Source organism: Corynebacterium sp. HMSC064E07 (genome assembly GCF_001815745.1).
Lineage (GTDB): Bacteria > Actinomycetota > Actinomycetes > Mycobacteriales > Mycobacteriaceae > Corynebacterium > Corynebacterium jeikeium_D.
This window is the reverse complement of sequence record NZ_KV821809.1, coordinates 115,344-173,014: the sequence shown is the minus strand read 5'-3', so window position 1 is coordinate 173,014 and position 57,671 is coordinate 115,344. Positions and strand designations below refer to the sequence as shown.

Here is a 57,671-nt window from a genome sequence, read left to right as displayed (position 1 = left end):
CTGTGGGGCGGTTTCAACATCGGCGGTAGTGATGCCGGTCAGAGATGTGATGTGGTCGGGGATCTCCATACCGGGGTCGATGAAGCTGGAAAAGGTGCCAATTGTCTTACCGCCACGGGTTTTGATGGCCCCAATTTCAATGATGTGGTCGTTTTTGGCCTTCAATCCGGTCGTTTCCAGGTCTACGACGACAAAGGTGGTGTTGAAAAGAGAATCATCGACGGTGCCTTCGAGAGGGAAGTGCTGTTGTCCTGAATCCACGTCAATAATCCTATTCTGAGCGCTCCTAGTGGTGTTAAAACTGTGAAACTTGAGCAAATTGAGCTGTTGCAAGCTGGGGTGTGACATAAAACACGTTTTGAGCCCGCGATAAAAATGTGTCGACTTTAAGGCATTAAGTGTAAAGTTCTCGGCGGACTTCAAAATGCCAGGTAGTGACACGTTTATCAAACTGTTATTATTCCGCTATAGGGGGAGTGTTTAGTTGTAACAGCTTGGTAACGGTTTAGTTCTATCGATGGTAACAACCGGGCCTCGAGCGGTTTTCTGGACAAACGGCTAGACAAAACTTGATGCCATTTCGTAACCTTATCGAGACATTGAAACGGGGCCACTGAGTTGGTGCCGGTCATTGATAAGAAAACACAGAGCCTTATCGAAGGTCCTGAGGGTCTAAGTAGTGAGAGCCTCAGGGGATTCGAGCCGGGGACCCACCTCGAACCATGGGGTGAATCCCAAAGGGAAATCCCGGAGGGTAGGAAGTCTTCCATTCTTCCGAACCCGTCAGCTAACCCGGTCGGCTAAACAGGAAGATTTTGGAGTTTCAAAACAATGGGCAAGCACCACCGCCGTTCTAACTTTGCACGCAACGCAGTCGCATTTGGCGCAACTGTCGCCGGCGTTACCGCTCTCGCAGTTCCGACCGCTAACGCTAACCCGCTGAACGACATCCAGGGCGCACTGAACGGCTTCGATACCCCGCAGGTTGCAGGTATGCAGGATGTTGTTGGCAAGTTCAACGACATCGCAGGTGAGGTTACCTCCGGCAGCGTTGCAAACGTTGCAGCACCGTCCACTGGTTCGGCTATCGTCTCCGCTGCACGTTCCAAGATCGGTTCCCCGTATGTGTGGGGCGCTACCGGCCCGAACTCTTTCGACTGCTCCGGTCTGACCTCCTGGGCATACCAGCAGGTCGGTAAGTCGATCCCGCGTACCTCCCAGGCGCAGGCTTCCCAGGGTACCGCGGTCTCCAGCCCGGCACTGGGTGACATCGTTTCCTTCTACTCTGGCGCTACCCACGTCGGCATCTTCTCCGGCAACGGCAACGTGATTCACGCTCCGCAGTCCGGCGATGTCGTCAAGGAAGCTCCGATGAACTACATGCCGGTTCACAACTTCGTCCGCTTCTAATCTGTTTGAACGGATGACAAGCTGCGGGGCCTTGATGCCCCGCAGAGCCTTGGCTCTCTTTTTACCGAGGGGGCACTGAGGCGAGCGCCCGGGTGCTGACGCTATGCGCGTCGTAAAGCACTATAGGGGCACTCGCCTCATTTTTTGTTTTTCTACTGCGGTTACGCAATGCGTGGAGTCGAAGGGCTATCCTGGTTACTCCCTTTGGATACCCCTTTGTGCTGGCGGTTTGTCGGTGTGTTGTTCCGCGGCAAGGCTGCTACAATTTGCTCGAATGCGTCAAGTGGTTTGATGTTTTGTTTTTCGGGGAAGAAATTTGAATACACAACTTGAAAAGGGTTTGGATTTGTCGCGTCACCGTGCCTCTCGCCGTCGCCACAACTCTCGTCGCGGTGTAGTCGGGCTTACGGTCGTGACTGGGCTAACCTTTGGCTCCGTAGGTTTGGCGCCGATTGCGTCTGCGCAGGATGAACAGCCAGCCCCGGATCTGGCTACTGCAGACGGCATTATTGCAGAGCTGGAGAAGATTTCTCGGGATACCGAAGCGGTTTCTGAGGAAGTTACCGAGCTGGATTCCCAGGTTCAGGCCAAGGAAGAGGAACTCCGGCACGCCGAAGGGGAACTGAAGCACTCTGAGGATCAGGTTCTCCGAGCACAGGATAATCTCAAGGCGCTCTCTGGTGAGATTTCCTACTTCGCGAAGAAGCGGATGCGTGGTGAAATCGTCGACCCATTGTCTGCCGCCCTGGGATCTTCCAGTGCTCAGGACGCTATCGACCGTGCCGGCTACATCAACAAGATGTTCCGCGACAACGATGAAGTCGTCAGCCGTGCGGTGCAAGCCCGCAAGGATGCCGAGGATGGCAAGGCCAATGCGCTGCGTCTGCAGGGCGATATCCGCAAGCAGCTCGATGACCTGGCCAAGCGCCGCGATGATTTGGACAAGCGCAGCGCCGAATTTGATGAGCGCGCCGAGCATGTCAAGTCCATGGTTGAATCGCTGAGCCCCGAACAGCGGGAAATCTGGATTTCCAAGAACAACCCAATTACCGAAGGGTTGGACAAACTGCTCGGATCTTCCGCCGCAGTTGATGCCGCGATGTCGAAGCTGGGTTCCCCGTACTCGTGGGGAGCTGCTGGTCCCTCCGCATTCGACTGCTCCGGCCTGATGTACTGGGCGTACCAGCAGATTGGTAAGTCCATCCCGCGGACCTCGCAGGCACAGCTCGCCGGTGGTACTCCGGTGAGCCGCGACCAGCTGCAGCCGGGCGACATCATCGGTTACTACCCGGGAATCACGCACGTGGGCATGTACATCGGCAATGGTCAGATTGTCCATGCTTCCGACTACGGTATTCCAGTCCAGGTCGTTTCCATCGACCAAGGTGGCCCGTACCAAGGCGCTGTCCGCTTCTAACTAGCGGCAGGTGACCTCGCGTCCTTTTAGTCAAGGTAGATAAACTCGGCTCCATGTCTGCGCGCGTACTGCTCATTACGAATGATTTCCCGCCTCGCGATGGTGGAATCGAGTCCTACCTGCGTGATTTCTGTGCTCGTTTGGCCCCGGAGAACCTCGTAGTCCTCGCGTCCTCGCGAGCCCCCGAAGAAAAGCTCCGCGCCTACGACGAGTCGCTACCGTACCGTGTTTATCGCATGCGTGATTCCGTGCTGCTGCCACTGCCGCACGTAGCTCGTCGCGCCGCTCAGATTATTCGCACCGAACGCATTGACACCGTCTGGTTTGGTGCCGCCGCGCCACTTGGTTTGCTTGCCGACGCATGTCGTCGCGCAGGTGCCACCCGCATCGTTGCTACCACTCACGGACATGAAGTGGGCTGGTCGATGCTGCCATTGGCCCGCCAGATGCTGAGGCGCATTGGTAAGAGCTCCGATGTTGTGACCTATATTTCCCGCTACACCCGTGGTCGATTTGCGGCAGCCTTTGGTCCGCAAACAGCATTTGAACGCCTGCCTTCCGGTGTCGATATCGAGCGATTCTCCCCGGACCCCGAGGCGGGACAGAAGATCCGGCAGCACCACGGAATTGGTGAATCCCAGCCGCTTATCGTCTGTATTTCTCGGCTAGTGCGCCGAAAAGGGCAGGATATGCTGATTCGCAGCATGCCTAAGGTTCTTGAGCAGCACCCGGATGCCAGATTGCTGATCGTGGGTGTTGGTCCGTTGAACCGAGAATTGAAAAAGCTGGCAGTAAAGCTCGGGGTCTCCGAGCAGGTTATTTTTGCCGGAAAGGTCTCTTATGATGACCTCCCCGCTTATTACAATGCGGCCAGCGTCTTCGCCATGCCCGCCCGAACCCGCGGACGTGGCCTCGATGTAGAAGGCCTCGGCATTGTCTACTTGGAAGCACAGGCCTGCGGTGTCCCTGTCATAGCTGGCAAGTCTGGTGGCGCCCCGGAGACAGTTATCGATGGCGAAACTGGCATCGTTGTCGACGGGGCCTCGAAGCGCAGCGTCGCCACCGGGCTGGTTGAGATTTTGGATAATCCGGAGCGCGCGGCGGCGATGGGAGCCTGTGGTCGGGAGCATGTTGTGCAGTCGTGGACCTGGGAGGTCATGGCTGCTCGGGCTCGCCGAATTCTCCGAACCTGCGCAATCCCTTTATAATCAACTGTTATGTCCACCGATATTCCGATTCATCCGAGCTCAGACGAGTCCGACGCCGCTGATCGCCCGGCTATCGGTTTTGATATTGGTGGAACAAACCTGCGCGCTGCAGTGGTCAGCGCTGATGGGCAGGTGCTGTATCGAGTTCAGACTAGTTCTGACGGCAGTGTGGATGCCATTGAACGTGGCATTGTCCAGACATCCGAGCGCTTGGTTGAACGCTTTCCAGATGTCAGCGCCATCGGTTTAGCTGTAGCTGGTTTTTTGGATTCTGACCGCCAGACGGTTCGTTTTGCCCCGCATCTGCCGTGGCGCGATGCGAACGTCGTCAAGCGTTTATCCTTGCTTCTCCCATGTCCGCTGCAGCTTGAGCACGATGCCAACTCGGCCGCCTGGGGTGAGTATCGCTTTGGTGCGGCTCGCGGTGCGGATAATTGGGTGCTGTTTGCGCTGGGTACGGGAATCGGCGGCGCGATGATGCAGGGTGGTGAGATTTACCGTGGCGCGTACGGCACGGCGCCGGAATTCGGCCACCTCACCGTTGTGCCGGATGGTCGTCCTTGCTCCTGCGGAAAGCGTGGTTGCTTGGAGCGTTACTGCTCGGGTACGGCGTTGGTTACCACCGCTCAGGAACTCTCTGAATCCGGTCGCTACTTCTCGCGGCTTACCGACGGGCTCGTGGCCGGCTCGGTAACTGGTACCGATGTCGTCTCGGCTGCTCGCCAGGGGGATGAATTGGCTCTAGCTGCGATTGATGACTTTGCTACCTGGCTGGGGCGTGGCCTGTCGATGGTGGGCGATGTCTTTGATCCGGAATTGATTGTCATCGGTGGCGGTGTTGCCTCGGCGTCTGATCTATACCTGGACAAGGCCAAGGCCGAGTTTGTCCGCAATCTCACCGGCGCTGGCTATCGTCCGGTAGCGGATGTGCGGGTCGCTGAACTAGGTGCGGATGCTGGGTTGATCGGTGCGGCGGATATTGCGCGCAGCGTTGTGGCTGCCGAGGGCGCGGCATCGTCGTAAAGCGTCAATTGGGGGGGATTGCAGGGGAATTCGCCCGCGAAAAGGTGGGGGAATGGCTGCGGAGATGGATCGTCGGACCACCTGAACCTGTATAGTTTTAAACTGTGAATAATCGCTGGTACAAGTTCTTTAAGTACATCCTCATTGGCCCTTGGCTGCGGATCTATAATCGCCCGTACTACATCGGTGGTGAGAAGATTCCTCAGGAAGGTCCAGCGCTGATGGCGTCGAACCACCTTGCTGTGATGGATCACTTTTTCTTCCCACTGGTCTGCCGTCGTCAGCTGACGTTCCTGGCGAAGGCGGAGTACTTCACCACGCCGGGCTTTGTCGGCGGTATCCAGAAGTTCTTCTTCTCCTCGGTGGGGCAGGTGCCGATTGACCGTACCTCTGGTGATGCAGCTCGCGATGCGCTGAACGCAGGCTTGAAGGTGCTGTCACGCGGTGACCTGCTGGGCATTTCCTTGGAAGGCACCCGTAGTCCGGATGGTCGACTGTACCGCGGTAAAACTGGTGCGGCACGTGTAGCGCTGGAGTCCGGTGTGCCGGTGTTCCCAATGGCGATGATTGATACGGAGAAGGCCAACCCGATTGGTTCGTGGATTCCTCGTCCGGTGAAGGTCGGAACGATTATCGGCGATCCGATTGATCCGTCGGAGTACAAAGCCAAGTACAGCGATGAGTATGAAGCGGCCAGGGCGCTGACGGATGACCTGATTAAGGAAATTCAGAAGCTTTCGGGTCAGGAATATGTCGATGCTTACGCGACTGATGTGAAGAAGTCCTTGGAGGCCGGCACCGGCTATCCAGCGGGAACCGAGCCGGGTGGAGAGCTGACCACTCCGGCTCCGGGGCCGAAGCCGACCCCTCGTCGCTGGTTCCGACGCGCTCGCTAGAATAATTAGGCGCAGATAGTTTTCGCGACAGTGGGGCTGCACACTTCCTATGGCGATTCGGTGCATGGGTAAGATTTGCTCGGTAGGGCTCCACGGTCTTTTGGTCGCGAGGTAGCCGACGCGAGGCCGAGGCTGGAGAGGATTCTACACCGTGCGTTATTTTTATGACACCGAGTTTATTGAAGACGGCAAGACTATTGATCTTGTCTCCATCGGTGTCGTAGCTGAGGACGGCCGCGAATACTACGCGGTGTCTACCGAGTTCAATGAGAGCAAGGCCGGCCCGTGGGTGCGGGCCAACGTGCTCAATCAGCTGCCCAACCCCTCATCTCCGCTGTGGAAGAACCGGGACACGATCCGCGAGGAACTGCTGGCATTTTTCACCGAACCCGGTACGGGCAGCCCAGAGCTGTGGGCTTGGGTAGGCGCCTACGATCACATTGCGTTGGTGCAGCTTTGGGGTGATATGACCAAGCTGCCGCAGTTCATGCCACGTTATACCCGTGAACTCAAGCAGTACTGGGAGATGGCGGGCAAGCCACGGTTGCCGAAACAGACTGCAGGTAAGCACGACGCGCTGGCAGATGCCCAGCACAATCTGCTGAAGTTTCAAAAGATTGCACAGAAGTTGCCGCTTGATTAAGCAACGGAATTCGAATATTTGGTGACCTGACTAACACCCTTCTGGCAGGGGCACTACAATGAACTTCTGTGAGTTGGACTATTGATCTCCCTGTAGATGACCTGCCCGATCTGCCACCGCTTCCCGGAGACATGGCTGAGCGCTTTGCTGATGTCGTATCCCGCCAAGCCCTACAGCAGCCAAGCTGGGATGCCCGCGCCGCTGCAAACGTGCGTCGCATTCTCGAATCGGTGCCGCCAATTGTGGTCGCGCCTGAGGTTCGCAAGCTTCGTCAGGAGCTTGCCGACGTCGCTAATGGTAAGGCCTTCCTGTTGCAGGGCGGTGATTGTGCGGAGACCTTTGAGTCCAATACTGAGCCGCACATTCGCGCCAATGTGAAGACCTTGCTGCAGATGGCCGTTGTGCTGACCTACGGCGCATCCACCCCGGTTGTAAAGATGGCTCGTATCGCTGGTCAGTACGCTAAGCCGCGCTCGAAGGACATCGACGGCGACGGCTTGCTTAGCTACCGCGGCGACATGGTCAACGGCGTTGAGCCGACTGAAGAAGCTCGAGTTCACGACCCAGCTCGAATGGTGCGTGCTTACGCCAATGCCTCCGCGGCGATGAACCTGGTACGTGCACTGACAGGTTCGGGCACCGCTGACCTGCATCGTCTGCACGAGTGGAACCGTGAGTTCGTCAGCAACTCGCCGGCTGGCGCCCGCTACGAGGACCTGGCACGCGAGATTGATCACGCACTGCAGTTCATGGCTGCCTGTGGTGTTGCGGACTCGAACCTGCAGACCGCGCAAATTTACTGCTCGCATGAGGCACTGGTTGTTGACTACGAGCGCGCTATGCTGCGCCTGTCTGAAAACGATGGCAATCAGGAGCTGTTCAACCTCTCCGCGCATCAGCTGTGGATTGGTGAGCGCACCCGTGGTATTGAGGACTTCCACATCAACCTGGCTGCCATGATTGGCAACCCCGTCGGTGTGAAGATTGGCCCGACCACCACGCCGGAGGAGGCTGTCGCTTACGCCGACAAGCTCGACCCGTTCTTCCAGCCTGGTCGCCTGACCCTGACTTCGCGTCTGGGCAATGACAAGGTTCGCTCCGTGCTGCCTCCCATCGTTGAGGCTGTGGAAGCTTCTGGTCATAAGGTCATTTGGCAGTGCGATCCGATGCACGGCAACACTTACTCGGCCTCCAATGGTTACAAGACCCGCCACTTCGACCGCATTGTCGACGAAGTTCAGGGCTTCTTCGAGGTGCACCGCTCGATCGGCTCGCACCCGGGTGGTATCCACGTGGAGCTGACCGGCGAAGATGTCACTGAGTGCCTCGGTGGCGCGCAGGACATTTCCGATGTCGATCTGCCAGGCCGTTACGCATCCGCCTGCGACCCGCGTTTGAACACTCAGCAGTCGCTGGAGCTGGCCTTCCTGGTTGCCGAGATGCTGCGCAACTAGTTGCAACCAGCTCAGCTAGGTACAACTAGCCCAGCTAGTGCAGCACCGCGTTCAGTGGAGCGCTGCACTTTTTACAGAGTGCTGACCGAAATGCGGTCGCCCGCCGTGGCCTTAGCGCCCGGTCGGGGTGACTGCAATACGATGCGATCGTCATCGTTCGCAGAGCCGTCGATGTCGAGCTGAAGATGCTGTTTCTCCGCTTCACGACGTGCCTGCGCAACAGTTTTACCCAGCAGCTGCGGAACCTTCACTGCTCTGGACACCGTCAGCGTGACAGTCGCATCATTGGGGTTAACCAAACGACCTGCACTCGGTGAGACTGCGTCGACACGGCCGTAGTCGCGCGAGGAGGAGGACGCGTCCTTTACTTCGCTTACCTCAATGCCCTCGCGCTGCAGTATTTGGCGAGCAGTATCCTCCGACTTGCCCACGACATTGGGCACTTCGATGCCGTTGTTAATGGTCAACGTCACAGAACTACCGCGTTCGAGGCCAGTGCCTTCCTCAGGAGACACGGAAAGAACCTCTTCCGGCTCAGCAGAGGAGGAGAACTCCGCCGATACCTCCCGGACTTCCAGTCCGGCCTTACTCAACAGCTCACGAGCTTCATCCTCTTGAAGGCCCACGATTTTTGGCACCTTCACCGGTGCTGGCCCCTTGGAGTAATGCACAGTCACAACCGAGCCAACTTCGACGGTCTGTCCTGGAGCAGGAACCGCAAAGACCAAGCCGCCGGTGGAGACATCATCGGAAAAGACGGGGTCTCCGACCTCTTCTTTCAACGTCCGCTTAGCTAGGGCAGCGCTGAACACTTCCTTTGAGTGGTTCGCGGGATATGCGGGCACAGTCGGGCGGCCGAGACTGACCAGTACGCGAACATCATCACCGCGGACAACCCGCGCTCCAGCTAGGGGGTCCGAGCCAATAATCTGGGACACTGCGACATCGTTGTCGTAGCGCTCATCAACCACCGGTTCAAAGCCCGCCTCACTGATTGCGGTCATCGCCTGTGGTTGCGACAGCCCAGTGATAGAGGGCACTTCGCCATAACGGCCAGAGCCCAGCCACCACGCGCCAAGCCCCATGCCCAACGTGGCAACCAGGGCGATAATCAGCCACAATGCACATCCACGGCGCGTCCGCTGTCGGGTAGCTCGACGGCTCTTAGGCGTCTGAGTCTGAGCAGATCGCGGCTGCGGATGCTGTGGGTGCTGTGGCCCCTGAGTGTCCGGCGGCAGCGGATATTCCGGAGCGCCTGGAACGTCGGCTGGTACGAGAGCTCCACCAGACGGCTCCGGGGATTCCCAGCCAGTGGGGTTGTACTCGTCATAGCGATCGAAAGTGCGTGTCCGCCCCGCATCCGGGTCGTCGAAATCATCGAAAACGTTTGGTGGTCCCGGTGGTCGGGAAGAAACGGGGCTACCGGGTGCGTCCGTCGAGAAGCCATAGCCGTCGTGACCGAAGCGCTCGGGTGCCGTCTCTGCGGTGCCGTGTCTGTCATCGAAATGGTCGTTGCCCGGTCGGTGGAAGTCCTCTGTGAGCCCCTCCATGGCGGCAGCGTTGGCGGCTGCTGAATTGACGGGCGATGGCACGCGGAATGGTGGCAGCGCGAGTTTGTCCGCAATGTCTTCGAGTGCGTCACCGAATTCCTCGGCCGTCTCAAACCGATCCTCCGGCCTGCGGGAACAAGCGCGGGCGACCAACTCGTCGAACTCCTCGGGAACGCCGTCGATGAGCTCCGAGGGTGGCGGGACATCTTCGTTCAATCGCTTCATGGCAACGCCGAGCGAAGAATCGGCGATGAATGGCGTGGTGCCGGTAAGCAGCTCAAAGAGCAAAATACCCGCCGCATACACATCGGAGGCAGGGGAGATGGATTCACCCGTGACCTGCTCCGGAGCCAGATAAGCGACGGTGCCGACGATGACCGAGTTAGAGGTCACCTTGGCATCAGCGGCCGCGCGCACTAGACCGAAGTCCGCCAGCTTCACTCGCCCGTCCGAGGCAATCAGCACATTTTCCGGCTTGATATCTCGGTGCACCATGCCGCGGGAATGCGCCACCGATAGGGCGCGCAGAACTGAGCGCATCACGACGGCAGCTGCATGCGGAGGCATCGGACCGCGCTGACGGAGCAGTTCGCGGAGGGTCCCACCGTCGACGAATTCCATAATGAGGAAAACATGCCCCGCCGGGTCCGTGCCCTGGTCGTAGACGTTGACAAGCGACTCGTCATTGAGGTGCGCGACCGCGCGGGCCTCACGTTCGAAGCGGATGCGGAAAGACTCGTCGTCGACAAAACGCGGATCCATGACCTTTGCGGCCACCCTGCGATCGAGCCGCAAATCGGTGGCGCAGTACACGGTGCTCATGCCACCGTGTGCGATGGTGGCTCCGATGCGGTAGCGACCATCGAGAATCTGCCCCTCGACAAGCTGCGACATAAACCAGCCTTCCCTGTTCCAATCAGTTGCTTCTAATAAGTATATGGGGACGTACCTACTGCAAGGCCAACGCGCTAAAGTGACCAGTGTGAGAAAGATTCCAACTTGCCACGATGTCCTGAGCGCCGACGAACCCACTCTTGCGCTGCCCGATGCCGCTGACCTCATTGGCGTCACCGTCACTCGAATTCACGCGTTGCTGCAGGAGGGTCGCCTTATTGCAGTCCACCGCGACGGCATTGCACAAATTCCCGCCCGCTTCTTTGAAGATGATGAGGTCGCGCGTTTTGTACCTGGCGCACTCGCATTGCTTGCCGACGGCGGCTACACGCGAGAAGAAACGCTGGAGTGGCTATTCACCGAAGATGAATCTCTGCCTGGACGTCCGGTGGACGCCCTGCACGGTCACCTTGCACGCGAAGTAATGCGCCGCGCACAGGCTATGGCGTTGTAAAGACCCGGACGGCGTCCTACGCCCGCCGTCCTACGCCCGCGATAGCTCCTGTCGTAATCGCCCGGCCACTGCTGTGAAAAGCAGCGGGAGGGCGATTTTTGCTTTTCGAGCGCGTCCCACTTGAGCGCGTTGCGCAAAGACGTTGTAGTTCATGCGCTCAATTTCGCCGAGAATGTCTGAGTAGAGAATCTCCGCGGCACGGATAGCCTGACGCCCTGGCACCTCTAACATGTCCACGCCGCTGCTGGCTTCGGCATAGAGTGCGCGGTTGCGAGCGATGAAGAAGGCCAATGCCTGACGTACCGCCGGGGTCGTCTGTCCCGTGGCGGCACAGTAGCCGATCTCCTCGGTACCCACTCCGAAGGCCTCCCACTCATTCAGTGGTAGGTAAATACGGCCACGGCGAAAATCCTCGGCGATGTCGCGGAGGAAATTCGTCACCTGAAAGGCTTTTCCCAGGAGCTCTGCGTAGGGAGTGGCTTCCTCGCGGGAGACCCCTGCGCGGGTGCCTAGGATGGGCATCATCTCAAGGCCGATGACTGCTGCGGAGCCCCACATATACGAGTCGAGTTGCTCCCATGTTTCAAAATGCGCAATGTGGCACGATGTGTCGGGCACGTCCATCAACATGGAGTGAACAAAGTCCGCAGAGAGCTGTGGATCGATGTCGTAGTCGCGAAAAGTCTGTGCGGCCGCCGAGATGACGGCACGGTCGCGGTCGCGGTGGACGTCGTCAAGCGAACCGATGACGACAGCTGAGTGGAAAAGCTCGCTTAAACGTGTGACCGTGGCTTCGATGTGCGTGGGGGAGCGGTCGGCGTCGGCGGGGCAGTCGACGTAGTCATCGACGATGCGTGCCCAGGCGTAGAGAGACCACACCGCACGCTGTTGGCGGGGTGCCAATAGTCGCGTGGCCAGGGAATACGTGCGACCGTGGGAGGCCATAATATCGCGGCAGAGCTCGTAGGACTGTGGCAGCGCGATGGTCGAGAGAGGCTGTGGGGTGGGCATGGACAACTATGCGACCTCGGTCGACCGCGACAGGGGCGCCACCGTGGAATCCGTGTCTGCGGCGGTTTTATCGTCACGCCACGGGTACTTCCAGCTGAATTTTCCAGTGGTCAGCCAGCCGACGGCCAGCCAGCCGAGAACGGTAATGATAACCATCCAGGGCACGTCGTAGAAGCGGTGATTGCCGCCGCCGGCGAAGGACAGCGACAGGATGAATGTGAACAACACGGTGCCTTGAACCACCCATCGTGGCGGGCGAATCGTTCCCATGGGAGTCAATAAGCTGGCGTAGTACCAGGGAAGTGCCACGGCATTAAATACGCAGGCCACCACGTAGGCGGCAATCATGCCAGCGACATTGTTACGAGGGGTGGCTCGGAAGTAGAACCAGGAGATCACGAGTCCCACCAGCATGATGATAGAGGAGACCACGCGTGTGTGGCTGACGATGACATTGAAACCGATGTCGTCGTTGAACCACGCCATGACGCCCGAGATCACACCAGCGACCGCTGACGGTGCTGCCAGGGGGTTAATCACCTTGGTATTGCCACTGATCTCGGAAATCCAGCCCCAGCTCGAGCCGGTCAGCCACGTCACCACTGCAAGCGTGCCGACGCAAACTGCGACCAACACGATGCCCACACCGGCAATCGCCGGAATCTTGCGCAGCATCTCTTGAACCGTGGCGATGGGCTCGCGCCTGGTCAACACAATCCACACGACGAAGGGCAGCGCCAGGACAGCGGTGGCTTTCAGCGCGACGCCAATTCCGATGAGGACAGCAGCGACCAGGCCACCCCGCATGCGCTCCATGTGCAGTGCGGCGACTAGTGCCAGGCTGACCAATCCGACCATCAGTGCCTCGTTGTGCATACCCGCAATCAGATGCAGTAGCACCAGTGGATTGAGCACACCGAGCCACTGTGCGAAAGCCGGATTTGCTCCAAGCTCCCGGGCGATTCGCGGGATCGACCAGACAATGGCGGCGAAGCCCAGCAGACACACAATGCGGTAGAGAATCACGCCGACGGTGATGTTGTCGCCGACAATCCGCGTGATGACCTCGCCAATTCCCAGATGCAGCGGGCCATACGGGGTGGTGGTATTCCGCCAATCTGCGGATACCTCCAGCAGCATCGGCCCTGGATTGGCTGCAGCTCCCTCAGTGTAGGGATCAAACCCATCGCGGACCATCGCGCCCTGCATGAGATACGAATAGACATCGCGAGAGAACAGCGGTGCGGCCAGCGCGAGGGGAATTGCCCAGGCCATCAGGATTGAATTGAACCGACGCAACGTGGACTCATCGCCGCCAGCGTTCGCTGGAACCGCAGCGTCTGCTGCGTCGCCATCATGGGCAGAACCGGCCACAATGTCCCGGATGGTCCCCTTCGAGAACAGCAGTTCCCGCCCGATGCGCAGCCACGAGATAAGCAGCAGGGCGATACCTACCCAAATCACAATCTCACAGAAAATCTGACCGTGACCGTAGGTGATCCAGTCGAGTCCCAGAGCGTGGACAAGGCCGCCACGGTAGCGATTCGCACCGGAACCGTAGGAGCCCAGAGCAATGAGGATGCCACCGTAGACACCCAGCTGAGCACTCCGCGATAAATTCATGTCAACCTAAACAATCGATACATTGCTGATGCATTAATCCTAGTTGGTCAGTGACCACCGGCAGACATCCGGGAGACATTCATGAGCTAAGGCGTTTCAAACCGCTGTGCCGCAAGTCGTCCCGAAATCATGACCGTCGGCACGCCAACCCCCGGCACCGTCGTCGATCCCGCCAGCGTCAGATTCTTTGGCATCTTCGGAGAGAAGTTGCGGGGACGGAACGGCCCCGTCTGTCGGAACAGATGCGCCAGCCCAAACGGCGAGCCAACGCCCATGTCGCGTTCTTGCCACTGCTGAGGGGTATCGATCCGACCGACTCGCCACTTCGTAGAAATCCCGGTCAGTCCGCGCCGCTCCAGCTCAGCGGTTATTTTCGCAACGTAGTCCCCACCGATTCGTGACCAGATCAGATTGGCCGACTGCAAGTTGGGGCACGGCGCGAGCACACTGACGGGCTCCCACTGCACGCCGTTCGCATCTGTGACAATACGCTCCGGCGCGCTCACCGCAGGCCGGGTGACCAGCAATGATGGGTCCGACATTAGCTTTCCATGACGCGGTGACGAGATCTCCTCAAAGGTTTCGTTCCACTTTTCGCCAAACGAAATCAGGTGATGCCGCTTCGGCCACGTCGCAGTCTCCGAAACCGGAATCAGCCCGTGCGCCACCACCGCCGATGGAGAAAATCGAACTGGGAACAACCGTCGCGCTCCCGTCCGCTTTACGACGCTCCGAAGGCCTCGCCGCTTCGATGAGCTACCGGCGGCAGAGGTAGCCGCGTCGTGAAGCCAGCTCTGCACCACAGGTAAATCGGTCGTAGCGATGACGGCATCGGTGGGACGCTCGCCAGTTGCCGTGGTGATGGCGGAGACAAAGCCTGCTTCGTCAACTTTCAGCCCAGTGACATCAACGCCGAAGTCGATGGTTCCGCCAGCTCGACGGACGGCCTCGGCGAGCAACTCGCTGACGGCGCCTATACCCGAACCAAATGCGGGGGAGTGCGGATAGTAAACCCCCATCGAGGTATCCATGTGGGAAATGCAGCCGTAGACCGCACGGGCCTTAGCGGGAGGCACACCTGCGTAAAGCGCCTGGAAGCTGAAAACGCGAGCGAGATCATTATCTCCGAGGAAGGCACGAATCTTAGGTTCGAGGGCGCCGAAGGCACCGAGTCGGAGGAGCGTAGTGAGGTCGCGAAGCGCGCCGGGCCCGGTGAATAGGTCCGTAACGCGGTCAAAGCTGCGGGACATGAAGTTGTCGAAGCAGGCATTGAAGAGAGTTTGCAGCCACGTGCGAAGTTTGCGGTAACCGGCGACGGTGGAGTCAGAGGCACCGAAGCGCGCGAGTTCATCGGCCATCATGTCTTCGTTGGAAAACACGTCGAGTCCGCCGCGGGTGGCAAATTCCGCACGGTAGGTGGGCGTGATTGGGGAGGCCGAAAAACCCGGGTCGATATCGCGCGCGTAGAGGCCGACGGCGGCGAGGGCATCGTCGACAAGCGAGGGCATGGTCCATACAGTTGCGCCAGTGTCGAAGACTGCGGTGAGCGATTGCTCGTCGATATCGACTGTGATGGGTTCACTGGCGCAGCGTCCGCCGACGAAACTTCCCCGCTCGACAACGGTGACATCGTAGCCATCGGCGATGGCGTAGAGCGCGGCGGTAAGTCCGGACAGGCCTGCGCCGATGATGGTCAGTCGTGGTTTGGAGCCCTTATGAGGACGAGTGACCGCACGTCGCAGACGCGGGGAATTAATGGGGGCACGAGTGGGGGAAGCAGCGGGCATGACTACGCAACACCTGGTCTAATGCTGACGAGCGGTGGCGCGAACGCCCATAGCAATGAGGTTCTCGCGCGACGTTGCAGGCAGGTCGGCATTCTCGATAGTGGAGAAAGCGCGGCTGGTCAGGCGGTCAATTTCACGTTCGACGGCATCGGCAGCGCCGGAATCAGCGATGAGATTTCGTAGCTCATCAATATCTGCAGCAGACGAGACCGCTCCCAGGCGTTCATCGATAAAGCGGGCCTTTTCAGGTGCGGAATCGAGGTAGAGGCTTAAAGCCTGGCCGACCAGTACGGTTCGCTTGCCCTCGCGGAGGTCATCGCCGGCAGGCTTGCCCGTGACTTCGGGATCGCCGAAAACACCCAGCTGATCGTCGCGGAGCTGGAATGCCACACCGATATCGCGGCCGAAGCTGCGGTAGGCCTCAACCAATTCCGCTGGGGCGCCGGCAATCGCAGCACCAATGTGGAGCGGCCGCTCGATGGTGTAGGCGGCGGTCTTGAACAGATTGATTTTCTCAGCGGTCTCGACGCGACTGTCCCGGCTGGCTTCGGCCGTGATATCGAGCAGTTGGCCGCCAAGTACTTCAGTGCGCATCGCCCGCCAGGGGACAAGTGCGCGGGTTAGCGCCTCCGAGCTGAGGCCTGAAGAGTGCATCATGTCATCAGCCCAGGTCAGGGCGACATCGCCAATGAGAATCGCGGCGGAAATACCGAAGCGGTCGGCGGCTCCATTCCAGCTATTGGCCTCGTGCTTGGCCTCGAATACCTTGTGGATAGTCGGTGCGCCACGGCGCGTATCAGCGTCATCGATGATGTCGTCATGAATGAGTGCGCAGGCTTGAATGAGTTCCAAGGCACTCACCGCGTTCATCACAGCCAGGGAATCCTCGGCTGGGGAGAAACGGCCTTCGAGGCCGCCTGCCCCCAACCACCCCTGCCAGGCGAAGGCTGGACGCACGCGCTTGCCCCCATTGAGGACGAAGGAGTGGAGCGAATCTATGGCCTCGGTGTACACCGCATCGACCGACGCGACATCGTCGCCACGGCTTTTGAGGTAATTCTCCAGCGTTTTGGTAACAGTAGCTGGTACTTCGCGGGGCTGTAGCGCGGCCAAATCCAGTTCTTCGCTCATGTGAGCCTCTCGTCGATGACGGGTAATGCTGACTCAAGAATAGGACACCGCTTAGTATGAGTGACTATGTCCTCAACAATGCCACTGTCGCCAGGCCGCCAAGTGACAATCCGCCAGGCGCTTTCAATGCCGAGCGCGGGCAGTATTCCCTTCTCGGTCGAGTTCATGCCCCCGCGTGACGACGCGGCCGAGGAACGTCTTCTCCGAGCAGCTGAGGCTTTCCATGATCTTGGTGCCTCCTTTGCATCCGTGACCTACGGCGCCGGTGGTTCTAGCCGCGACCGCACCCTGCGAATCGCCCAGCGCGTTTCGAGGCAGCCGCTTACAACGCTTGTGCACCTGACATTGGTAGAGCACACTGTCGACGAGCTGCGGGAAATCCTGCGCTCTTATCTCAGCGCGGGGCTGACGAATCTGCTCGTTCTGCGTGGTGACCCGCCGGGAGACCCGCTTGGCCCTTGGGTGGAGACCGAGGGCGGTCTGCACTACGCCAGCGAACTGATTGAGCTAATTAAGGCCGAGCCGGAGTTCGAGAAATTTGAAATCGGCATTGCGTCGTTCCCGGAGGGACATTACCGCTCGCCGGATTTGGACCATGACACGCAGTACACGCTGGCCAAGCTGCGCGCGGGAGCCGAATACTCGATTACGCAGATGTTCTTCGATATTGAGCACTACTTGCGCCTTCGAGACCGCCTGGTGGAAGCCGACCCAGTGCACGGTGCCAAGCCCATCATTCCGGGGCTGATGCCGATTACATCGCTGCGCTCAGTGCGCAGGCAGGTTGAGCTCTCCGGGGCACAGTTGCCATCCGATTTGGAGGAACGCCTGATTAAGGCAGCAGATGGTGACGAGCAGGCCAATAAAGATGAGATTCGCAAGATTGGTATCGAGTTTTCGACCAACATGGCAGAGCGGCTCATCGCCGAAGGCGTGCCGGGGCTGCACTTTATGACTATGAACTTCGCTCGCGCCTCCCAGGACGTTTTGCACAACCTCGGCATGGCGCCCGAATGGGGCACCGGCCAGGATATGCTGCGCGGCGGTTTTTAATTGCTAAAAGTCCTGCATGTCGCGAACTCTTCGCGCCCACAGGACACCTAGCACTGAGGCTAGGACACCGGCGGCTGTGGTCACACCGGCAAATAATAGGAATTGATTCCGCTTGGTGGATCCAGCCGGCGACGAAGCCCATACATTATGGTTCTCGCCACTGGCGAGCTGCCATTCCACCTTGTTCGGTTCGGTCTGGCGGCCATTGGAGTCAGTAACCTGCTCCGGGAACGCGACGACGAAATCAACCTTCGCGCCGGGCAGGTGAGTCAAATCCATGTGGCCGTTCATCGAAATCTTGCCGCCACCGGTACGGTCTAGGTCGATGTCTACGCGATCGTCGGAAAGCTGTCGGAGCGTATCGGTGAGTTCAATGAAGTGCAGCTCGTTGAACGAGACTTCCATCTTTCCTGTGGAGGAGTCGATTACTCCCTGCGAGACGCGGTCGGAGAGATCTTCCGGTACTTGCCACTGCTCAAATTGGGAACGGACTTCCTCCGTGGGTGTTACGTGAATTGTGCCCGAGACTCTGTCGTCGCCGGAAATGGTAATGCCAGCCTGTGCGTCAAAGCAGCCGCTGAGCGGCAAGATGGCGGCAATTCCGGCCATTGCTGTGGCAATGCGCAGAGGCGAAAGTCGTTGACGTGGTGTGGAAGGTTCACTCGGTGATGATGTCACGGGGAAGATCTACTCCTAGAACTGCGAAGGGACGAGAGTCCCCTGTGAAATAAAAGTTCCTTAAAACATCTTTGAAACCAAATTGGCGGTAGAGCTGCCATGCCCTATTGGCCTCATTCGGGTATTCCGGGGTTGACAACAGAACTCGCGTCTCCGGGCGGGAATCGACCAACTCGTGGAGCAACCGTTTACCGAGTCCCCGCCCCTGAAAGCTGGGGTGAATGTGAATCTCAGACAGTTCGGCGTAGTTGCCCAAGAGCTTGACGACGTCCGGTAGCGAGCGCCCGTCCATGAGCAGTCCATCTCTTACCTGGCGATACCACCAGTGCGTGTCCAATCCTGTACGGCAGTAGCCGATGCCGACCAACCTGCAGCGCGGGTCGCGGAGAGCGTGGGCAGGGGAGAGCTCTTCGGGGTGAGCTATGGCTGCAGCAGCCATGAAGCCGGGTTGAGTGGTTTGCTTCTGCCATTCGTGGAGACGACCGGGCAAGATCGCGGGGTTGTACTGCATCGCGGTGATGTAGAGAGCCACTGCTTCTTGCAGGCGGAGATTGAAGTCTCCTGCTGTCATCGGAACCACGCTGTATTTCACAGTGACCAGATTAGCGACTTAGACGAACTTAGTTGTGAGATTACTGCAATAACATCGAGTCGAACAGTTGTGCGAAATTATGCCTGGCGTAGTCCGGGGTTGGGGATAGATTGCAGTCAATCCCGCTAAGGGGAAGCGGAAAATCCGTGCTCATGTGAATGCTGTGTGAAAGGAGAAGCAGGGTGGTGGCAAGGTCGAACGTGGTGGAGTTTAGGGCGATTTCGCAGTCGGGTTTGGTCGCCCCGGTCGGTGTCTCAAGGCAATCGCTGGAGCTGCTGGGGCGGGCAGAGGCTCTGCTAGCGAATGCTTGGAATGCCAGCTCTGATGAGATGTTGGAGCTTTCCTACTGTGCGGCGCTGCGTTGCGCAGGCGCGCTGTTGAATCGCGACGATGTGTCGGTGGCTGGGGGTTCTGGCTCGGGCGCTCGTTCGGGCTCGGTAGTTAAGCGTCGTCGTTCGGCAACACAGAGTGCCTGGTTGCGTTTAAAGAAAGAGCAGCCCGAATTTGATAGCTGGGTCACCAAGTTTGAGCAGTTCACCGCGCTGCGTGAGGAAGTCCGGTTGGGTATTTCGCGTCGCATTGACTCTCGGCGGGCGCAGGAGTTGTGGGATTTAAGTTGTGCATTCTTGGGGGCTGTCCGGGCTGAGCTGGGTGTTCTGTCCGCGGCTGCGTAAGCCGGTGGGGGCGTGTTAGAGCGTTGCTTTCCTAAATAAATGGGGGATTGTTCGGATTCATGGAACAATAGAGGTGAGTCGCCCGTTGAAGGGGTAAGAATGAAGCTAACGGACGCCGCGTTAGCAGCACGTGGCCTGTAATTAACTTTGTTGTATCGGCATTGTTAGTTGAGGGGTCAAGGCTCGCCAGTATCGCGGTGGGCAATGCTCAAGTAGGCGATGGAGGAATTGTGGGACTATCTGAGCACGAACAGCGGATGCTCGACGAAATCGAGTCTGCACTCTACGCTGAGGATCCTAAATTTAGTTCGACGATGGCCGGAAATGCGTTCAGCTTTCCGGAGGAAAACAGCGCACCTCGTGGGTTTTCCATCCAGGTTTTTGCGCTCATGCTCCTCGGTCTGCTGATGTTGATTGGCGGCGTCGCTCTTTTCTCTGTGAGCAATTGGTTCATTGTGTTATCGGTTGCCGGCTTTGGCCTTATGTTCGGTTCCGGCGTTTGGGCTCTGACCGGCGCCGGTAAGCAGGAGAAGGCTAGTTCTGCTTCGGGGCTGAGCTTTGGAAAGTCTAAGTCCGGGGCGGCAAAGAGTCGTCGAGGGACCTCGGGTAGCCGTGGCTCCTCTGGTGATTCCACGTTGGAATCGCGTTTCCGTGGCCGCTTCGAGGGGCGTTAGGGGATAAGCCTCAAGAATTAACAAGTGAGGGCAAGCCAGCGATGGCTTGCCCTCACTTTTTTGTTTTTCTAGACGTGAATCGTCTCCACAAGATCTCACCCACTTTGCCCCACCCCGAGTCCCCACTTTCCTCCACTTAGCTATTGGGGTGAGGGAATTCTTATCTTCGGTCGTTGCTGGTATTTCCGAATGTTTGGCTCTGGCGACACAAAATTGCAGGTCAACGCGCTAATTCTGGCGATCAGGTTCAATCTGGATAGTTTCTAGCAGGTAGGTGGTGGGTAGTGGGGCGTAAACTGCTTTCTGTTAACAATGTGGTTGGTGTGGCGTCGTTGTCGGCGTGGTCGCGGGTGGGTGCCCCACTTTTTATTCGCACTTTAATTGTCGAGAGGATTCTTTAAAATCCCAGGTCAATTGGGTTAAAATGGATGTCCTGGCGGTGGGGTTGCGCTGATGCTGTGACTATTTTTCTCCTTCTTGTGTTGATAGTGGCAGATAGTGGGGTAAAGTGGGGCGTGATGTTGATTGAGGTTGGTCAACATTGCAGAAGTGAATATCCGATTTGCGCTTAAGGTTTGGCGAGATTTTGGCACTGCGGTAAAGCGCAGCCCTCTGGCTCTGCTTGAAGGCAACGCCTAAATCCCTGAATTCGGTAAGCGTTTGTGCGTTGACATTGAGGTTGACACGGGGATAGGAGGCCAGTGACGCATGTTTCTGGGCACCTATACGCCGAAGCTTGATGACAAAGGGCGCCTGACGTTGCCGGCGAAGTTCCGCGAGGATCTCGCAGGTGGCCTGATGGTCACTAAGGGACAGGATCATTCTCTGGCGGTGTATCCGAAAGAGGAGTTCGTCAAATTAGCTCAGCGGGCTACTAAGGCCTCTCGTACGAATGCCAAGGCGCGAGCTTTCATCCGTAATCTTGCGGCGAGCACAGATGAGCAGCGTCCTGATGGCTCGGGGCGAATCACGTTATCGATGGATCACCGTCGGTACGCGAATCTCTCCAAGGAGTGCGTGGTTATCGGCTCTATTGACTTTCTGGAGATCTGGGACAAAGAGTCCTGGGAGGCCTACCAGGCGGAGCATGAAGCTGATTTCTCCGAAGGTGAGGATGACTCGCTGTTCGGCGTTTTATAAACCGCTTGGAATAACCGAAAAGAGGGAATGTCCGCATGGACTCTGCCTGATAGCCCCTGGTGTACTTCCCCGATACCAGGTTCTGTCAGGCGGGGCCCTGTGAACATCCCCGCTTTTTGTTTTAAGCACCGATAGCAGCATTCCCAGTAGTGCTCATGAGGTGCGGTCTGGTTGCTGGCGCGGCACTCGTCGTTAAGCAAACCGGGAATACACTCGATAGATTCTCTGACCAGTGCGAACATACCCGGTGAGGAGGGGAAATGAACGGATCGGCACCTGCGGATGATCGCAAGTCCGGCGAGTTTGGTCATGTCCCCGTTTTGCTTCACCGAGTAACTGATTTATTGCGCCCGGGCATCGAGGCACTGGGTGACGACGCAGTAGTTGTCGACGGCACTCTTGGTGCCGGTGGACACACGGAATACCTGTTGGAGCAGTTCCCGAAGCTCTGCGTTGTTGGACTCGATCGCGATGACAATGCATTGCGAGGGGCAGAAGAACGTCTCGCGCGCTTCGGTGATCGCTTTGTAGGGTTCCGTGTGCGTTTCGATTCGCTCGCCGAGGTGCTCAGTGGTGAAATTTCTGCAGCCGCTGGTGGAAGTGGCGCGGAGGACATTCTCGCCCGCGCCGCTGAGAAGGGCATTGCAGGTGCGCTTTTCGACCTCGGTGTTTCCTCGATGCAGCTTGACCAGGTCAATCGTGGATTCGCCTACCGAGTCGACGCCCCGCTGGACATGCGCATGGATGCAAGCCAGGGGATTACCGCAGCGGATGTGCTCAATACCTATTCGCACGGTGATATCGCGCGCATCCTATCGACTTACGGCGACGAGCGCTTCGCCGGCAAGATCGCCTCGGCAGTCCTGCGTGAGCGGGAGAAGGAACCGTTTACGACTTCCGGTCGTCTGGTTGAGCTGCTCTACGAAACCATTCCGGCGGCATCTCGTCGTAAGGGCGGACACCCGGCCAAGCGTACGTTCCAGGCTCTTCGTATCGAGGTAAATCGTGAGCTTGAAGCTCTGGAAAATGTGCTGCCGCAGGTCTGCGATGCACTCGCAGTCGATGGGCGTGCAGTGTTCATGAGCTACCAGAGTCTGGAAGACCGCATCGTCAAGAAGGACTTTGCGGAGCGCGTGAAGTCGACAACCCCACCGGGGCTCCCGATGGAGCTTCCGGGGCATGAACCGCACTTTGCTCTCATCACGAGAGGTGCGGAGAAGGCGTCGGCAAGCGAGATCGAAGACAACCCCCGAGCCGCACCGGTGAGAGTTCGCTGTATCGAGCGAATTCGAGCCGATTGACCCAAACCTTTCAACCGCACCAAACGCACCCTTAACGATCTAAGTACTGGGAGAACTTTCGAGCATGGCAACGACAATCACGGAGCACGCCCCCACCCGGCGCACCTCCCGCGGCGCATCTGCAACCGTCGCCGGTGCCAAGACGAAGACTCGTCAGCGCGGTCGCAGCGCCCGCACGAAACAGGATCTTTATCAGCGCAGGCGGTTTGGGCGCACAGGTTCTCAGCAGGTCATCTCGGTGCGTGGGCGTCGCGTTACGACGTCCTCGAGGGATAACCACAAGTTTGCCGGTGCGGCCGTGATGATCATTCTCGTCGTTGCCGGAATCGTGGCGGCGATGTGGCTGTCGGGTATTTCGACCTCGACATCCTTGCAGCTGGATGCTGCGCAGACCAAGGAAAAGGAGCTGCGTAACCAGCTGGAGGTGCTCGAGCGGGATGTTGCTTACATGAAGTCAACCGGTGCTATCGCGCAGCGTGCTGTGGAAGAGGGCATGGTCAATCCGGAGCAGCCTGCCGTTTTGACGACTGATCCGGAAGGCAAGGTCGTGGAAGTGCGACCGGGCGATGAGAAGCAGCAGAAGATTATCGACCTCAACAGTGAGTCGCCGAATGTTCCGCATGCGCCGTCGTCGAACCCGAAGGACACCGAGAATGTTCCGGGGATGCAGGCACCGGCCATTGAGGAAGCGCACCCACGTCCGAACGGGTTGCCGGCAACCGCTCCGTATGCGCCGCAGAACCATGAGCCCGCACCAGCACCTGCGCCGGCTCCGGCACCCGCGCCTGAGGCTGAAGCGCCAGCGCCAGCCCCAGAAGCGCCAGCCGCGGCGCCGGAAGCACCGGAAGCTCCGGCACCCGAGCCAGCTCCAGCACCGTAGGAACTTAGAAAACAAACACGGCCAAACTGGCCAACTGTCCGATATTCTGGCGGTTCCACTGTTTCTGGTCGGGCGACTGTAGACTAATTAATTCAGTACTCGCGATGGCAGGGAATACCGCCTAACGTTATCGCGCGGGAGAATCGACTTAGTAGAAAGCACTAGCGCATGATTCGATCTGAAGACGACTACCCCAACCGTGGAGGGGGGTATGACTTCGGCGAACGTGCTTACCGAATTACATCCCGTGAGCGCAGAGGCCAAAGTCGCGTTCGGGATGGTCAGCGCAGCCGGGGGCTCGATGCCAATACCAACCGAAGCGTGCCCCCGCGCGAAAAAATGCGCATTAGTAATAAGGACTTCATCCGACGTCGCAACTGGCTGCAGTTTATAGGCGCTATCGCAGTTGTAGTGCTGGTCTCCCGTTTGGCTTGGGTGCAGCTCGTCGCAGGTCCTGACCTTTCTGCGGCGGCACAGAATCAGCGCACGGTGGAAGTTGTTGATGCAGCTCGGCGCGGTGCGATTCTCGACCGTAATGGAGCTCAGCTTGCCTTCACGATGGAGGCACGCAGTATTACCGTGCACCCGAACACTTTGCGCAAGTGGATTGGGGACGCACATAAGCAGCGCCCGGATGATGTCGCTGCCTACGATGAACGCCTCGAGCAGATCGCCAAGGATTTGCCGAAGCTACTCGACGTGGCCGACATCGACGCGGAGAAGTCGGGAAGCAGTCGCCGTCGTCAAGCGGAACCCGAAACCGAGGAGAACTCGGTGATGAGCGCGCCGTCCCGGGTGAGCTCGAAGGACATTCTAGAGAAGCTGCGCAATGAGGACAGCACCTACGAGGTGCTCGTGCGTAATGTCGATCCGGACAAGGCCGCCGCCATCGTGGAAAAGTATCCGGAACTGGTGGCGGAGCGTCAGGATATTCGCCAGTACCCGAATGGGGCGACGGCGGCTAACGTCATCGGCAAGATTGGCATGGATGGCGTCGGCCAGTTCGGCTTTGAAGCCTCTCGTGATGCCACTTTGCAGGGTATTAACGGTGGCAAGACCATTGATATCGCCTCCAACGGCGTGGCAATCCCGGGATCCACGCGCGATGTTCACGCGGCTGTGGACGGTACGACATACGAGCTGACCCTGGACCTAGACATGCAGTACTTTGTCCAGCAGCAGGTCAACCAGGCGAAGGCCAACTCGGGAGCGAAAGATGCGTCGGCAGTTGTGCTCGACGCGAAGACCGGCGAAGTGCTAGCAATGGCGCAGGCGGACACGGCTAACCCGAATAAGGATATGGGGGCCGAGCTCGAAGAGGGGCGCACTATCGGAAACTCCGCTGTATCGAACCCATTTGAGCCGGGCTCTGTAGCAAAGATCATTACCGCCGCGGCCGCTATCGAAGATGGCAAGACCACACCGGATGAGGTTCTGCAGGTCCCGGGCACGATTGATATGGCGGGTGTCACCGTGCGCGATGCATGGGAGCACGGCACGGAAGCTTTCACGACGACCGGTGTATTCGGCAAGTCCTCCAATGTCGGCACCCTAATGCTGGCAGAGCGTTTGGGTCAGGACCGCTTCGCTGAGATGCTGCATCTCTTCGGGCTGGGGCAGTCCACGGGTATCGAGTTGCCCAGTGAATCGTCCGGCTTTGTGCCACAGCGTCCGCAGTGGTCCGGCGGTACATTTGCGAACCTGCCCATTGGTCAGGGTATGGCCATGACACTGCTGCAGATGACAGGAGTTTTCCAGGCAATCGCCAACGATGGCGAGCGCATCCCGCCGCGTATGATTCGTTCGACAATTTCCCCGGACGGCACGAAGACGGCAACAGAGCGCCCGGAAACAGTGCGTGTGGTTAGCCCGGAGACCGCCCAAACTGTGCGCGCTATGTTTGAAGGCGTTATGCAGTCTGATCCCACGGGGCAGCAGTCGGGTACCGCGGCCGGCAATAGTATTGAGGGATACTCGCTCACAGGCAAGACAGGTACGGCGCAGAAGTTTGACCCCGACACCGGCGCGTACTCGAATTCCAAGTACCACATCACGTTTGCAGGCATCGCGCCTGCCGACGATCCCCGTTTTGTCATTGGCATTATGCTTGACGAACCCCAGCGTGGTGTCCATGGTGACGGCGGTCAGTCAGCAGCCCCACTGTTTAAGGACATCGCCGCTTGGGCGCTTAACCGCTACAACGTACCGCCGTCGCCACCCCGCGAGGGCAAGTTGTTGCTGCAGCCGTAACGAGGTCACCACCACAATGAAGTTACCGCGACAGCACTAATACACAGACTTTTATTACTTTGGTTTCTGCAAAGTGAATCTCTTGAATTTTTCCAACCTGTTGTACACCAACGACTGACTTGAAAGAGGGAACAGCCAATGACCGCCACCCTTGCGAAAATGTGTAACCTCGCGCATGGCCGACTTGACGGCATTACCGAATCCGCGGCGGCAGGAGCGGATATCGCCGCAATCGAACTCAACGCTGCCGAAGTGCCTGAAGGCGGAATGTTTGCTGCCGTCCCAGGTACTCGCACGCATGGTGCGCGCTACGCGCAGCAGTCGGCTGCTACAGCGATCCTGACTGATGAGGAAGGTCTGAAAATCCTGCGGGAAGCAGGGGAGACTCGACCAGTCCTGGTTGTCGACGATGTCCGGGCCGTCATGGGGCACGTTGCTGCAGAAATCTACGATCACCCCTCGGATTCACTGACCATCATTGGGGTTACCGGCACCTCTGGCAAGACCACCACGACCTACATGCTGGAGGGCGCGCTCCTGGCAGCTGGATGCTCGACAGGCATCATTGGTACTACCGGCACGCGCATCAATGGCCGTGCCGTTCCGTCGAGCCTGACTACCCCAGAAGCTCCGGCCCTCCAGCGCCTGTTCCACCAGATGCTCTCCGAGGGGGTGACGCACGTTGTCATGGAGGTTTCTTCTCACGCACTGTCGTTGGGGCGTGTAGACGGAGTCAGTTTCGAGGTCGGGTGTTTCCTCAACCTCTCGCAGGATCATCTGGACTTCCACAAGACCTTGGAAGAGTATTTCCAAGCCAAGGCCAAGCTCTTTGATCCCGCAGGTCCGACACATGCACCGAAGGCTGTCGTGTGCATCGACGACGACTGGGGTGTCCGCATGGCAGATATCGCTGCCGGCGACCCGGATGTCCAAGTCACCACTGTCCATACTCAGCATCGCGTAACCGACAAGACGCCAGCTGCCGAGGTCTTTGCAGAATGGCACGCCGCTGCAGCCACTGTCGCCACCAACGGTGTCCAACATGTGGAGCTAACGCGAAATAACACTGACACAGTTGAGGTGGAAGTTCCTCTGCCGGGTGCTTTCAACGTTGCCAATGCCGCAGTCGCATGGGCTGTGCTCGATGCGATTGGGCATGCCAATCACGCGGCCAAGAGCGGTCTGGCACAGGTGCGTGTGCCAGGCCGCATGGAGCGCATCGACCGCGGACAGGACTTCCTGGCTGTGGTGGACTATGCCCACAAGCCAGCCGCAGTAGCTGAGGTGTTGGCCACATTGCGCGCACAGACCGAAGGTCGCGTGCTGGTTGTCGTCGGCGCCGGTGGCGACCGCGATAGTGCCAAGCGTCCAATTATGGGAGCTGAGGCTGCATGCGGTGCCGATGTCGTCATCATCACCGATGACAACCCACGCTCCGAGGTGCCCTCTGAAATCCGTGCGGCCGTGGTCGCCGGTGCGAAGGAAGCCGTTGCCAGCGGCAAGGCCAGTTCTGACACGGTTGTTGAGGAAATCGGCGATCGCGGCCAGGCAATTCGCCGTGTCGTCGAGCTCGCCCACAGCGGTGACAGCATCGTGGTGGCTGGCAAGGGACACGAAACCGGCCAGGATATCGGTGGCGTGATTCACCCGTTCGATGACCGTGAACAGCTGGCCGAAGCACTCACACAGCGACTGGAGGGATCCGCTGATTGAGATTGCTGAAATCGCTGAGGAAGCGCACCACCTGACATGCCTACCGCGAACCATTCGCGGTAAGCGAATAAAATCAAGAAATCATCCTTTACTAGGCGCCTGGAACTCTAACCAACAAGGACTATAGACATCATGATTGCCCTGACCGCCGCGGAAATCGCTCACATCGTGGGAGGTGAACTCGTCCACGTCGATGATGACGCCACAGTGACTCAGCCCGCAGAATTCGATTCCCGAAAAATTCGCGAAGGCTCGCTCTTCCTCGCCCTGCCGGGCGCGCGTGTCGACGGCCACGACTTCATCGATCAGGCTGTGGCCGCTGGAGCGACGATGGCACTGGCGGCACGAGATGTTGGGCAACCTGCGGTCGTCGTCAAGCCCCTTGGTAAGCAGGACTCCAATGCCGACGCATTTGCACACGATCCGGATGGTTCCGGGGCGGCGGTGCTGGAAGCGCTTGGTAAGTTGGCGCGTTACGTCGTCGACGAGCTGAAGAAGGATCAGCTGCATGTTGTCGGTGTCACGGGTTCGGCGGGAAAGACGTCGACGAAGGACATGATGGCGACGCTGCTGCGTACCGACGGTCCGACGGTGGCGCCGAAGGGGTCGTTTAATAACGAAATTGGGCATCCGTACACGGTGCTGCAGTGCACTCCGGAGACGAAGTACCTGGTTGCGGAGATGAGCGCACGCGGAATTGGGCATGTGGCCCACCTGGCGCGCATCGCGCCACCGACGATCGGTGCGGTGCTCAATGTTGGCACGGCGCACCTTGGTGAGTTTGGCTCGCGCGAGGCAATCGCGCAGGCTAAGGGCGAGCTCGTGGAAGCGCTGCCGGCTGCGGAGCAGGGCGGTGTGGCCGTACTCAATGCCGACGATGACTACGTCACTGGCATGGCTCCGCGTACCCAGGCGAAGGTGGTGTTCTTCTCTGCCGATGAGAACTCCGAACGCCACGCAACCGCGGATTACCGCGCCACGAATGTGCAGCTCGATGATTTTGCTCGTGCATCTTTTGACCTGCATGTACCGGATGGGCGTACATTCCCGATCCAACTGCAGGTCTATGGTGCGCACCAAGTGGCCAATGCCCTGGCGGCGATTGCGGTGGCAGTGGAGTCCGGTATTGATGCTGAGCAGGTCACAAAGGCGATGGCCGCGCATGTGGCAGCGTCAGAGCGGCGCATGGATGTCCAGCAGCTCACTGGCAATATCGTCGTAATTAACGACTCCTATAATGCCAACCCTGATTCGATGCGTGCGGGGATTGACGCTCTGGCACGTACAGCAGCTAGCCCAACGCACCAGGACGCCTCATCGTGGGCCGTGCTGGGACAGATGGGTGAGCTTGGTGATTCCGCTGAAGATGAGCACTCGTCGCTTGGCGAGTACCTTGTGGGCCGCGGCATCGATCGACTAATTGCAGTCGGAGAGAGTTCTAATGTGCATGCCCTGGCCGACAAAGCGGAAGAGTTGGGGTTAAATACTTCTAGGGTGCCGGATACATCCACTGCCGCGGATTTGGTGGCGGCCGAGGTGCGTCCGGACGATGTGGTGTTAGTCAAGGCCTCCTATGCGGACGGTATGTGGCGGGTCGCGGACTCGCTGGCTGCCAAGGTTGGGACTACGCCCGAAGGTGAAAGCGGAGAGGAAAAGTAAGTGATTCAACTTATTCTCAGTGGTGCGATTGCATTCCTGGTGAGTGTCTTTTTAACACCAGTGCTTATTCGCAAATTCTCTGCTGAAGGTCTTGGCCAGGAGATTCGTGAAGAAGGGCCGAAGAGCCACCTGCGCAAGCGGGGAACTCCGACTATGGGCGGCATCGCCATCATCGCCGCAATCGTCGCTGGCTATTTCCTCTCACACCTCGTTACGTATATCCAGACTGGCGTGGGGCCGTCCGCCTCCGGTCTGTTGGTGATGTTCCTTGTTCTGGCGATGGGCGCATTGGGTTTTGCCGATGACTTCATCAAACTCTACAAAGGACGCAACCTGGGGCTGAACAAGACAGCGAAGCTGGTTGGGCAGCTGGCGGCAGCACTGATTTTCGGCGTGCTGCTGCTGCAGTTCCCGGATGCGTCTGGCTTGACTCCCGGTTCGACGAGCTTGTCGCTGATTCGAGATATTCCGTTCCTGAATCTGGCACCGGGGCCTGTGTGGTTCGGCATGATTGTCTTCCTGGTATTTGTCTTCATCGTCATTGCCGCATGGACGAATGCCGTCAATCTCACTGATGGCCTTGACGGCCTGGCCGCTGGCGCCACCGCGCTGCTACTGGCCACCTACACGCTGATTTCCTTCTGGCAGTTCCGTAACTCTTGCGAGGCTTCGCTGGGCAGCGGTTGCTACAACGTCCGCGATCCACTGGATATCGCCGTTATTTCCGTCGCGGGTCTGGGCGCCTGTTTGGGCTTCCTGTGGTGGAATGCAGCGCCGGCAAAGATCTTCATGGGAGATACCGGTTCGCTGGCTCTTGGCGGTTTGGTAGCGGGTCTGTCATTTGTCACCAAGACTGAGCTGCTGATGGTTATCATTGGCTTCATCTTCGTGATGGAAGTTGCTTCCGTGGCAATCCAGATCGCGGTTTTCCAAACGACTGGCAAGCGCGTATTCCGCATGGCTCCTCTCCATCACCACTTCGAAAACGGAGGTTGGGCGGAGACAACTGTTGTCGTTCGCTTCTGGCTACTCGCAGGCATTTTCAACATGATTGGCGCAGCCATCTTCTACAGTGACTGGCTCTCTCAGGTAGGCGTATTTCAATGATTAACTCACCAGACCCGACCAACCTCACCGATATCCGAAATCTCGACTTAGTCGCTACGGTGCGCTCTGGTCGAGTTCTGGTGGCAGGAGCCGGGGTTTCCGGTCGCGGTGCCATTGCGATGCTTAAGGACATCGGCTGTCCGGAAGTTGTCGTCGTGGACGACTCCGCGCTCGGCGCACTGGTTGCCGCTGACTTTTCGGTTCGGCATGTCACGACCGCAGACGCTCGCGACGAGCTTGCCGACGCGGTTGCGATCGTGACCTCCCCGGGGTGGCGTCCGACCAGTCCGCTGTTCGGCGCCGCCGCTGAGGCCGGTGTCCCGGTATTCGGTGATGTGGCGCTGGCTTTCGCCTGCGACTGTGCCCAGCTGTGGGGTCCGAAACGGACCTGGTTGGTAGTCACCGGCACTAACGGCAAGACCACAACCACCTCCATGCTGGCCGCCATGCTCGGGGAGCAGGGCGCAGCTGTGGGCAACATTGGTGTGGCTCTGTACGACGCACTGACTGCTGAGCCTCGTATCGAGGTGTTGGCCGCAGAGCTGTCCAGCTTCCAGCTGCACTGGGCTCCAAACATTCGCCCAGATGCGGGAGTACTGCTGAACCTGGCGGAAGACCACATCGACTGGCACGGTTCTTACGAAAACTACGGTCTGGACAAGACCCGTGCGCTGCGCGGTACTGTCGCAATCTACGGTGCGGATGACGCAGATGTCGTCGAGCACGTGGAAAAGATGCTGAAAAACGACGAGCTCGGCAACTCCGTCGTGGGCTTTACCGATGGTCCCCCGGAGGCACACCAGGTCGGAGTTCGCGACGGCATGATTGTCGACCGCGCTTTTGGCGGCGGCGATGCCGCAGCTGACGACTCTGGTCCGGGCATTGTCATCGCACCGGTAGCGGGAATTTCTCCTCCCGGCCGGGCAGGTGTTCTCGACGCGGTGGCCGCCACTGCGATGGCGCGCAGTATCGGTACCTCACCGGAGCAAATTGCAGCGGCATTGGAGACTTTCGAAGTTCGGGCACACCGCGGTCAGATTGTCCATAAGGCAAATGATGTCGTGTGGATTGATGACTCCAAGGCCACCAACCCCCACGCTGCCGACGCTGCACTGTCCGGTCATGAGCGTGTCGTTTGGATCGTCGGTGGTCAGCTCAAGGGCGCGGAAATCTCGCCGCTAGTGGCGAAGCATGCTCACCGCCTGCAGGCCGCCGTGGTTCTGGGCGTCGATAGGCAACTAGTCAGCGATGCGCTCTCCCGCATCGCACCTGCTGTGCCGGTCGTTGTCATTGATGACACCGACAAGGTCGATGCCATGGCAAAGGTCTGTATGGCAGCTAGTGAATATGCCAACCCTGGGGATGTGGTGCTGTTGGCACCAGCTGCCGCCAGCTTGGACATGTACTCCGGAATGGCTGAACGTGGCGACTTGTTCGCGCAATGGGCGCAGAAGGTGACGTCAACTGATGGATAACTCCCGCAAGGCTCGTAATTTAAGCGCTAGTGCCGCGACGGCACAAAAGGGGACGAAGGCTACCAGTTCACAGCGGCCCTCGTCGTCTAGCTCTAGTGCTCGAGAGCGGCCGGCGTGGGTGGAGCGTTTTAACGACTGGAAGTCGCGTCCGCTGTTCGACTACCACCTACTGATGATTATCGTCGCGCTGCTGACGTCAATCGGACTGGTGATGGTGCTGTCGGCATCCATGGCCAGCGCGGGTAATGACTCGGGCAGCGTGTGGTCGGTGTTCATCCGTCAGCTGGTCATGGTGGTGGCGGGTCTCATCTCCATGTGGATCGTGCTGCGAATGCGGGTGGAATTGATTCGCTCGCTATCGACAGCAGCGCTGATTTTGTCCTTTGTGCTGCTGGTTTTGGTGATTATCCCTGGTATCGGCATCGGCCTGGAGGAAACCGGTGCGCGTTCGTGGCTGAGTATTGGTGGTATCACCATGCAGCCGTCAGAAATCGCGAAGATCGCGCTGGCACTGTGGGGTTCGAAGCTGCTGGCTGAAAAGGTCCGCACTGCTGTGTCCTATACCGATTTGTTCGGGCTGTTCGGTGCGGTCAGCTTCGTGGTATTGGCACTGGTGATGCTGCAGCGTGACCTCGGCATGGTTGCTTCCATGGCGTTCGTCGTGGTGGCGTTGGCGTGGTTCGCTGGCCTGCCGCGCGTATTCATCACCGGGCTGCTTGCCGCTGCGGCTTTCGCCCTGGTGATTTTTACCGTCACCGCGGGTTTCCGTTCGGCGCGAATCAGGGTCTACTTGGACTCGCTGCTTGGTAACTTCAACGACGTGCAGGGCGATGCCTACCAGTCCTACCAAGGCTTTCTTTCGCTTGCCGACGGCTCTCTCACCGGTGTCGGTCTCGGTCAGTCGAGCGCGAAGTGGGGATACCTACCGGAGGCGAAGAATGACTTCATTTTCGCCATTATCGGTGAGGAGACTGGTTTCCTCGGCGCGCTGATGGTTATTTTGCTCTACGCAGCGCTCGGCTGGGTGGGACTTCGTATCGCCGGTCGTCAGAACGATCCGTTTCTCCGTCTGCTCGCGGGCACGATTACTGCTGCAACCGTGGTGCAGGCTTTCATCAACATCGGCTACGTCGTTGGTGCGTTGCCAGTGACTGGTCTGCAGCTGCCGCTGATTTCCGCCGGTGGTACATCGGCGATGGTGACGTTGTTCTCGATGGGTCTGCTGGCCACATGTGCCCGCCACGAATCGGAGGCAGTCTCTGCAATGCAGACTTCGGGACGTCCGGGGCTGGACAGGTTCCTGGGTATTCCGGAACCAATCCCGTATGACGAATCGCGTCGCCACGCGCCGAAGGTGCGTGCCCATCGCGATCCGCAACGCTTCGGTCCGCCCGTGGTGACCAGTGGAGCGCGTACTCCACGTGGCGAGGGGGCGCAAGTGCGGGAAACCTACAGTGGCCGAGCTGACCGACCCAATCGGGCCGGCCGTAGTGGAGGCAGCCGCAGTGGCCGAGGTGCCACCCCGCAGCGTGGTTCCCGAACCTCCGGCAGCTCCGGAAACTCGGGCAGCGTTCGTGGCCGCGAAGTGGATTATTCCTCTCGTAGTGACAACGGACGGACGCGGGGATTTACAGCGAGGTCGCCGCGGACTGGACGGTCACAGGGCTCCTGGTCGTCGTCAAGCTCAGGCCGGGGCAGTAGGATTCGGGGCGAAGGTCGTGGCGGACAGTCGCGTTCGCGCCAGCGCCCGGGCCGAAACAATAGGAACGGCGGTTCAGCACCGCGGAGGAGGAATCGATAACACCATGGCAGACAAGAATCTGGGCGCAGCCGCTGGGGCGAAAGGCGCTTCGGAGTCTGAGCAGTTTCTTAAGGAAGATGGCTCTGCTCCGACCATTGTGGTGGCCGGCGGTGGTACGGCTGGCCATATCGAACCCGCATTGGCTGTGGCGGATGCGATTTTGAACCTGCAGCCGGAAGCCCGCGTCATTGCACTCGGTACGAATCGGGGGTTGGAGTCAACCCTCGTACCGGCGCGAGGCTATGACCTGGAGCTGATTCCGCCAGTGCCGGTGCCGCGCAAGCCGACTGCGGATTTGTTCAAGCTGCCTCTCAACGTCGCTCGTGCGGTGCGTGAGACCCGCAAGGTTTTCAAGCGCATTGACGCTGATGCGGTCATCGGCTTTGGTGGCTACGTATCGGCACCGGCCTACATGGCGTGCCGTGCGGGGAAGAAGATTCCGTTCCTGGTTCACGAGGCCAACGCCCGTGCGGGTCTGGCCAATAAGCTCGGTGTCGCACTCGGGGGCGTCGGTTTGGCTGCCGTGACTGGCTCTGGCCTGAAGGCCGAGGTTGTTGGCAATCCCGTGCGTGCCAGTCTCGCGGCGTTGGACCGCGACGCCAAGCGTGCCGAAGCCCGCGAGTTCTTCGGTTTACCGCAGGAGGGTCCGGTGCTCTTTGTCACCGGTGGTTCGCAGGGGGCACGTTCCATCAACGAAGCTGTTACCGGTGCAGCCGCAGAGCTCGCCAACGCCGGTGTATCTGTACTGCATGCCTACGGCAAGAAGAATCACGTCGAGGTCGAGGCTATCCGCGAGGACGCCCCCTATGTCGCTGTGCCGTACATCGACCGGATGGATCTGGCGTACTCCGCCGCCGACCTGATTTTGTGCCGTTCCGGTGCGATGACGGTGGCTGAAGTCTCAGCTGTCGGCTTGCCTGCGGTGTACGTTCCGCTGCCACACGGAAATGGGGAACAGGCGCTCAACGCCACCGATGTCATCGATGCTGGTGGCGGTATTCTCATCGCCGACGAGTCGCTGACTGCGGCATCAGTTTCGGATATCGTGATTCCGCTGGTCACGTCCCCAGAAAAGCTTGCCGACGGGCGCCGCGCCCTGGCCAACATTGGACATGGTAACGCTGCGGAGAACATCGCCCGTCGGGTGCTGTCTGCGGCTGTGAACTCTAAGAAGTAAAGCGAGCATAAACATGAACGTTAATTTCGATGACTTTCAGCCGGTAACGGGAGAGCTGCCCGCAAGTGTCCACATGATTGGCATTGGCGGTGCCGGTATGTCCGGTATCGCTCGCATCCTGTTGGCGCGTGGCATTCGTGTTACCGGTTCCGATGTCAAGGAGTCCCGCGCGGTGGTGGGACTACGTGCGATGGGAGCCACCATCGCCATTGGGCATGACCGTGCGAATCTCGAGCTTGCTGGCGAGGGAGAGCTGCCGGACGCAGTGGTCATTTCCTTCGCTGCTATCCCGAAGACGAATCCGGAGCTGGCCGGTGCACATGAGCTGGACATTCCGGTGCTCAAACGCTCCGATGTGTTAGCGCTGTTGATGCAGGACTCCAAGGCTCTCCTGATCGCCGGTACTCACGGCAAAACCTCGACTACATCGATGACCGTCGCCGCTTTGCAGGCAGCTGGTTTGGATCCGTCTTTTGCCGTTGGCGGTCTGATGAGCAAGGCCGGTGTCAATGCTCACCAGGGCAGTGGCGATGTCTTTGTTGCTGAGGCCGATGAGTCGGATGCCTCGTTGTTGACCTACCAGCCGGAAGTGGCCGTAATTACCAACATCGAGCCCGATCACCTTGACTTTTTCGGTGACGACGAGACCTACTACGCCGTCTTTGACGCTTTTGCAGAGCGCATTAAGGATGGCGGTCATCTGGTCATCTGTGCTGAGGATCCGCATGCGGCCGCATTGGGCGAGCGCGCGGTGGAGCGCGGCATTAACGTGCTGGCTTATGGTGGGGAAGAAGCCTTGGCTCAACACCCGACGCTGCCGGTCGGTGCCGTTTTGCACGGCTGGACTCCGGTCGGTGGTGGTGCCCGCGTGGAGGCCACTGTTGGCTCGACATCGGTGAGGTTTGAACTTCATCAGCCCGGCCGTCACATGGCGCTCAACGCGCTGGCTGCAATGGTCGGTGGCGACTGCGTCGGGGCAGATTTGGGGCGTATGGCGCGCGGTCTCGGTGAATTCACCGGTGTCCGTCGCCGCTTTGACTACCACGGCAGTATCGGCGAGGGGCCATTTGTTGGCGCTCGTATCTACGACGACTACGCGCATCACCCGACCGAGGTCTCCGCAGTTCTCGGCGCAGCTCGGGAGTTGGTCACCGAGGCCGGTCGTGGCAAGGTCATCGCTGTGTTCCAGCCTCACTTGTACTCGCGTACTCGCAACTTTGCCGACGAGTTCGCTGCCGCCCTGTCTCTGGCGGACAAGGCCGTATTGCTCGATGTCTTCGGCGCCCGCGAGGAGCCACTGCCGGGCGTCGACGGCGCGCTCATTGCCAACAAAATGACCATCCCTGTGACGTATGAGCCGCATTTCACCAGCGTCCCGGCTCGCGTTCGCGAAATCGCCGAACCGCACGATGTCATTCTGACCATCGGCGCTGGCTCTGTGACGATGCTTGCCGACGAAATCGTGCGCGAGCTCAGCGGCGACAACGACGAACAGGTGGAGTCGTAGCACTGTGAAAACCAGCCGAAAGCAATCTCAGCAGACCGACGGTGCAGGCCGGGGCACAACAGCGTCGCGGCGTCGGCGTTCAGCGCGCGCCCCGCGACGCGGCTGGCTCATCGGCGGTGGCCTGGTCGCGATTATCGCCATCGTTGCAGCGGTGGTGTGGTTTTCGCCGTGGCTGGTTGTGAAAAACATCGATGTTGAGGGCGTCGTCCACGGGGATAAAGACGCGATTGTCGAGGCCAGTGGTATCTCCGAGAATCAAAAGCTCATTCGCTTGGACACGGATGCCTCAGCGCGCTCCGTGGCGGGGCAGCCGTGGGTCGATAGCGTGACGGTCAGTCGTTCGTGGCCGCAGGGCGTGACTATTTCGGTACGGGAATTCACCCCGGTGGTGTTTGTCCGTGCCACTGACGGAGAGCATCTGTTTTCCGCAAATGGTCAGGAGTTCGTCACGGCAGCCCCGCCGGCGGGTGTCATCGAGGTTGTTGATGCACCTCGCGTGGATGAGCCAACAGACGGCAAAGTTGACCCCGAACCGCGCGTTATCAAGGCGGTTTTGAACGTCGTCAAGGCGTTGCCAGAGCCCGTTGCACACCGTGTGGAGCGGATTAGCGCTCCTTCCGAGGCAGAAATCAAGCTATTTCTGACCGATGGATACGAGGTGTACTTCGGGTCCTCGGATAATGCGGCAGAAAAGGCACGCGCGACGGAGATTGTGCTGAACCGTGGCGAGAAGATTTGGAATGTCTCCAACCCCCGACTACCCGCTGCTAAGGGAGAGTAGAGAATGGTGGTGTCTGGAGTGATTTCTGTGGCTAAACACTATCCCTCAAGTGCAGGTTTAAGGTAGCGACACGCGCTAAAAGGTCGCTGAATTATTTGCAGTTTTCGACCACAATGGGGTCAACAGCTTTTCGGCCATGATGCACTTCTTCCGTGCGGTGTCATGGAGAGCTGTACTGCCCGGCGGTGCCAATGCTGTCGTGCGGCCCATGTGCAACGTGGCTAGATGAAATTATTTAGGACCTATAGGAAAGGGCGAGAAACGCGCAATGACCTCCCCGAATAACTACCTCGCCGTTATCAAAGTCGTCGGTGTCGGCGGCGGTGGCGTCAATGCTGTCAACCGCATGATCGAGGAGGGGCTGAAGGGTGTCGAATTTATCGCAGTCAACACCGACTCGCAGGCCCTGATGTTCTCCGACGCTGATGTCAAGCTCGACATTGGGCGTGAGGCAACTCGTGGTCTGGGAGCTGGCGCTAACCCCGAGGTTGGCCGCACTTCCGCGGAAGACCACAAGGACGAGATTGAAGAGACCCTCAAGGGTGCCGACATGGTCTTCGTTACCGCAGGTGAGGGCGGTGGAACCGGTACCGGTGCAGCTCCGGTTGTCGCGAGCATCGCCAAGAAGTCCGGTGCCCTGACCGTCGGCGTGGTAACCAAGCCGTTCGACTTCGAGGGCAAGCGCCGTGCACGCCAGGCCGCTGAGGGCATTGAAACCCTCAAGGAGGTCTGTGACACCCTTATCACCATTCCGAACCAGCGTCTGCTGCAGATTGGTGAGCAGGATCTGTCCATGATGGACGCGTTCCGCTTTGCCGACGAGATTCTTTACAACGGTGTCCAGGGTATTACTGACCTGATTACCATTCCGGGCATGATTAACGTCGACTTCGCCGACGTCCGCTCGGTAATGGCTGAGGCTGGCTCGGCTCTGATGGGCGTTGGCTCCGCACGCGGCGACGACCGTGTGATGAATGCCGCGACTCAGGCCATTAACTCCCCGCTGCTGGAGTCCACCATGGATGGTGCACAGGGTGTGCTTATTTCCGTCGCCGGTGGCTCCGATCTCGGCCTGATGGAGGTCAACGCCGCCGCGTCCATCGTGGAGGAAAAGGCTGATCCGGATGCCAACATCATCTTCGGTACCATTATCGACGACAACCTCGGTGACGAAGTTCGCGTCACTGTGATTGCTACCGGTTTTGAGCAGGGTAACGGCAACCCGCTGGACAAGCCAGCCGCAGGTGCCGCTGCACGTCCGGCTGCACAGGATGCCGAGGCGCGTCCGGCCGCTGAGCAGGCACCGCGACAGGGCAGCGCACTGCCGGGCGGTGACAACCTCGGCGCTCCGGCCCCGCGTGCGGAGGAAGAGCGCCCGGTCGCACAGCCGCGCGAGCGTGAGGATCGCGACCGCTTTGTCCCGCGCACCAACCCGAACAGCGGTGGTCTGTTCACCGATAACCCGACACCGCGTACGCAGGAAAACCGCACCTACCGTGGTGCTCACCGTTCCGAGGGGCGCGATGACCGCGACGACCGTCGTGGCGGCTACCAGGCTTCCAGCGACCTGCCGGAGTGGGGCTTCTAAGAAATCATGACTGAATCCCGCCGCAGCCGAAAAATTCTGACGAATCGGCGCGGCGGGTTTTCGCTGCCACCATATGATTCCTTCAATCTTGGAGATCATGTCGGCGATGACCCGTCCGCAGTCGAACGCAACCGCCAGCGCTTGGCCGATTCTCTGGGAATCGACCGTGCCCGCTTCGTCTATATGGAGCAGCTTCACACCAACACGGTCACCGTCGTCAACGAACCACAAACTGAGCCTGTCCCGGCCACCGACGCCATCGTCACGACCACGCCGGGTCTCGCGCTGGTAGTACTCGTTGCCGATTGCGTTCCCGTCTTGCTTTCCGACGATCATGCGGGTGTCGCCGCTGCGGTACACGCGGGGAGGACCGGCGCCCGCAACGGAATCGTTCGTAAATCTGTCGAGAAGATGATTGAGCTCGGTGCCACGCCCGAGAATATCCATGCGCTTCTCGGTGCGGCGGCTTCTGGCCACAATTACGAGGTGCCTGAGTCGATGGCCGATGACGTCGATAAGCATTTACCCGGAGCGAAGACGCGAACGAAGCAGGGGACTGCCGGTGTCGACGTGCGCGCCGGCCTGATGCGTCAGCTCTATGACCTCGGTGTACGGCATGTCAATGTCGAGCCCAGCTGCACTATTGAAAATGAGCAGTACTTTTCCTACCGGCGGGAGGGGAAGACTGGCCGTCAGGCGGGCATCGTAATCCTGCCCGAGCAGGGCTAAGTTTCAAAGTTGTAATTTTGGCGCGCCAAATTTGCGCGTGTCTATGCGATATTGCTGACCCAGCCGGTAGGTTGTGGGTAGCACAGACTTAAATTCGCACACTAAGAAGGACGTAGCAGAAGATGGCTGATTTCTTCCGTGGGGTTTCAAATTTCTTCGGTCTTACCCCGACTGATGACGCGGCTTACGACGAGCACTACGACGACTTTGACCGCCGTGACGAGGAGCGTTTTGATGACTCCTATGCCGACTCGCGTCGTGCGGAGCGCCACCGCTACGAGCTGCGCGAAGAGGCTCCACGTGAGACTGCAAGTGTGAACTCCCGCGAGGAGGACTACCGCTACGGCAACCTGCACTCCGTTGCTGAGACCAAGGAACCGGAGCAGGTCTTCATCAAGCCGGAAAGTGGTTTCCAGGACAAGTACTCCAAGGCTCCGGACATCGGTTCGCACTTCCGCGACGGTGACATTGTCACCTTCGATCTGAGTGAGCTTGACCCATCTGAGGCTAAGCGCTATGTCGACTTCGTTGCTGGACTGGTTTTCGGTCTGCGCGGTCGAATCAAGGCTGACGGCTCCGTGTTCACCCTGTACCCGCATGGCTGCGATGTCAACGAGGGCCAGTTCGACCGGATGTCTGGCTAGTCAGCCGGCTCGCATGGCCTGTTAGTGTTTCGTATTTCGATTAATTAGCTAGACTGTTTATTCGTGTCTTCACTACTGCTAGTTCTGCTAATCCTGCTGAAGCTTTTCACCTATCTGCTGTTGGCTCGCATTGTGATTGAAATGATTCAGTCATTTTCTCGCTCTTGGCGACCAGGCAGGGTGTTTTCGTCGATTGGCGAAGTTGTTTTTGTCATTACCGACCCGCCGGTGAAGCTGTTGCGCCGACTCATCCCGCCTATGCCGATGGGCAACGTGATGGTGGACATGTCTGTGCTTGTTTTGTTCTTCATCCTTATGATTCTGCGAATGGTGCTGCAGGTAGCTCTCGGCGCAGTGGCGTAAATATCGCTAACTGTTTGCTTGGTGTCCACAATGTGGATTTCGGTGGAGCTGTGTTGTTTTGGCTGTCCCGAATGTGATGTTCTCGGGCATTGAATTGCTGCCGGGGGTGTTAATCGGGGGCAATAATAGGAACCCGTTGGGGAATGTAATCCCCAACGGGTTTTTGTTGTGTCGGGGGTAAAGTTCTGTGGCTAAAGGTGCAGGGTAAGGGCGAGGTTTAATGTTTTACTAGAACTTTGCCACTGGTTAGAACGTGGGGGATAGAGTCCTGCCCAAAATAAATGGGGTGAGGACTGTGACTAGAGCAGGTAGGATTGGCCGGGTAAACAGTACTACTGGAAATAATTCTCTTAAGATTTCTTAAGAACTGTCCGCTCAAAGTGTTAGGGGAACTCACCATGCCGTTGACTCCGGCTGATGTGCATAATGTGGCTTTCAGCAAGCCTCCGATTGGCAAGCGTGGTTACAACGAGGACGAGGTCGATCAGTTCCTCGACCTCGTGGAGGACGCACTGGGTGAGCTCCAGGATGAAAACGCTGAGCTGCGCCAGCGCGTTGAGGACCTTGAAGGTCAGCTAGAGCAGGGTGGCGGCGCAGACTATGCCGCTTCCGGTGCTGTCGCTGCGGCGCCGGCTGTCGATGAGGACAAGCTGCGCAAGGAAATTGAGCAGGAACTGCGCGCTGAGTACAACGAGCGCCTGAGCGCTCAGCAGCAGGAGATTGAGGCTCACTACCAGGATCGTCTGGATGCTCTCGAGAAGCGTGCTTCTGAGGCAGAGGCTTCTGCACAGCAGGCTTCCTCCGCATCTGCGGAGCAGCCGCAGGCAGTTGCAGCAAGCACCGGCACTGAGTCGCAGGAAGTTAGCCTCCGCGCTGCTCGTATCCTGCAGGCTGCTCAGGACACCGCTGATCGCGTCACCACTGACGCCTACGCTGAGGCCAACAAGCTTGTCACCGAGGCTCGTGAGAACGCTGACCGCACCGTGGCAGAGGCCAATGAAGAGGCCGAGCGCACTATCACCAACGCTCGCAACGAGGCAGACGCAACTTTGGCTGATGCCAAGGAGCGCAGTGAGCAGCTGCTGGCTGATGCCCGCAACGAGTCTGAGTCGACCCTCACTGACGCTCGCCAGCGCAGCGAGCAGATGATCAGCGACGCAGACGCTCGCTCTAACGCCACCATCACCGCAGCGCAGCAGAAGGCAACCGCGCTGCAGGATGATGCAGAGCGCAAGCACCACGAGATCATGACCACCGTCAAGGAGCAGCAGACCGCTCTGGAGGGTCGCATCGAGGAGCTGCACATCTTCGAGCGCGAGTACCGCACCCGCCTGAAGACCTTCCTGGAGTCCCAGCTGGACGACCTGAACTCTCGCGAGTCGGCTGCCCCGGCCGACGGCTACAACAACTAATTACGTAGCCAACACGTAGAAAACCACCACGCTCGGCTCCCCAGGGAGGGGAGGCAGAGCGCGGTGGTTTTTGCTATCTTTCCCTGCGAACCAATCGCATTCTTTGTTCCGGTCAGGGTTGTAGTAGTTGCCTGAGACACTGCTATACTGACACCCATACGCGCAATGAGCCGGCCATCACCGGGGAGCGTTTCGGAAGAACAGTCCAGTAGAAAATGGGCCCAGTAGAACCGAACGGTTTGGCACCGTTACAAAGCCTTATTAAATAAGCGGGCTATCGCGTGAAGCCGCATGGTTCTTGTTCGCAAGAACCGTCGTAAAGCGTGATGCCAAGCGGGGTGGTACCGCGCGAGACTCCTTTTCAGCGTCACCAGTAACAACGCTGAAGGGGCTAGGCATGCGTCCCCGTGGTGAGTATTAATGATGTTCGACCACGGAAGTGACGTAGAAACGGTGTCTAATTCGAACGATGTAAATGCCTCTGCTGAGGCCACTCCGGCAGGTGGCGCGTATCCGCGCACTGCTGACTTTGGTAAGTACACCTCCAGCCCGGAGTTTCCGGAACTGGAGGAAAAGGTTCTGGAGTACTGGGGCAAGGACAGCACTTTCCAGGCCTCTATCGATCAGCGTAATGGTGCTGACGAATACGTCTTTTATGATGGCCCGCCGTTCGCCAACGGTCTACCGCACTACGGTCACCTGCTGACCGGTTACGTCAAGGACATTGTTCCGCGTTACAAGACCATGCGTGGCTACCAGGTTGGTCGCGTCTTTGGCTGGGACTGCCATGGTCTGCCGGCGGAGCTGGAGGCAGAGAAGCAGCTCGGTATTAAGGACAAGGGCCAGATCGAGGAAATGGGTCTGGCTAACTTCAACAAGTACTGCGCTGAGTCGGTGCTGCGGTACGCGGGCGAGTGGAAGGAATATGTCACTCGTCAAGCGCGTTGGGTTGATTTCGACGGCGGATACAAGACCATGGACATGAGTTACATGGAGTCCGTGATTTGGGCCTTCAAGGAGCTCTACAACAAGGGCCTGGTCTACCAGGGATTCCGCGTGCTGCCGTACTCCTGGGCAGAGCACACCCCGCTGTCCAACCAGGAGACCCGCCTGGATGACTCCTACAAGATGCGGCAGGACCCGACTCTGACCGTGACCTTCCCGTTCACCGGCGCCAAGGCAGGCTCGGCAGCGGAGAAGACGCTGGCGGACAACCCGGTGCTCGCTGACACTGCAGCTATCGCTTGGACCACCACGCCGTGGACGCTGCCGTCCAACCTTGGTCTGGCCGTGAACCCGAAGGTCACCTACGCCGTAGTTAAGGTCGGCGAGGATTCCTCCGTGCCGGAGTTTGCAGGTAAGACCTTCCTGCTGGCAGAAGCGCTGATTGGTGCCTACGCCAAGGAATTGGGCAAGGAACACGAGGTCGTGGCTACCTTCGCTGGTGCTGACCTGGAAGGTCTGACCTACCAGCCGATCTTCGACTACTTCGCAGATCACCCGAACGCTTTCCAAATCATGGTGGCCGATTATGTCACCACCGAGGACGGTACTGGTGTGGTCCACCAGGCGCCGGCCTTCGGTGAAGACGATATGAACACCTGTAATGAATACGGCATTGATGTCATCATTCCGGTGGACATGGACGGTAAGTTCACTTCGCAGGTGCCGGAGTACCAGGGCAAGTTGGTCTTTGACGCCAACAAGGACATCATCCGTGACCTGAAGGCCGCTGGCCGCGTCGTCCAGCACCGCACCATCGAGCACTCCTACCCGCACTCCTGGCGTTCGGGCGAGCCGCTGATCTACATGGCACTGCCGAGCTGGTTTGTGTCCGTTACCAAGATCCGCGAGCGCATGGTGGAGCTCAACCACAACGAGATTGAGTGGATGCCGGAGCACGTCCGCGACGGTCAGTTCGGCAAGTGGCTCGAGGGCGCACGTGACTGGAACATCTCCCGTACCCGCTACTGGGGATCGCCTATTCCGGTGTGGGTTTCCGACAACGACGAGTACCCGCGTGTCGACGTCTACGGTTCCCTCGATGAGCTGGAGGCGGACTTCGGCGTTCGCCCGACCACACTGCACCGTCCGGAGATTGACGAGCTGGTTCGCCCGAACCCGGACGACCCGACCGGTAAGTCCATGATGCGCCGCGTCCCGGATGTCTTGGATGTCTGGTTCGACTCCGGTTCCATGCCGTTTGCGCAGTTCCACTACCCGTTCGAGAACAAGGAGTGGTTCGAGTCCCACGCACCGGCCGACTTCATTGTAGAGTACATCGGCCAGTCCCGCGGCTGGTTCTACCTGCTTCACGTCCTGTCGGTTGCACTGTTTGACCGCCCGGCGTTCAAGAAGGTCGTCGCCCACGGCATCGTGTTGGGCGATGACGGCAACAAGATGAGTAAGTCCAAGCGCAACTACCCGGACGTCAACGAGGTCTTCGACCGCGACGGCTCCGACGCCATGCGCTGGTTCCTCATGTCCAGCCCGATTCTGCGCGGCGGCAACCTGATTGTCACCGAGCAGGGCATTCGCGAGGGCGTGCGCCAGGCGCTGCTGCCGATGTGGAACGCATACTCGTTCCTGCAGCTCTACGCTTCCAAACCGGCCGAGTGGTCGGTAGACTCCGACAACATCCTGGACAAGTACATCCTGGCCAAGCTTGCAGCAACCGTCCGTGCTGTTACTGAGTGCCTGGACAACACTGACATTGCTTCTGCCACCGATGAGGTCCGTCAGTTCTGTGACGCACTGACCAACTGGTACGTGCGCCGCTCCCGCGACCGCTTCTGGGCCGGCGATGTCAAGCACCCAGAGGCCTTCAATACCTTGTACACGGTGCTGGAGGTTCTCACCCGCGTGGCTGCTCCGCTGCTGCCGATGGCCACCGAGGTCATCTGGCGCTCGCTCACTGGCGGCCGCTCGGTGCACCTGGAGGATTGGCCGGACGTCGACAAGCTGCCGACCGATGACGAACTCGTTGAGTCCATGGACATTGTCCGCAATGTCTGCTCGGCAACATCGCGCATCCGCAAGGCCAACCAGCTGCGTAACCGCCTGCCGCTGAAGAAGCTGACCCTGGCATTCCCGGATGCCGAGCGTCTGCGTGAGTACACCGACATCGTTTCCTCCGAGGTCAACGTCGACAAGGTGGAGTTCACCTCCGACGTGGACTCGGTGGGACGATTCGAGGTCTCCGTCAACGCTCGCGTGGCCGGTCCGCGCCTGGGTAAGGACGTCCAGAAGGTCATTAAGGCTGTGAAGTCTGGCAACTATGAGGTTGTCGACGGCGCGGTTGTCGCCGATGGCATTCCGCTGCAGGAGGGCGAGTACACCCGCAACCTGGTCGCGATCTCGCCGGATTCCACCGCTGAGGTCGACGGCGTCAATGGCCTGGTTGTGCTCGACACTGAGCTCGACGAGGACCTGGAGTCCCGCGGTTGGGCCGCTGACCGCATCCGTGGTCTGCAGGATGCCCGCAAGAACGCTGGCCTTGAGGTCACCGACCGCATTTCGGTGAAGTTGCAGGTGCCGGCCGAGCGTGAGGAGTGGGCCAACCGCCACGCTGACCTCATCGCCCGCGAGGTTCTCGCAACCGCTTTCGAGGTCGTCGCTGGCGGAGAGTCGCTGAGCTACGACGTGGCGGACGGCTGCTCGGCGGATATTGCCAAGCAGTAGGGGAGAGTAATCTCTATGCCGACTTCCGGGCGGTGGGTTCTGCACATCGACATGGACGCGTTCTTCGCGTCCGTCGAGCAGCTCACCCGCCCGACTCTGCGCGGGCGGCCAGTCCTCGTCGGCGGACTGGGCGGTCGAGGTGTGGTCGCCGGTGCCTCCTATGAGGCCCGCGCGTACGGCGCGCACTCGGCTATGCCGATGGCTCGCGCACGTCGTCTCATGCCACCGACCGCAGTGACGGTCAGCGCGCGCAAGGGCATCTACGGGCCGGTGTCGCGCCGCGTGTTCTCTGTAATCCGCGAGCGCGTGCCCGTGGTCGAGCAGCTCAGCGTCGACGAGGCTTTCATGGAACCCGAAGAGCTTCAGGGAGCCTCGAAGGAGCAGGTCATTGCCTGGGCGGAGCAGCTGCGGGCAGATATCCGGCGGGAGACCGGCTTGGCTTCGTCGATAGGCGCGGGCGCGGGCAAGCAGTTCGCGAAAATTGCGTCAGGCCTGGCGAAACCCGATGGCGTGTACGTGCTGGACCCCGCACGCAATCACGAGCTTCTACACCCATTGCCGGTAGAGAAGCTCTGGGGTATTGGCCCTGTCACCGCTGCGAAACTGCACACGCTGGGTGTGGAGACGATCGGTGATTTTGCCGCCATGTCCCAGCGCGATGTCGAGGTTTCGCTGACATCCAAAACCGGCGTGATGCTGTGGCAGCTGGCGCAGGGGACAGATGATCGGCCGGTTAAGGAGCGCGATGTCGCCAAGTCGGTATCGGCGGAGTACACCTATCCTGAGGATTTGGAGTCGCAGGCCCAGCTCCACGCCGCCGTCGATCGCGCGGGTGAGTCCGCTTTTCGACGACTCAAAAAAGATGGCCGTGGTGCCCGCACCATCACTTGCAAGGTGCGTCTGTCTGACCTGAGCATCCATACCCGATCTGAGACGCTCGCCTACGCCACACAGGATTTCGACACCCTTATGGCAGTGGCGCACCGAATCGCGTTCACGCCCGCGGAGGTCGGCCCAGTGCGACTGGTGGGCGTCGGTTTCTCCGGGCTGGATTCGCACATACAAGAAGTCCTGTTTCCTGAGCTCGACCGCGCAATCACCGTCGAAGATCGAGTACCAGCACCTGCGCTTTCCGACGCTCCCGCCGGCCTGGTCGAGCTATCTGGAACCGGTGCGTTGCCGACCGTTCGGCTTTCCGACTCCAAGTGGGCACCCACCTCGGACGTACACCACAGCGAGTATGGACATGGTTGGGTGCAGGGTTCGGGGCACGGGATTGTGACTGTCCGCTTTGAAAGCCGCACCAGTGGCCCCGGGCGCATGATCACACTGAAGGAGGACGACCCGGAGCTGCGTCCGTGCTCCGCGGTGTGCAGTTTGGACTGGCCGGAGTGGCTGGCATCCGACGAAGCAGCAGCTCTCGACTTGCCGCAACCTGAACGGGAAAGCGAAGACGAACTCGGCCCCGACGCGGATGCTTGATATGGCTGACTGCCTCAGTGCCGTTCGCGGCTCTCTGTTTATGCGCTGTCCGTAAACTGGGGCACTATGACTACCGCATCCCGCATTGCAGAGCTCGAGGCAGCTCGCCGCGCCTCGTTGCGCAACACCGATCGAGATCCGAATCCGTCGACCACACTTCCCGACGACGGTCTGGATAACCGCCAGCGCATGCTGAACGGTCAGTGGTATATCGCCGATCATCCGGAATCACAGGCTCTGAACGTGCGAATTGGCCAGGTGGCCGCTGAATTTGAGGTCGCATTCCGCGAAGACCAGCAGGCAGCACAGCAAGTGCTAGCACCGGCACTGGGGTCTTTCGGAGAGAGCAGCACCGTTCGCCCGCCGATCTACCTGGACTACGGCGATAACATCCACATCGGCGACAACGTTTTCATCAACTTTGGGCTCACCGCACTTGACGTGGTGAAGGTGACAATCTGCGACTATGCGCAGCTCGGGCCCAACGTACAGCTGCTTCCACCAGTACACCCACTGGGAGCTGAGGCCCGCGCCGCTTATCTAGAGTCTGGAGATGAAATCATCATCGGACGCAATGCCTGGATCGGTGGCGGAGCCATCATCCTGGGCGGTGTTCACGTCGGCGACAATTCTGTGGTCGCCGCGGGTGCCGTGGTGACTAAGGACGTTCCCGCGGGCGTAGTTGTGGCTGGAAACCCGGCGAAAATCATCCGCATCATCGAGGCGTGAATTAGAACAGCGTCTGCGGATGCACATTCGCAGCCAGCGCGGCGGCGAGAATGATGCGCGCCTGCGGTGCATGCACGCAACCAGCGCTAATCACACCGTGCCGAGCCAGCGTCGCACCGCCACCGGCACCGCCGTAGGCGGCGTGGACATCACCGCGCGGAACGCGCGTTGCCATCACGACGGTCACATCAGCCGCAATGGCCCGGTCAATGGCAGCGGCAAACTCATCGGAGACATTGCCCGACCCCAGGCCCTCTACGACAATGCCGCGTGCACCGGCGGCGACTGCCGAATCCAGCAGTGATCCATCTGCACCCAAGTAGGCGGGGATAATCTCTACCTTCGAGCCCGCCAAAGCCGCCAGAGGCAGCGGATCTGGACGAACCGGCTCCTCCGGTGCATTAGTGGCAAAAGCCAAAGGATCGGTTGTGTGCCACTTCGTCGCACCTCGTACCGGCAAGACTGCGTGGCCAAAGACAATAAGAACGCCAATTCCCTGCGCAGAGGCATCGGAAGCAATGGTCACGGCCTCAAAGAGGTTCCCCGGTCCGTCGGTTTCCGGATGATCATAGGGAAGTTGTGCACCAGTAAAGACAACCGGACGCGAGTCAGCATGGAAAATATCGGCAGCCATGGCCGTTTCCTCCATCGTGTCCGTGCCATGAGTTACGACGACACCGTCCACGGAGTCGTCGTCAAGCACTTCGTGAATAGTGGCGAGAATACGGTCAACGTCGGTGAACGCGAGATTCGACGAGTCCAGCATCCCGAGCTCACGAACCTCCAGCTCTAACATGCCCTCTGGATAACGCTGCGCGACCGCTGCGACAAGCTCCGTGCCCGAGATGGTCGGGGTTAGCGCACCGCTGCGATCCGTGGTGCAGGCGATGGTGCCGCCGGTGGTGATGACAACGATTCGGCGAGGGGAGGCCGTGCTAGACGAGGCCGAGCTAGCCGGGGAATGATCCTGAGTCGACATGTCCACCATCTTACCTAGGCGATGTTTTGGCCTTGTGTAGGATTATGGAAGGCGTGAAGCCAGCGAATCTTCATGCAGATTTTATTGGAGTAGTGCACATATGAAAGTCCCCTGCAACCAGCGCGTTAGCGGAATGCGTTGGCGCACAGCGCGTGGTGTGACAGTAGCGGCGATGGTCTCGGTCAGCGCACTTGGGCTAGCTGCCTGCGGTGGTGGCAATACTGCAGCGCCGACGACTGAATCGAAGACATCCAGCTCGGCGGAACCCGTCATCATGCTGCCGACGCGCGCAGAGCTTAACGACGTCCTCGCACGCCTTATCAACCCCGATTTACCTATCGAGGAAAAGGCGCTGACCATTGAGGACGGCGATACTGCCGGCGATTTCTTCGACATTGTCACCAATAGTGCCAATGAGCAGGAAATCAGCTTTGATGTCATTGATCCGATCACGCCCGGCTTCACGACGAAGCAGGCCGTAGCCGGTGTCAATATCCTCCGCCCGGAGGAAGATCCGATGCTCGTGGATCAGGTGGACTTCATTTACAGGGATGGCCGTTGGATGCTGAGCAAGGAATGGGCCTGCAACCTGGCGTCGACGCTTGATCCGGAGCACAAGCCGGGGTTCTGTCTCGCGCCGGGCGAAACCCCTCCGCCGCCGCCTGAGCCGGAGGAAGAAGCCCCAGTTGAAGAGGCTCCGGTTGAGGAGGCCCCAGCACCGGTCGAGGAGCCAGCCCCGGCTCCGGCGCCCGAACCACCCGCTGAGGAAGTTCCGCCACCCGCGCCTGAACCGCCGGCTGAGGAGGTCCCGCCACCGCCAGCTCCGGCTCCGGCGGAGGACGCGCCTCCTCCACCTCCACCGGCTTAGGTGCCGTTGGCCCAGGCATCACAGCCTAGTCCGGTCGGGTGCACTGGGCAGACAAAAGAAAGTGTCTAGGTTTATGACAGTTCCGCCCATTTTTTGGGAAGAAAAGTGACATAAACCTAGACACTTTCTCGTCTTCTAACCTTGCGCTGGCCAGAGCTATTTCTTCTGGGCTACTTCTTCGACCCGCTGCCGTCCTTAAACTCCAGCCCGCGGTGCGTCTGCTGAGTGATGCGCACATCGGAGTTGCCGTCGCCGTAGGTCACGGAGGTCACAAAGTCGATGTTGCCCTTCATCGGAAGCGGCTTAGTCAGGTCGATGGTGACGCGGTCGGCAAGCATGTCAGTCGTGGCCTCGACAACCTTCAGTGCACCCTCGCCGCCAGTGTCCAACTCCGTGACGGTCGGCACCTGCTTGACATCGACCTTCAAATTAACAATGTCGCCCGCACGGCTGAGCAGGGTATAGGTCACCTTCTGCGTCATCGCGGTCTGGCCTTCGACCTCGCTTTCGACCGTCCAGGTTGCATCCTTTCCGATGTCCTCGGAGGGGAAGACGATAGGTACGGAATGCAGCTGTTGCAGCGCCATCTCCACACCAGCGCGAGCGGTGTCGGTCGCCTTCTCCGGCGCTCCCAGTTTGAGTTCCTTGACCTCACCAGTGGCCGTTGTTGACCAATCAGAGATAAAGCCCTGCGCGGTCGCGATATCCTCATTCAGCTCATCGTTGGAGCCGTGTGGCTTACCCACCTCTGACGTCACCACACGAGTATCGTTATCGCTGGTAACAGTGCTGGTCAGGGGGATTTCCAGGCGGGTGTCCGGGAACGTCTGGTCGCTATTGGCGTTTCCGCCACGCTGCGCGAAGCCCTGCGTCACCGCCACGGTCGACTCCTGCTCTGCACCGTCGTCCTTCCAGCGCACGCTCGCCAGCTCACCGCTACCAGCACTGGTCAATTCGACCTTGGGTTGTGCAACGTCCACGGGTTGTGTTTTCACCGAGCTTTCCGACGAGCACGCGGCCAGTGACACCACAGTGGTAGCGGCAACAACAGCGGTGCCGACCCTCGCCAGCAAGCCACGCTTGGTGTGACCAGGTTGGTCGCTGCGGCTAGGTCGACGGAACCACGAGGAGGTGGATTCTCCTGCACGTCGTAAAGCAGAGGAGGCCGGAACAAACTGAGATTGGAAACGTCGAGTCACACCGGTTAGCGTACCGGTTTCGCGGTGGATAGGAACCACCCGGGCGGTGTCAGTTGGCTGAATATGGGTTTGTTAGGCCATTATGGGACAGTGACTAAGAAGGAAACGAGGACATATTTCCCGCGGCGGGGGATTCTCGCTGTGGTTATTGTGTCAGTTGCGATCATTGATCAGCTGACCAAGATTATCGCTTTGAAGACTCTCGATGGCCGTCCTGCGGTGCAGGTGATCGGCAATCTCTTCGAGTTGCGGCTCGTTTTTAACCCTGGTGCGGCCTTTTCCTTTGGCACGAACGCCACCTGGGTTTTTACCACGTTGCAGCTGGTTTACATCCTGGCTGTGATGTGCTTTTCCCATTGGCTGCGCAGTCCTATATCGGCGACTGCAGCGGGGCTTATTGCTGGTGGTGCGCTGGGCAACCTCATCGATAGGCTGTTTCGGGAACCCGGTTTCTACGTCGGCCACGTCGTCGATTTCCTGTCGGTTAAGGGTTTTGCCGTATTTAATATCGCGGACTCCGCGATTACAGTGGGCGTTATTATCCTCGTTATCTGGATGGTTTTTTCCAAGGAGCCGGATCTCTTCGCTGATCAGATTGCAGCGGAGAAGAAATCTTCCCAGACGGATCAGAAGCAGTCGGCGGAGGGAGGACAGCAGTGAACGACAATGCAGTAAATACCGGTGCAGCACTCGGGGGAGCGCACCAGCCCGACCGAGAAACCCGGCAGATGCCCGTTCCACCGGGCTTGGCCGGTATGCGGGTAGACGCCGGTGTGGCTAAGTTGCTGGGGCTCTCGCGCACAGCGGTGGCTGATTTGGCAGCGGCCGGGGACATCACGGTCGATGGCGTGAGCGTTGGTAAGTCCGACCGATTGGAAGAAAACGCTTTCCTCTCTGTGTTGTTGCCGCCGGTGGAAAAGCCATTGGTTCCCAAAGAGGAACTCGTCGAGGGCATGGACGTGCTCTACCACGACTCCGATTTGGTGGCTGTTCACAAGCCTGTCGGTGTGGCCGCACATCCGTCAGTCGGTTGGGAAGGCCCAACGGTTATCGGCGGACTGGCGGCTGCTGGTTTCCGCATTTCTACCTCCGGTCCGCCCGAGCGAAAAGGCATCGTGCATCGCCTCGATGTTGGCACCTCTGGCGTGATGGTTGTCGCCTGCTCCGAACGGGGCTACTCCGTGCTCAAGCGGGCGTTCAAAAACCGTGAGGTGTCCAAGACCTATCACGCTCTGGTTCAGGGGCATCCGGATCCGCTGTCGGGGACAATTGATGCGCCGATTGGCCGTCATCCTTCGGCGGGTTGGCGCTTTGCCGTCCGCCAGGATGGCAAGCATGCTGTGACGCACTACGAAACGCTTGAGGCCTTCGCCCCAGCAACGCTGCTGAAGGTGAATCTAGAGACTGGGCGCACGCACCAGATTCGCGTGCACTTCTCTGCGCTGAATCACCCATGCTGCGGCGATCCCATGTACGGTTCCGATCCGGCATTGGCCAAGCGCCTGGGGCTCAACCGCCAGTGGCTTCACGCGGTCTCGCTTGGTTTCCACCATCCGGCAGATGGGCGCTGGATGGAAATCGAATGTCCATACCCAGATGATTTGAACCACGCATTGGAAGTTTTGAGGCAGAGCGCATGACGCAGACCCCATCGGGATCCAAGAACCCACCACGCCGTGAAACTCGTGCGAAAAGCACTGGTGACGGCAGTATTTCGCCAGTGATGGCACTGATTTCTGGTTTCTGTGTTGTCGTATTGGTGATTGTTTTAGCAGTCGCTTCGACCTCCGATCGGGTAAGCAAGCCGCAAAATCTCAACGGCGATGCGCTCGGCCCGGACCCGTGGGAAGCAACCGAGCAGTACGTAGAGCGTGCCGACGAGTCCCTCGCGAATATGAAGAAAGAGGACTACCGGCTAAAGACCGGCCAGCCAGTCGTGGAGGACCCGAAGTTCTGGGCGATGGTGACTTTTGACCGGCTGCTCGATGCGCAAGAAGCGGCACAGGTCTATGAAAAAGAGCCCTCTCTGCGAGTATCGACTGCAATCATCGGCGGTGTGAGCACCCGGTATTTGCCGCAGCCGAGTAAAACAGCTAGCGAAGAAAAGCTGCTGCAAGATCAGCTGGAGTTAGCGGCTGCTTACGCAGACGTCGCGATTGACGACGAACGGCTCGGCTTCAACGGTTTACTGGTCTATGGTGACGCTGAATCGTTGATGGATGTCAAGAAAATGCCCGATGTGAAAGCTGTCGAGGCGCTGCCGTCAGATGCGGCGCGTGGCCGTTTTGGTATTCGCCCGGTGCTGAGTTCCGGCTTCACGGATAAAGATCCGCTCTTTGCGCCAGGGCTGAGCCAGAACTAAGCGGCCAGAACTAATAGAAACCAGAACTAAGTGTCCTAAATCCAAACGACTAGGATGAAGCGGCTAGAACTCTGCCGCCAGTACGCAGTCAGTTTCAACAAGAACGAAAAGGAGTCAGTCAACAGTGATTCAGGCATTCGGTGCGTACCTTTTGTGGGCGCTGTTTCCGCTCTATTTCCCCTTGCTGGAACCAGCAGGGGCCGTAGAGATTTTGGCGCACCGATTCGTCTGGACCCTTGTCTTTATGGTCATTGCCCTCAGCTTCATGCGCGCATGGCCAGAGCTGAAGGCCGCGAGTGCCAAGACCTGGGGCACTATTTTTATTGCCGCACTGTTGATCTCCGTCAACTGGGGTGTGTACGTCTACCTGGTCAACAATGGGCAGGTGGCGGAGGCCGCGCTCGGCTACTTCATCAACCCGCTGGTCAGCGTTTTGTTGGCGATGATTTTCTTCCGTGAAAGCATCTCGCGGTTGCAGCTCGGCAGTGTCATCCTGGCAACCATTGCGGTCATTGTTCTCACAATTGGTGTGGGACATCCGCCGTTGGGTGCGCTGGCGCTGGCGTTCAGTTTCGGTTTTTACGGACTAATGAAGAAGCGGGTATCGCTTTCCTCCGCAGCTTCGCTGACGGCCGAGTCCGCCGTAATCACACCGATTGCTCTGGCCTACATCCTCTGGTTGACCTACAACGGGCAGAGCACGTTTAGCTCCGAAGGAACAGGCCACACGCTGCTCATGATGAGCGCCGGTGTTGCTACCGCCATTCCGTTGCTGCTCTTCGGCGAAGGTGCCAAACGCCTGCCGCTGGCCACCTTGGGTCTGATGCAGTACCTCACTCCGGTTCTCCAAATCACCCTGGCAGTCACTGTGCTGGGCGAGCAGCTCGAACCGGAGCGCTGGATCGGGTTCTTCATCATCTGGGGTGCCGTCGCGCTGTTCATCTGCGACCTCATCTTGAAGATGCTCCGGCAGCGTCGGGTTCGCCGGGAACTCCGCAAGGCCGGTGTTGAACCGGCCGCGGTTTCCGACGATGCCGCTGACCAGGCGGATGGGGCGGTTACCCGGGACGTCGTAAAGCCGGCAGATAATTAGCAGAAAAGTTCGCGCAGGTGCTCGTTGAGGAAGATTCCCTGCGGGTCGACCTTTTCCCGTAGTGCCTGGACCTCGCCGAACAGCGGATAACGTTCCGCGAAATCCTCCGCGCGAAGCGTGTGCAATTTGCCCCAGTGCGGGCGACCTTCGTGGGCCTTGAAAATCGGCTCGATGAGGTTGAAGTACTCTCGATAATTTTCCTTCCAGTAGCGGTGGATGGCGATGTAGGCACTGTCGCGACCGTACGCAGTGGATAGGGCCACATCATCGGCTTTCGCGGAGCGCACCTCGATGGGGAAGGAGACTTTCATCCTCTTGCGGGCAATCGCGTCGCGGATTTCCCCGAGGACATCGGAAGCGGCCTCGAGCGGGACGGAGTACTCCATCTCGGAAAAACGCACTCGGCGCGGCGAGACAAAGACCTTGTGCGCCTCATTGGAGTAGCTGCGCTCTGGCACGGTGTTGGTGGCAATCCGGTTGATGGTATCGGTCGTAGCGGGAATGGCCTTAGCAATCTCGCAGCACGCCAAGAGTCCCATGTTGTTGACGACTTCGTCGTTAAGATACGTACGCGCGCTGCCCAGGCGCTGCTTCAGGCTATTGCGGCTCGGGCGGCGGTGGCGCTGCGGTTCAATGCGAGTATTGTGCTTGACCAGCGTCTCGCGCTGTCCCGGGAACCAGAAAAACTCCAGGTGGTCAGCTTCTTTGCAGCGCTCGGCGAAACTCTTGCGCAGGGAATCAAACTCTTCGCGGTGCTCGTCGGCGTGCAGATCAAACGCTGGCACGACGGACATCGTGACCTCCGTAAGCACGCCGAAGACACCCAGTCCCAGCCGTCCGAGGCGGTAGAGCTCGCCGTCGATTCCCTCAGCGTCCGGATGGCAGTGCCTGACGACGCCATCCGCGGTGACAATCTTGAATCCTTTCACGGTGCCTGCGAAGCCGGTGAATCCAAGCCCGGTGCCGTGTGTGCCAGTAGAGATAGCACCGGCCAGCGACTGCGGATCGACATCGCCCTGGTTGGGAAGTGCCCAACCGAGCGGGCGCAGAATACCTGGAGTGTCGCGCAGGCGAGTGCCGGCACGCAGCGTGGCGGTCTGGTTGGCGGCGTCGAGTTCGACCAGACCAGAGCAGCGGTCGAGTTGAATGCGGTGCCCATCGGTGGTGGCCACGGAAGTAAAAGAATGACCGGCCCCTAGCGGGCGCACCGTAGTTCCTTCGGTCTTCGCCGCTTTAATTACCGAGATAACGCCCTCATCATCGTGCGGCTGATGAGTGTAGGACGGGGTGCACGATTGCGTGTGCGCCCAATTGCTCCAATGAGAGTTGGCGACGGCTTTTGCCTGCGCACGCCGACGTACGCGTGGTACGCGGGACTCAACTGTAGAGACTGTGAAGCGGGCGTTGTTGCGTGAATTGCTCATGTGAAGATCAATCCCTTTCCTCGGTACGTGGGCCAGTGGGCGATGATGGCGCCATCTCGAACTGCAATGACTTCTTGTGTGTGCTCGGCTATTTCGCCGGCCTTGGCGTGGCGGAACCACACGGGATCTCCCAGCGAAATTGCGTCGGCGGTCTTGCCGAGCAGCGGAGTCTGCACCTCACCTGGTCCTTCCTCTGCCGCGTAGCGCAGGCCAGTGGGGTACCAGGGGGTTGGCAGCCGGTCAGCTCCCGCCGGTCCAGAGGCAATTCGACCACCGCCGGACACCGTGACCACGCTCTTCTTAGGGCGTCGCGTCGCCGGCAACACAAACCAGGACGCCGGGCGCAGATTGAATGCGCGATAGTTATCGAAGAGGGTTGGTGCCAGGAACCCCGACCCCGCCGCTGCCTCGGTGACTGCGGCCTCGGCGCACGTCGACTCCAGCGACCCCGTGCCACCACCGTTGACAAACTCCAGCGGCCCCGCCACTTTCTCGACTGCAGCGACAACCTTCGCGCGGCGCTTTGCCAATTCCTTCTTTGAGACGGCCTGCATCACTCGAATTGCGCGCGCACGCAGGGAGTTTCCGGCATCGCCCACTCCGGCAATGTGTCCCTCATACATCATGATTCCGGCCAGCTGCAGCTCCGGGTGGGCAATGATCTGCTTGGCAAACGCCGCTGCCTGCTTCGGCGAGAACAGGCTTGAGCGCAGCGTACCGATATGCACGCCGGGGAGGGGGCGAAAGGATGCGTCGACGTCCATGCACACGCGGATTGGCGCATTTTCGCTTGCCGACGACGCCAGCGCCTCCAGATGCTCGGGACGGTCAACCATGACGCAGATGGCGGCACGCGCTGCATCATCGTCGGCAAGCTCTGAGATAGCGCGGGCGTCAAGTGTTGGGTAGGCGACGACGATGTCGTCGCTAATGCCTTCTCGGAATAGGTACAGCGCCTCTGCCAGTGAATATGCCAGCACGCCCTGGAAACCGGGGAAGGCCAGGACGTGCGAAATAAGCTGTGGAATGCGAATCGATTTCGAGGCCACGCGGATAGGCATCCCGTTTGCACGGCGGAGCATATCGCGGGCATTGGCTTCGACCGCCGCGAGGTCGACGACGACTGCAGGAAGGGAAGTGCAGTTAAGCAGCGTGTCGGTAGCTAGTGGCGGGCGGGCTGTCTGGGGCGTCTGTGGCGGCAGCGCTTCAGGCAGGTGAGACATCGATGTCGGAGCCGGGCGGGATGTGTCCGAGGACTCCGGGGCAGAAGCTCGAGAAAGTTTCATGCCCTAAAACGTAATCATTGAAAACCTGTACTGTCTTTGATTTTGAAAAGAAAGTCAGAATTTTCCAGGTCTGCGCCCTTTTAGACCAGCCAGCTGTAGCGGGCGGCATCCATGTTGGAGGTGATGACATCGCCATCGATGAGGTAGCCGGCAGCGACAGGGCGGCGGTCGATGGTTGCAAGAACCTCGTCAAGCTCGGGCTTGGGGAAGTAGGTGAAGTGGCCATCGGAAAGTGGTGCGAACACTGTATTGCTCCTTTGGTTCTTTGCTCGAGGGCGGTGCGTTTCTTTGTGGCCGCGAGGAAATATGAGGACTTCCTCACGAACTGTGATGTCGAGTATTGTCAACTGGTTTTGAAAAGTAAAGGAAAAGTAAGAGTGATGTTGCACACGTCTTTAGCTATAACTGTGCAGGCATAAGGGGCTGCTTCATTTTGGGTGTTCGAAGGAATCTTGTTCAGTCCGGGGGATTGTCTACAATCTGGACTCATGGCTAACTCCTCCTTCGTGCACCTCCACAATCACACCGAGTACTCCATGCTCGACGGTATGGCGAAGATTGATTTGCTCGCCGACGAGGTTGCGCGACAGGGAATGCCTGCGGTCGGTGTCACCGACCACGGCAATATGTTTGGCTCGAATGCGTTCTATCGGCAGATGAAGTCCAAGGGCATCAAGCCAATCATCGGCATTGAGGCATATATGGCGCCGGAGAGCCGTTTTAATAAAAAGCGCATTCAGTGGGGTGAACCGCATCAGCGTCGAGACGACGTCTCGGGTCGCGGTTCCTACTTGCACCAGACCATGTTGGCTGCGAATGCGCAGGGTCTGCGGAACCTGTTCTACCTGTCGTCGATGGCATCGTATGAG

At 59.1% G+C, this 57,671-nt stretch carries 50 protein-coding genes and 1 riboswitch (2 of these 51 cut by a window edge); of the genes, 37 read left to right on the top strand and 13 right to left on the bottom strand.

The annotated features are described in order from the left end of the window. Nucleotides 1-261: the start of a DEDD exonuclease domain-containing protein gene (locus tag HMPREF3053_RS03610; RefSeq protein ID WP_070767287.1), read on the bottom strand. The gene continues 1,329 nt to the left of window position 1, outside the view; 261 of the gene's 1,590 nt are visible here — the first part of the coding sequence; the start codon lies at nucleotides 259-261; its stop codon lies off the left edge, out of view. 413 nt (nucleotides 262-674) lie between these two features. After that, nucleotides 675-817: riboswitch (cyclic di-AMP (ydaO/yuaA leader) on the top strand. A 14-nt stretch (nucleotides 818-831) separates the two neighbouring features. Between HMPREF3053_RS03610 and HMPREF3053_RS03605 the strand changes: the two genes are divergently transcribed. The 7 genes from HMPREF3053_RS03605 to HMPREF3053_RS03575 all read left to right on the top strand — a co-directional run bounded on the left by HMPREF3053_RS03605 (nucleotide 832) and on the right by HMPREF3053_RS03575 (nucleotide 8,051). Further along, nucleotides 832-1,410 (top strand): C40 family peptidase, encoded by a 579-nt coding sequence (locus HMPREF3053_RS03605; protein ID WP_048731217.1) that lies wholly within the window; start codon nucleotides 832-834, stop codon nucleotides 1,408-1,410. Nucleotides 1,411-1,756: 346 nt separating this feature from the next. Further along, nucleotides 1,757-2,827: an NlpC/P60 family protein gene (locus tag HMPREF3053_RS03600; protein ID WP_353797117.1), complete on the top strand. Its 1,071-nt coding sequence runs from the start codon at nucleotides 1,757-1,759 to the stop codon at nucleotides 2,825-2,827. Between the two features lie 53 nt (nucleotides 2,828-2,880). Continuing rightward, nucleotides 2,881-4,035 carry a glycosyltransferase family 4 protein gene (locus tag HMPREF3053_RS03595; protein ID WP_070767286.1) on the top strand — a complete coding sequence of 385 codons (1,155 nt, stop codon included), beginning with the start codon at nucleotides 2,881-2,883 and terminating at the stop codon, nucleotides 4,033-4,035. 9 nt (nucleotides 4,036-4,044) lie between these two features. Further along, on the top strand, nucleotides 4,045-5,058 hold the full coding sequence (locus tag HMPREF3053_RS03590) for an ROK family glucokinase (protein WP_070767285.1): 1,014 nt from the start codon (nucleotides 4,045-4,047) through the stop codon (nucleotides 5,056-5,058). A gap of 104 nt (nucleotides 5,059-5,162) precedes the next feature. Continuing rightward, nucleotides 5,163-5,954: a lysophospholipid acyltransferase family protein gene (locus HMPREF3053_RS03585; protein ID WP_016423019.1), complete on the top strand. Its 792-nt coding sequence runs from the start codon at nucleotides 5,163-5,165 to the stop codon at nucleotides 5,952-5,954. A gap of 151 nt (nucleotides 5,955-6,105) precedes the next feature. Further along, nucleotides 6,106-6,597 (top strand): polyadenylate-specific 3'-exoribonuclease AS, encoded by a 492-nt coding sequence (locus tag HMPREF3053_RS03580; RefSeq protein WP_016423018.1) that lies wholly within the window; start codon nucleotides 6,106-6,108, stop codon nucleotides 6,595-6,597. A gap of 68 nt (nucleotides 6,598-6,665) precedes the next feature. Then, the gene (locus HMPREF3053_RS03575) at nucleotides 6,666-8,051 is read left to right on the top strand and encodes a class II 3-deoxy-7-phosphoheptulonate synthase (RefSeq protein WP_005510339.1); all 1,386 of its coding nucleotides are present in this window, start codon (nucleotides 6,666-6,668) and stop codon (nucleotides 8,049-8,051) included. 71 nt (nucleotides 8,052-8,122) lie between these two features. Here HMPREF3053_RS03575 and HMPREF3053_RS03570 read toward each other — a convergent pair whose 3' ends face one another. Further along, entirely contained in the window at nucleotides 8,123-10,495 is a 2,373-nt protein-coding gene (locus HMPREF3053_RS03570) for a Stk1 family PASTA domain-containing Ser/Thr kinase (protein ID WP_070767284.1), read from the bottom strand. A 79-nt stretch (nucleotides 10,496-10,574) separates the two neighbouring features. Here HMPREF3053_RS03570 and HMPREF3053_RS03565 point away from each other — a divergent pair, with 79 nt between their 5' ends. Next, complete coding sequence (locus tag HMPREF3053_RS03565; RefSeq protein WP_005510311.1) at nucleotides 10,575-10,949, top strand: Rv2175c family DNA-binding protein; 375 nt, start codon at nucleotides 10,575-10,577, stop codon at nucleotides 10,947-10,949. Between the two features lie 30 nt (nucleotides 10,950-10,979). Here HMPREF3053_RS03565 and HMPREF3053_RS03560 read toward each other — a convergent pair whose 3' ends face one another. The 4 genes from HMPREF3053_RS03560 to HMPREF3053_RS03545 form a co-directional block, all read right to left on the bottom strand. Next, nucleotides 10,980-11,960, bottom strand: coding sequence for a phytoene/squalene synthase family protein (locus HMPREF3053_RS03560; RefSeq protein ID WP_016423016.1), 981 nt, complete (start codon nucleotides 11,958-11,960; stop codon nucleotides 10,980-10,982). A 6-nt stretch (nucleotides 11,961-11,966) separates the two neighbouring features. Further along, nucleotides 11,967-13,583 (bottom strand): alpha-(1->6)-mannopyranosyltransferase A, encoded by a 1,617-nt coding sequence (locus tag HMPREF3053_RS03555; protein ID WP_070767283.1) that lies wholly within the window; start codon nucleotides 13,581-13,583, stop codon nucleotides 11,967-11,969. 86 nt (nucleotides 13,584-13,669) lie between these two features. Further along, on the bottom strand, nucleotides 13,670-15,370 hold the full coding sequence (gene crtI / locus HMPREF3053_RS03550; protein ID WP_048731199.1) for a phytoene desaturase family protein: 1,701 nt from the start codon (nucleotides 15,368-15,370) through the stop codon (nucleotides 13,670-13,672). A gap of 18 nt (nucleotides 15,371-15,388) precedes the next feature. Continuing rightward, complete coding sequence (locus HMPREF3053_RS03545) at nucleotides 15,389-16,501, bottom strand: polyprenyl synthetase family protein (RefSeq protein WP_049170256.1); 1,113 nt, start codon at nucleotides 16,499-16,501, stop codon at nucleotides 15,389-15,391. Nucleotides 16,502-16,567: 66 nt separating this feature from the next. Between HMPREF3053_RS03545 and metF the strand changes: the two genes are divergently transcribed. Further along, nucleotides 16,568-17,554 carry a methylenetetrahydrofolate reductase [NAD(P)H] gene (metF, locus tag HMPREF3053_RS03540; RefSeq protein ID WP_070767282.1) on the top strand — a complete coding sequence of 329 codons (987 nt, stop codon included), beginning with the start codon at nucleotides 16,568-16,570 and terminating at the stop codon, nucleotides 17,552-17,554. 3 nt (nucleotides 17,555-17,557) lie between these two features. On the opposite strand, the gene HMPREF3053_RS03535 is transcribed toward metF, so the two are convergent. Together HMPREF3053_RS03535 and HMPREF3053_RS03530 are read right to left on the bottom strand one after the other, a co-directional pair. Next, nucleotides 17,558-18,232: an LppM family (lipo)protein gene (locus tag HMPREF3053_RS03535; protein WP_049170257.1), complete on the bottom strand. Its 675-nt coding sequence runs from the start codon at nucleotides 18,230-18,232 to the stop codon at nucleotides 17,558-17,560. Next, a complete protein-coding gene (locus HMPREF3053_RS03530; protein ID WP_049170258.1) occupies nucleotides 18,213-18,803 on the bottom strand; it encodes a GNAT family N-acetyltransferase in 591 nt (196 codons plus the stop codon). The genes HMPREF3053_RS03535 and HMPREF3053_RS03530 overlap by 20 nt, the downstream gene beginning before the upstream one ends. A gap of 206 nt (nucleotides 18,804-19,009) precedes the next feature. On the opposite strand from HMPREF3053_RS03530, the gene HMPREF3053_RS03525 reads away from it, so the two are divergent. The 22 genes from HMPREF3053_RS03525 to HMPREF3053_RS03420 all read left to right on the top strand — a co-directional run bounded on the left by HMPREF3053_RS03525 (nucleotide 19,010) and on the right by HMPREF3053_RS03420 (nucleotide 47,591). Continuing rightward, nucleotides 19,010-19,498, top strand: coding sequence for an SAV_6107 family HEPN domain-containing protein (locus tag HMPREF3053_RS03525; RefSeq protein ID WP_049170259.1), 489 nt, complete (start codon nucleotides 19,010-19,012; stop codon nucleotides 19,496-19,498). A gap of 230 nt (nucleotides 19,499-19,728) precedes the next feature. After that, a complete protein-coding gene (locus tag HMPREF3053_RS03520) occupies nucleotides 19,729-20,172 on the top strand; it encodes a DUF3040 domain-containing protein (RefSeq protein WP_016423008.1) in 444 nt (147 codons plus the stop codon). Between the two features lie 708 nt (nucleotides 20,173-20,880). Beyond that, on the top strand, nucleotides 20,881-21,312 hold the full coding sequence (mraZ, locus tag HMPREF3053_RS03515) for a division/cell wall cluster transcriptional repressor MraZ (protein ID WP_005510286.1): 432 nt from the start codon (nucleotides 20,881-20,883) through the stop codon (nucleotides 21,310-21,312). Nucleotides 21,313-21,572: 260 nt separating this feature from the next. Then, on the top strand, nucleotides 21,573-22,613 hold the full coding sequence (rsmH, locus tag HMPREF3053_RS03510) for a 16S rRNA (cytosine(1402)-N(4))-methyltransferase RsmH (RefSeq protein ID WP_070767281.1): 1,041 nt from the start codon (nucleotides 21,573-21,575) through the stop codon (nucleotides 22,611-22,613). A gap of 64 nt (nucleotides 22,614-22,677) precedes the next feature. Next, a complete protein-coding gene (locus tag HMPREF3053_RS03505; RefSeq protein WP_070429546.1) occupies nucleotides 22,678-23,493 on the top strand; it encodes a cell division protein FtsL in 816 nt (271 codons plus the stop codon). Nucleotides 23,494-23,661: 168 nt separating this feature from the next. Beyond that, nucleotides 23,662-25,743 carry a peptidoglycan D,D-transpeptidase FtsI family protein gene (locus HMPREF3053_RS03500; RefSeq protein WP_083317210.1) on the top strand — a complete coding sequence of 694 codons (2,082 nt, stop codon included), beginning with the start codon at nucleotides 23,662-23,664 and terminating at the stop codon, nucleotides 25,741-25,743. A gap of 138 nt (nucleotides 25,744-25,881) precedes the next feature. After that, nucleotides 25,882-27,456 carry a UDP-N-acetylmuramoyl-L-alanyl-D-glutamate--2,6-diaminopimelate ligase gene (locus tag HMPREF3053_RS03495; protein WP_070767280.1) on the top strand — a complete coding sequence of 525 codons (1,575 nt, stop codon included), beginning with the start codon at nucleotides 25,882-25,884 and terminating at the stop codon, nucleotides 27,454-27,456. 132 nt (nucleotides 27,457-27,588) lie between these two features. After that, entirely contained in the window at nucleotides 27,589-29,115 is a 1,527-nt protein-coding gene (gene murF, locus HMPREF3053_RS03490; protein WP_049192948.1) for a UDP-N-acetylmuramoyl-tripeptide--D-alanyl-D-alanine ligase, read from the top strand. Further along, complete coding sequence (gene mraY / locus HMPREF3053_RS03485; protein WP_016423002.1) at nucleotides 29,116-30,222, top strand: phospho-N-acetylmuramoyl-pentapeptide-transferase; 1,107 nt, start codon at nucleotides 29,116-29,118, stop codon at nucleotides 30,220-30,222. It abuts the gene before it with no gap. Continuing rightward, complete coding sequence (gene murD, locus HMPREF3053_RS03480) at nucleotides 30,219-31,697, top strand: UDP-N-acetylmuramoyl-L-alanine--D-glutamate ligase (protein WP_070438846.1); 1,479 nt, start codon at nucleotides 30,219-30,221, stop codon at nucleotides 31,695-31,697. Before mraY ends, murD begins: the two co-directional genes overlap by 4 nt. After that, nucleotides 31,690-33,498, top strand: coding sequence for a putative lipid II flippase FtsW (ftsW, locus tag HMPREF3053_RS03475; protein ID WP_070767279.1), 1,809 nt, complete (start codon nucleotides 31,690-31,692; stop codon nucleotides 33,496-33,498). The genes murD and ftsW overlap by 8 nt, the downstream gene beginning before the upstream one ends. 4 nt (nucleotides 33,499-33,502) lie before the next feature. Then, nucleotides 33,503-34,675 carry an undecaprenyldiphospho-muramoylpentapeptide beta-N-acetylglucosaminyltransferase gene (murG, locus tag HMPREF3053_RS03470; protein WP_070605641.1) on the top strand — a complete coding sequence of 391 codons (1,173 nt, stop codon included), beginning with the start codon at nucleotides 33,503-33,505 and terminating at the stop codon, nucleotides 34,673-34,675. 13 nt (nucleotides 34,676-34,688) lie between these two features. After that, a complete protein-coding gene (murC, locus tag HMPREF3053_RS03465) occupies nucleotides 34,689-36,182 on the top strand; it encodes a UDP-N-acetylmuramate--L-alanine ligase (protein ID WP_016422998.1) in 1,494 nt (497 codons plus the stop codon). A gap of 4 nt (nucleotides 36,183-36,186) precedes the next feature. Continuing rightward, on the top strand, nucleotides 36,187-36,963 hold the full coding sequence (locus tag HMPREF3053_RS03460) for a cell division protein FtsQ/DivIB (protein WP_049170266.1): 777 nt from the start codon (nucleotides 36,187-36,189) through the stop codon (nucleotides 36,961-36,963). Nucleotides 36,964-37,231: 268 nt separating this feature from the next. Beyond that, entirely contained in the window at nucleotides 37,232-38,551 is a 1,320-nt protein-coding gene (ftsZ, locus tag HMPREF3053_RS03455) for a cell division protein FtsZ (protein WP_049170267.1), read from the top strand. Between the two features lie 6 nt (nucleotides 38,552-38,557). Then, nucleotides 38,558-39,280: a peptidoglycan editing factor PgeF gene (gene pgeF / locus HMPREF3053_RS03450; protein ID WP_070652765.1), complete on the top strand. Its 723-nt coding sequence runs from the start codon at nucleotides 38,558-38,560 to the stop codon at nucleotides 39,278-39,280. A 122-nt stretch (nucleotides 39,281-39,402) separates the two neighbouring features. Then, nucleotides 39,403-39,924 (top strand): cell division protein SepF, encoded by a 522-nt coding sequence (gene sepF, locus HMPREF3053_RS03445; protein WP_070767278.1) that lies wholly within the window; start codon nucleotides 39,403-39,405, stop codon nucleotides 39,922-39,924. Nucleotides 39,925-39,987: 63 nt separating this feature from the next. Next, a complete protein-coding gene (locus HMPREF3053_RS03440; RefSeq protein ID WP_048731166.1) occupies nucleotides 39,988-40,287 on the top strand; it encodes a YggT family protein in 300 nt (99 codons plus the stop codon). Nucleotides 40,288-40,685: 398 nt separating this feature from the next. Continuing rightward, on the top strand, nucleotides 40,686-41,699 hold the full coding sequence (locus HMPREF3053_RS03435; RefSeq protein ID WP_070767277.1) for a DivIVA domain-containing protein: 1,014 nt from the start codon (nucleotides 40,686-40,688) through the stop codon (nucleotides 41,697-41,699). Nucleotides 41,700-42,119: 420 nt separating this feature from the next. Continuing rightward, on the top strand, nucleotides 42,120-45,380 hold the full coding sequence (gene ileS / locus HMPREF3053_RS03430) for an isoleucine--tRNA ligase (RefSeq protein ID WP_070767276.1): 3,261 nt from the start codon (nucleotides 42,120-42,122) through the stop codon (nucleotides 45,378-45,380). Between the two features lie 15 nt (nucleotides 45,381-45,395). Next, complete coding sequence (locus tag HMPREF3053_RS03425) at nucleotides 45,396-46,862, top strand: DNA polymerase IV (protein WP_070429553.1); 1,467 nt, start codon at nucleotides 45,396-45,398, stop codon at nucleotides 46,860-46,862. A gap of 66 nt (nucleotides 46,863-46,928) precedes the next feature. Beyond that, the gene (locus tag HMPREF3053_RS03420; RefSeq protein WP_016422989.1) at nucleotides 46,929-47,591 is read left to right on the top strand and encodes a sugar O-acetyltransferase; all 663 of its coding nucleotides are present in this window, start codon (nucleotides 46,929-46,931) and stop codon (nucleotides 47,589-47,591) included. Nucleotide 47,592: 1 nt separating this feature from the next. On the opposite strand, the gene HMPREF3053_RS03415 is transcribed toward HMPREF3053_RS03420, so the two are convergent. Next, on the bottom strand, nucleotides 47,593-48,570 hold the full coding sequence (locus HMPREF3053_RS03415) for an asparaginase (RefSeq protein WP_048734821.1): 978 nt from the start codon (nucleotides 48,568-48,570) through the stop codon (nucleotides 47,593-47,595). Between the two features lie 100 nt (nucleotides 48,571-48,670). Here HMPREF3053_RS03415 and HMPREF3053_RS03410 point away from each other — a divergent pair, with 100 nt between their 5' ends. Next, entirely contained in the window at nucleotides 48,671-49,438 is a 768-nt protein-coding gene (locus tag HMPREF3053_RS03410; protein ID WP_049190453.1) for a WKL family lipoprotein, read from the top strand. Nucleotides 49,439-49,608: 170 nt separating this feature from the next. On the opposite strand, the gene HMPREF3053_RS03405 is transcribed toward HMPREF3053_RS03410, so the two are convergent. Beyond that, nucleotides 49,609-50,637 (bottom strand): hypothetical protein, encoded by a 1,029-nt coding sequence (locus HMPREF3053_RS03405; protein ID WP_246819365.1) that lies wholly within the window; start codon nucleotides 50,635-50,637, stop codon nucleotides 49,609-49,611. 90 nt (nucleotides 50,638-50,727) lie between these two features. Here HMPREF3053_RS03405 and lspA point away from each other — a divergent pair, with 90 nt between their 5' ends. The 4 genes from lspA (at nucleotide 50,728) to rarD (ending at nucleotide 54,092) form a co-directional block, all read left to right on the top strand. Beyond that, nucleotides 50,728-51,297: a signal peptidase II gene (gene lspA, locus HMPREF3053_RS03400; protein WP_070429556.1), complete on the top strand. Its 570-nt coding sequence runs from the start codon at nucleotides 50,728-50,730 to the stop codon at nucleotides 51,295-51,297. A 68-nt stretch (nucleotides 51,298-51,365) separates the two neighbouring features. Continuing rightward, the gene (locus tag HMPREF3053_RS03395) at nucleotides 51,366-52,277 is read left to right on the top strand and encodes an RluA family pseudouridine synthase (protein WP_042389388.1); all 912 of its coding nucleotides are present in this window, start codon (nucleotides 51,366-51,368) and stop codon (nucleotides 52,275-52,277) included. Further along, complete coding sequence (locus HMPREF3053_RS03390; protein ID WP_049170281.1) at nucleotides 52,274-52,999, top strand: hypothetical protein; 726 nt, start codon at nucleotides 52,274-52,276, stop codon at nucleotides 52,997-52,999. Before HMPREF3053_RS03395 ends, HMPREF3053_RS03390 begins: the two co-directional genes overlap by 4 nt. A 124-nt stretch (nucleotides 53,000-53,123) precedes the next feature. After that, nucleotides 53,124-54,092 carry an EamA family transporter RarD gene (rarD, locus tag HMPREF3053_RS03385; protein WP_049193996.1) on the top strand — a complete coding sequence of 323 codons (969 nt, stop codon included), beginning with the start codon at nucleotides 53,124-53,126 and terminating at the stop codon, nucleotides 54,090-54,092. Here rarD and HMPREF3053_RS03380 read toward each other — a convergent pair. The 3 genes from HMPREF3053_RS03380 to HMPREF3053_RS11065 all read right to left on the bottom strand — a co-directional run bounded on the left by HMPREF3053_RS03380 (nucleotide 54,089) and on the right by HMPREF3053_RS11065 (nucleotide 57,047). After that, the gene (locus tag HMPREF3053_RS03380) at nucleotides 54,089-55,516 is read right to left on the bottom strand and encodes a D-arabinono-1,4-lactone oxidase (RefSeq protein WP_048734784.1); all 1,428 of its coding nucleotides are present in this window, start codon (nucleotides 55,514-55,516) and stop codon (nucleotides 54,089-54,091) included. The genes rarD and HMPREF3053_RS03380 overlap by 4 nt on opposite strands. Then, nucleotides 55,513-56,802 carry an alanine racemase gene (locus tag HMPREF3053_RS03375; RefSeq protein WP_070706161.1) on the bottom strand — a complete coding sequence of 430 codons (1,290 nt, stop codon included), beginning with the start codon at nucleotides 56,800-56,802 and terminating at the stop codon, nucleotides 55,513-55,515. Before HMPREF3053_RS03375 ends, HMPREF3053_RS03380 begins: the two co-directional genes overlap by 4 nt. A gap of 80 nt (nucleotides 56,803-56,882) precedes the next feature. Continuing rightward, entirely contained in the window at nucleotides 56,883-57,047 is a 165-nt protein-coding gene (locus tag HMPREF3053_RS11065) for a hypothetical protein (protein WP_016422979.1), read from the bottom strand. A 243-nt stretch (nucleotides 57,048-57,290) separates the two neighbouring features. Between HMPREF3053_RS11065 and dnaE the strand changes: the two genes are divergently transcribed. Then, nucleotides 57,291-57,671: the 5' end (the start) of a DNA polymerase III subunit alpha gene (gene dnaE / locus HMPREF3053_RS03370; RefSeq protein ID WP_070767274.1), read on the top strand. 3,177 nt of this gene lie beyond the right edge of the window; 381 of the gene's 3,558 nt are visible here — the first part of the coding sequence; the start codon lies at nucleotides 57,291-57,293; its stop codon lies beyond the right edge, outside the window.

Bases quoted from the DNA above. Each gene is read 5' to 3' on its own strand.
- HMPREF3053_RS03605 (WP_048731217.1), top strand. From the start codon at position 832: ATGGGCAAGCACCACCGCCGTTCTAACTTTGCACGCAACGCAGTCGCA.
- HMPREF3053_RS03595 (WP_070767286.1), top strand. From the start codon at position 2,881: ATGTCTGCGCGCGTACTGCTCATTACGAATGATTTCCCGCCTCGCGAT.
- HMPREF3053_RS03590 (WP_070767285.1), top strand. From the start codon at position 4,045: ATGTCCACCGATATTCCGATTCATCCGAGCTCAGACGAGTCCGACGCC.
- HMPREF3053_RS03570 (WP_070767284.1), bottom strand. From the start codon at position 10,495: ATGTCGCAGCTTGTCGAGGGGCAGATTCTCGATGGTCGCTACCGCATC.
- HMPREF3053_RS03560 (WP_016423016.1), bottom strand. From the start codon at position 11,960: ATGCCCACCCCACAGCCTCTCTCGACCATCGCGCTGCCACAGTCCTAC.
- HMPREF3053_RS03555 (WP_070767283.1), bottom strand. From the start codon at position 13,583: ATGAATTTATCGCGGAGTGCTCAGCTGGGTGTCTACGGTGGCATCCTC.
- crtI (WP_048731199.1), bottom strand. From the start codon at position 15,370: ATGCCCGCTGCTTCCCCCACTCGTGCCCCCATTAATTCCCCGCGTCTG.
- HMPREF3053_RS03545 (WP_049170256.1), bottom strand. From the start codon at position 16,501: ATGAGCGAAGAACTGGATTTGGCCGCGCTACAGCCCCGCGAAGTACCA.
- metF (WP_070767282.1), top strand. From the start codon at position 16,568: ATGTCCTCAACAATGCCACTGTCGCCAGGCCGCCAAGTGACAATCCGC.
- HMPREF3053_RS03530 (WP_049170258.1), bottom strand. From the start codon at position 18,803: ATGACAGCAGGAGACTTCAATCTCCGCCTGCAAGAAGCAGTGGCTCTC.
- mraZ (WP_005510286.1), top strand. From the start codon at position 20,881: ATGTTTCTGGGCACCTATACGCCGAAGCTTGATGACAAAGGGCGCCTG.
- rsmH (WP_070767281.1), top strand. From the start codon at position 21,573: ATGAACGGATCGGCACCTGCGGATGATCGCAAGTCCGGCGAGTTTGGT.
- HMPREF3053_RS03505 (WP_070429546.1), top strand. From the start codon at position 22,678: ATGGCAACGACAATCACGGAGCACGCCCCCACCCGGCGCACCTCCCGC.
- HMPREF3053_RS03500 (WP_083317210.1), top strand. From the start codon at position 23,662: ATGATTCGATCTGAAGACGACTACCCCAACCGTGGAGGGGGGTATGAC.
- HMPREF3053_RS03495 (WP_070767280.1), top strand. From the start codon at position 25,882: ATGACCGCCACCCTTGCGAAAATGTGTAACCTCGCGCATGGCCGACTT.
- murF (WP_049192948.1), top strand. From the start codon at position 27,589: ATGATTGCCCTGACCGCCGCGGAAATCGCTCACATCGTGGGAGGTGAA.
- murD (WP_070438846.1), top strand. From the start codon at position 30,219: ATGATTAACTCACCAGACCCGACCAACCTCACCGATATCCGAAATCTC.
- ftsW (WP_070767279.1), top strand. From the start codon at position 31,690: ATGGATAACTCCCGCAAGGCTCGTAATTTAAGCGCTAGTGCCGCGACG.
- murG (WP_070605641.1), top strand. From the start codon at position 33,503: ATGGCAGACAAGAATCTGGGCGCAGCCGCTGGGGCGAAAGGCGCTTCG.
- murC (WP_016422998.1), top strand. From the start codon at position 34,689: ATGAACGTTAATTTCGATGACTTTCAGCCGGTAACGGGAGAGCTGCCC.
- ftsZ (WP_049170267.1), top strand. From the start codon at position 37,232: ATGACCTCCCCGAATAACTACCTCGCCGTTATCAAAGTCGTCGGTGTC.
- pgeF (WP_070652765.1), top strand. From the start codon at position 38,558: ATGACTGAATCCCGCCGCAGCCGAAAAATTCTGACGAATCGGCGCGGC.
- sepF (WP_070767278.1), top strand. From the start codon at position 39,403: ATGGCTGATTTCTTCCGTGGGGTTTCAAATTTCTTCGGTCTTACCCCG.
- HMPREF3053_RS03435 (WP_070767277.1), top strand. From the start codon at position 40,686: ATGCCGTTGACTCCGGCTGATGTGCATAATGTGGCTTTCAGCAAGCCT.
- ileS (WP_070767276.1), top strand. From the start codon at position 42,120: ATGATGTTCGACCACGGAAGTGACGTAGAAACGGTGTCTAATTCGAAC.
- HMPREF3053_RS03425 (WP_070429553.1), top strand. From the start codon at position 45,396: ATGCCGACTTCCGGGCGGTGGGTTCTGCACATCGACATGGACGCGTTC.
- HMPREF3053_RS03420 (WP_016422989.1), top strand. From the start codon at position 46,929: ATGACTACCGCATCCCGCATTGCAGAGCTCGAGGCAGCTCGCCGCGCC.
- HMPREF3053_RS03415 (WP_048734821.1), bottom strand. From the start codon at position 48,570: ATGTCGACTCAGGATCATTCCCCGGCTAGCTCGGCCTCGTCTAGCACG.
- HMPREF3053_RS03410 (WP_049190453.1), top strand. From the start codon at position 48,671: ATGAAAGTCCCCTGCAACCAGCGCGTTAGCGGAATGCGTTGGCGCACA.
- HMPREF3053_RS03395 (WP_042389388.1), top strand. From the start codon at position 51,366: ATGCCCGTTCCACCGGGCTTGGCCGGTATGCGGGTAGACGCCGGTGTG.
- HMPREF3053_RS03390 (WP_049170281.1), top strand. From the start codon at position 52,274: ATGACGCAGACCCCATCGGGATCCAAGAACCCACCACGCCGTGAAACT.
- HMPREF3053_RS03380 (WP_048734784.1), bottom strand. From the start codon at position 55,516: ATGAGCAATTCACGCAACAACGCCCGCTTCACAGTCTCTACAGTTGAG.
- HMPREF3053_RS03375 (WP_070706161.1), bottom strand. From the start codon at position 56,802: ATGAAACTTTCTCGAGCTTCTGCCCCGGAGTCCTCGGACACATCCCGC.